Source organism: Ramlibacter sp. MAHUQ-53 (assembly GCF_052600055.1).
On sequence record NZ_JBQWTS010000007.1, the window covers coordinates 54,398 to 109,466 of the forward strand.

Consider the following 55,069-nt stretch of genomic DNA (forward strand, 5'->3'; position numbering starts at 1 on the left):
ACGATGACCTGTTCAATGGCAAGGAGGAGAAGATCGACGTGTCCCAGGTCGACGTGTCCATGAACGGCATCGAGCTGCAGGACCGCGAGTTCTTCGCCGCCATCAAGGAAGGCCGCGAGCCCAACTCCAGCGTGGCCAAGGTCCTGCCTTGCTACGAGGTGCTGCACCAGCTGGAGCAGCAGCTGCTTTGATGCGGGCCTGCCCGTGAGATGTCGGCCCGCGGGCGCTCCTGGCGCCGCGGGCCTTTTCGTTTTGGAGACTCCATGAAGAACCGCAAGATCGGCCCGTTCGAGGTCAGCGAAATCGGCCTCGGCTGCATGAACCTGAGCCACGCCTATGGCGTGCCCCCGGGCGAGGAGCAGGGCGCGCGCGTGCTGCTGTCCGCGCTGGACCAGGGCGTGACCCTGTTCGACACCGCCGCCCTCTATGGCTTCGGCGCCAACGAGACCCTGGTCGGCAAGGTGCTCAAGCCGCACCGCAGCCGCTTCACCCTCGCCAGCAAGGGCGGCATGGCCGGCGTGGCCGGCGATGACGGCGTGACCCGCCGCGTGATCGACGGCCGTCCCGAGACGCTGCGCAGGAACTGCGAGGACAGCCTGCGCCGCCTGCAGACCGACGTGATCGACCTCTACTACCTGCACCGCTGGGACAAGAAGGTCCCCATCGAGGACAGCGTGGGCGAGATGAGCCGGCTGGTGGAGGAGGGCAAGGTGCGCACGCTGGGCCTGTCCGAGGTCTCGGCCGCCACGTTGCGCAAGGCGCACGCGGTGCACCCCATCACCGCCCTGCAGACCGAGTACTCGCTGTGGACCCGCAACCCCGAGATCGCGGTGCTCGACGCCTGCCGCGAGCTGGGCGTCGCCTTCGTCGCCTTCAGCCCGGTGGCCCGCGGCTTCCTGTGCGACACGCTGCACGACGTGGCCACGCTGGACGCCAAGGACATCCGCAAGGCCATGCCGCGCTTCACGCCGGAGAACTACGCCGCCAACCTGCGGCTGATGCCGGGTTACCGGGCGCTGGCGCAGGAGGCGGGCTGCACCCCGGCGCAGCTGGCCATCGCCTGGCTGCTGCACAAGGGCGAGGACATCATCCCGATTCCCGGCACCACGAGCCTGGACCACCTGAAGGAGGACCTCGACGCGGCCGCCGTGCGCCTGGATGCGGGCCTCATCGCCCGCCTGGAGGCCCACATCTGCGAGGCCACCGTCACCGGCAACCGCTACCCGCAGCAGGGGCGCACCGAGGTCGACACCGAGGAGTTCTGAGTCACTCCTGCGTCTCGGGCAGGCGCACCATCAGCCCCTCGAACGCGGAGACGCAGTTGACCTGGCAGGCCAGGCGGCTGTTCGGCCGGCGCTCGGCGACGACGAAGCCCAGCATTTCCTCCTCGTTGGCCGAGGGCGGCGGCAGCTCGCCCAGGCGCGCTTCGTCCACGTAGCAGTGGCAGGTGCCGCAGGTGCACGAGCCGCCGCATTCGCCGAGGATTCCCTCGACGTTGCCCTTGATCGCGCCCTGCAGCAGGCTCCAGCCGTCGGTGACGTCGACGGCGGTCTCGCGGCCGTCGGCCTCGATGTAGCGGATGGTGGTCATGGGGCAGCTCCTCAGGCGCGGGCCAGGCGCAGCACCAGCGGGCTGCGGAAGGTGGACGACGGCATCCACGACAGGGTCTCGTCGACGCGGCGGTAGGCGGGGAAGACCTTGTGGAATTCCTCGAAGGCGATCCTGCAGGCCATACGGGCGATGGAGGTGCCCAGGCAGGCATGCACGCCGCCGCCGAAGCCCAGGTGGCCGCGCGGCCTGCGGCCGATGTCGTAGCGGTCCGGGTCGGGGAAGACGCGCTCGTCGCGGTTGCCGCTGCCATAGGCGAGGCAGACGAAGTCGCCGGCCTTCATCACCTGGCCATGCAGTTCCACGTCCTTCATCAGGCGGCGGCGGAAACGCTGGGCCGAGGTGTTGAACCGCAGGCTCTCCTCGATCGCGTCCTTCAGCAGCTCCGGGTCGGCCACCACCGCGGCCTGCGCCTGCGGGTGGTCGGCGAGGTTCAGGGCGAACATCATCATGAAGCCGCCCAGCGATTCCACGCCGGCCATGATCAGCGTGGTCGTCGTGAGCAGCACCTCGCGCTCGTCGAGCCGGTCGCCGTCGATCTCGGCCAAGCTGAAGTGGCTGATCAGGTCGTTGCGCGGCGCGGCGCGGCGCATCGCGATCACCTGGGCGGCGTAGTTGCGCATCCACTCGAAGGCGGCGAGGTGCTCGGGGCCCTTGGTGCGGGTGACCGGGTCGCTCTGGACCATCAGCACCGCGTTGTCACGCACGGTCTCCTCGGGGACCAGGGCCTCGTCGCCGGTCGGCAGGCCCAGGGCCGCCATCAGCACGCGCACGGTGAACCGGGCGGAGAAGTCCTTGAAGTCGATCGTCTGCGCGCCGCTGATCTCCGCCGCCGCGGCCTGGGCGATGGCGCGCATCGGCTCGGCCAGGGCCTCGAGGTTGCGCTTCATGAAGGCATGCTGCACGAGGGCGCGCAGGCGGTCGTGGCGCGGCGGGTCGGAGCTGCCCAGGGTGGCGCCGGCGCGGCCCGGCAGCTCGGTCATGAGGTTGCCGGAGGCGGACGAATACGTCTGCCAGTCCTGCAGCGCGCTGATGATGTCTGCGTGCCGGGACAGCACCCACATGCCGGCTTCCTCGCTCCAGAAGCAGGGAAACTCGTCGCGCATGCGCTTGTAGAAGGGGAAGGGGTCCGCATCGACCTGCGGGGAGTAGGGGTCGAATCGGAAGGTACTGGTCAACATGACTGTCTCCTGTGGGGCTGGAATCCACGGCGACTTTAGGGTTGATCCACCGCAAGCGCACTGCACAAACCGGTGGGCGAAATTGCACTTTTCGTCCAGAGTCGGGGTATGTCGACGGCACGGTCCAAGGGGACGCCCCGGCTGCAGGTCCCCACGTTTGCACTTTACGGCGAGCCCCTCGCGGGGCCCGGCCAGGAGCTGCTGCATGTGGAGGCGGTGCAATCGCGCAGCCGGCTGTACCGCTGGGAGATCGATACCCATGTCCACCAGGGCCTGTACCAGGTGGTGTGGATCGCGCAGGGTGGCGCGCAGGTGGTGCTCGATGCGCAGCGCGAGGCGGTGCAGGGGCCGGCGGCCATCGTGGTGCCGCCGGGCGTGGTGCACGGCTTCCGCTTCGCGCCGGGCACCGACGGCACGGTGCTCACGCTCAGCCCGCGCTTCCTGCTGGAGGGCGACTTCCAGCCCGCGGGCGAGGCCTTCCGCGACCTGTTCTCCTCGGCCGGCGTGGTGCGCTTCGAGCCGGGCGAGGCGGCCGACCGGCTGGAGGCGCTGCTGCACGCGCTGGGCGCCGAATTCACCGCACCCGGCGCGCCGGACTCGCCAGTGGTGCAGTGGCTGGCCCGCGCCGTCACCTGGCGGCTGGCCCAGGCCCAGGTGCGCACGCCGCGCTCCGGTGACGACGCGACCTGGCGCAACCAGGCGCTGTTCACCCGCTTCACGCTGCTGGTGGAGGCGCATTTCCAGGAGCGCTGGCCGCTGGCGCGCTACGCCTCGCGGCTGGGGCTGTCCACCGCCCGCCTGAACCGGCTGGTGCGTGCCGAGGCCGGGCGCAGCGCGCTGGAGGTGGTGCACGAGCGCCTGACCCGCGAGGCCTGCCGGCGCCTGGCCTACATCGCCGCGCCGGCAGCCACGCTGGCCGCGGAGCTCGGTTTCGAGGACCCGGCCTACTTCAACCGGTTCTTCAAGCGCCGCACCGGGCTCACGCCCCAGCGCTGGCGCAAGGCCCACCAGGCCGGCGCCTGAGCGTGGTTGCGGGCACCCGCGCCGCACCTGGCCGTCGTCACGGAGGCTGCCGCAGCGCCGGCGCCACCACCGATTCCAGCTGCGCCCGCAGCCACTGGTGCGCCGGGTCCTGCTGGTGACGCGCGTGCCACAGCGCGTACATCGGCATGCGGGGGCAGGGCACCGGCGGCTCGCAGCTGGCCAGTCCCTGCATCGCGTGCGGGGCGAGCAGGCCCGGCGCGGTGGCCAGCAGGGGCGTGCCGCGCAGGAAGGCGGGCAGGGCGCTGAACTGCGGCACCATGACCGTGATGCGCCGCTGCACGCCGGCGGCCTCCAGGCGCTGGTCCAGGTCCAGCCCCCGTCGCGGCTCGTAGACCACGGTGGCATGGTCGGCGGCCAGGTAGTCCTTGCGGGACTTCGGCGGCTGGCGCACGGCGGGGTCATAGAACACGCGCCAGCGGTCCTCGAACAGGCGCTTCTGCAGGATGTCGCTGCCCTCGGGCGGGCGCGGGCTGATCACCAGCTGGCACTGGTCGTTGCGCAGCATCTCCAGCCGCGGCACGCCCGAGGGGATGACGCGCAGCGACACCCCCGGCGCCTGCGCCCGCAGGCGCGCGGCCAGGGCCGGCAGCAGCAGGTCCCGCTGGAAGTCGTTGGCGGCGATGGTGAGCGTGGCCTGCCAGCGCGCCGGCTCGAAGGCGCCGTGCAGGGCGAAGCGCTGCATCGCCCCCAGCAGCTCGCGCGCCGGCTGCGCCAGCGACTCGGCCCGCGCGGTGGCCACGATGCCGCGCCCGGATTTCACGAACAGCGCGTCCCCCGTGATCGCACGCAGGCGGTCCAGCCCGTGGCTCACCGCCGACTGCGTCACGCCCAGGCGGTGCGCCGCGCCGGTGACGCTGCCGGCCTCGAGCACGGCCAGCAGGAGTTCGAGCAGGCGGCCGTCAAGGTCCGATCCATCGATCTTGTTCATGTGTTTGATGAGAAGTCATCGGTTTATCTTTTGTATCCGCCGGCCGAGACTCCATCCCTGACCTACATCAACGGCCAGGAGACTTCATGTCCACGAAACCCGCCATTCCCGGCACCACGCTGTTCGACGGCGACCAGGCCCAGAAGGGCTATGCGCTGAACAAGATGTGCTTCTCGTTCAACGACGAAGCCAACCGCGAGGCCTTCCGCGCCGACGAGGCCGGCTACATGCGCCGCTACGGCCTGAACGAGCAGCAGGCCGCCGCCATCCGCAACCGCGACGTGCTGGGCCTGCTGGCCGCCGGCGGCAACGTCTACTACCTGGCCAAGTTCGCCGGCATCCTGAAGCTGGACGTGCAGGACCTGGGCGCGGCCCAGACCGGCATGACCAAGGAGGCCTTCAAGGCCATGCTGGTCAAGCACAACGAGCAACCCGACACCCTCGCCGCCTGAGGCGCCACCCCGAAGGAATTCACATGGCCAAGATCATCGGTGGACTGACCACCTCCCACGTGCCCGCCATCGGCGGCGCCATCGCCAAGGGCATCCAGCAGGAGCCTTACTGGAAGCCCTTCTTCGATGGCTTCCTGCCGGTCCACCGGTGGCTGGAGGACGTGAAGCCCGACGTGGCCGTCGTGTTCTACAACGACCACGGCCTCAACTTCTTCCTGGACAAGATGCCGACCTTCGCCGTCGGCGCGGCGCCGGAGTACCGCAATGCCGACGAGGGCTGGGGCATCCCCACGCTGCCGCCGTTCAAGGGCCAGCCGGACCTGTCCTGGCACATCATCAACCAGCTGGTGGAGAAGGAATTCGACATCACCACCTGCCAGGAGATGCTGGTCGACCACGCCTTCACGCTGCCCCTCAAGCTGTTCTGGCCGGAGGGCGTGCCGGTGACCACGGTGCCGGTGTGCATCAACACCGTGCAGTTCCCGCTGCCGTCGGCCAAGCGCTGCCTGGCGCTGGGCAAGGCGGTGGGCGAGGCGATCCAGTCCTGGGACAGCGACAAGAAGGTGGTGGTGATCGGCACCGGCGGCCTGTCGCACCAGCTCGATGGCGAGCGCGCCGGCTTCATCAACAAGCCCTTCGACCTGAAGTTCATGGACAGCCTGGTCAACGACCCGGCCTGGGCCACGCAGTTCTCCATCCACGAGCTGGTGGAGAAGACCGGCACGCAGGGCGTGGAGCTGCTGATGTGGCTGGCCACCCGCGCCGCGGTGCCGGGGCCCGTGCGCAAGGTGCACACCAACTACCACATCCCGATCTCCAATACGGCGGCGGGCATGATGGCGCTCGAGGCGGTGTAAGCCGTCCCTGTGCGGGCCGGCCGGGAGGCGGCCCGCGGGGGCTGAAGTCATGGGGCCGCTTCGAGCGGCCTCATGCATGTTCGGGGTGCGGATGCTCCAGCGGCGGGTTGCCGGCCTTGAACAGTTGCCGGAGCTGCTCGCGCAGCTCCGGCGTGTCCTGGTGGCCATGCACCGATACCGCGTGCTGCACGGCGGCCTCGAGCAACTCGGGGTCGGAGTCGGCGACGATGGACACGGTGCAGTGCATGTCGCTCGGGTACTCCCGGCAGTCGACGTACTTGCGGGTCATGGGACCTCCTGCCTGCGGCGATGGAAATTCGCCACGATCCACGATAGGCCGGCCGAGCCCCCGCTTCAAGCGCGGCGGCCATGAAAAAAGGGACCCGCAGGTCCCTTTGTCTCGCACCGTGCTGGCCGGTCAGAGCGAGTCGATGAAGCTGCGCAGCTTGTCCGAGCGGCTCGGGTGCTTGAGCTTGCGCAGGGCCTTGGCCTCGATCTGGCGGATGCGCTCGCGGGTGACGTCGAACTGCTTGCCGACTTCCTCCAGCGTGTGGTCCGTGCTCATCTCGATGCCGAAGCGCATGCGCAGCACCTTGGCCTCGCGCGGGGTGAGGCTGTCGAGGATGTCCTTGACCACGTCGCGCAGGCCGGCCTGCATGGCGGCCTCGATCGGCGCGGTGTTGGAGGTGTCCTCGATGAAGTCGCCCAGGTGGGAGTCGTCGTCGTCGCCGATGGGGGTTTCCATCGAGATCGGCTCCTTGGCGATCTTCATGATCTTGCGGATCTTGTCCTCGGGGATCTCCATCTTGGCCGCCAGGATGGACGCATCGGGCTCGAAGCCGAACTCCTGCAGGTGCTGGCGCGAGATGCGGTTCATCTTGTTGATGGTCTCGATCATGTGCACCGGGATGCGGATCGTGCGGGCCTGGTCCGCGATCGAGCGGGTGATGGCCTGGCGGATCCACCAGGTGGCATACGTGGAGAACTTGTAGCCGCGGCGGTATTCGAACTTGTCCACCGCCTTCATCAGGCCGATGTTGCCTTCCTGGATCAGGTCCAGGAACTGCAGGCCGCGGTTGGTGTACTTCTTGGCGATGGAGATCACCAGGCGCAGGTTGGCCTCGATCATCTCCTTCTTGGCGTCGCGCGAGGCGGCCTCGCCCTCGTTCATGCGGCGGTTGATTTCCTTCAGCTCGGCCAGCGGCACCACGACCTGGGCCTGGATGTCGGCCAGCTTGGTCTGCAGCTCCTGGATCGGGGGCACGTTGCGGGCGATCACGGCGCTCCAGGGCTTGCCGGCGGCGGCCTGCTTCTCGACCCACTTGAGGTTCAGGATGTTGGGCGGGAATTCCTTGATGAAGGTTTCCTGCGGCATGCCGCACTTGTCGACGATGATGCGGCGCAGCTCGCGCTCCTTCTTGCGCACGTCGTCGACCTGGCCGCGCACCATGTCGCACAGCTTCTCGATGGTCTTGGCCGTGAAGCGGATGGTCATCAGCTCGGCGGACAGCGCATGCTGGGCCTTGGCATAGGCGGGCGAGCCCCAGCCTTCCTTGTCGTAGATCTTGTGGATCTTCTCGAACAGGTCGGCGATGCGGTCGAAGCGCTCGAGCGCCTGGTTCTTCAGCTCCTCGAGCTTCTTGGTCAGGGCCTTGGAGCCGCCGTTGCCGTCGTCATCGTCGTCGGCGTCGAACTCGTCGAAGTCTTCCTCGGCCACGTAGTCGTCGGCCTCGTTGGGGTTGGAGAAGCCGTCGACGATGGTGGAGATGACCACCTTGCCCTCGCGGATCTCGGCGGCCATGCGCAGGATCTCGGCGATGGTGGCGGGCGAGGCGGAGATCGCCTCCATCATGGCCATCAGGCCGCCCTCGATGCGCTTGGCGATCTCGATCTCGCCCTCGCGCGTGAGCAGTTCCACCGTGCCCATCTCGCGCATGTACATGCGCACCGGGTCGGTGGTGCGGCCGAATTCGCTGTCCACGGTGGACAGGGCGGCTTCGGCCTCTTCCTCGGCTTCTTCAGCCGTGGCCGCCGTCGGGGTGGTGTTGTTCAACAACAGCATCTCGGCGTCGGGCGTCTGCTCGTACACCGCCACGCCGAGGTCGTTCAGCATGGTGACCACGACTTCCAGGGTCTCGGCCTCCACCAGCTTCTCGGGCAGGTGGTCGGTGATCTCGGAGTGCGTGAGGTAGCCGCGGGTCTTGCCCAGCGTGATCAGGGTCTTCAGGCGCTGGCGGCGCTTGAGCATTTCCTCTTCGGTGAGGACGGTCTCGTCCAGGCCGAATTCCTTCATCAAGGCGCGTTCCTTCGCCTTGCTGATCTTCATGCGCAGGGGCTTGACCTTCTCGGTCGTCTCGGCGACTTCGGTGCTTTCCTCGGCGAACTCGGCCTCGATGTCGGACATGTCCTCCTCGTCACCGCCCTCGGCCTTGGCGGCCGCCTTGGGCTTGCGGCCCCGCTTGGCGGGAGCCTTGGGAGGCGCGTCGGATTCGGCGGCGGCGGCCTTGGGCGGGCGGCCCGGCTTCTTCTTGGCGACCGGGGCGGCGGACGTATCGTCGGCCGGCGCGGCGGCCTTGGCGGTCTTCTTGACCTCTTCCTTGGCGACCGCCTCGTCGGTGGTCTTCTTGGCTTTGACGAGCTTGACGGTGGTCTTCGTAGCTGACACTGGCTTGGCTTTCGCTTTCGTTGCGGGCTCGGCAGCGGCCTTGGCCTTGCCCGTCTCGGCGACGGACTTCAGCGCGGTCTTGGCGGCTGGCGAGCCAGGTTTGATCACTTTCTTGGCAACGGGTTTCGCGGCAGTCTTGCTGGCTTGGGCTGACTTTTGAGCGGGCATCTACGAATACTCCGGGACATCAAAAACAACGGCAGGAACACAAGCGCGCCACGAACCCGGCGCGAGGAGACAGGGGGCACCACCCCTCAGCGGGCAGGCGCGACCCAGTGGCAAGATGGGAGGGCGAACATTTGGTGTGCAGTCCTTGCGGTAAGGGGGCGGGTCGTGCGCTGTTGGCACAGTTGGCCGGGCCCGGAGGTGCTGCTGTCGCTCTTGCCGAGTAGCAAACCTTACATTATATCGGAGCGGGGCGTTTTCAAGCGCCCGGGTTGCGGCTTCGCGCCACCAGCTCCTTCAATCTTTCGTAGGCGGCGGGGTCGGTGGCGGCCCGTTGGGCGAGGTCCTGCATCTCCTCGGCGCGTCGCTTGGCGTGCTCCAGCGAGAGGATGTTGCCCAGCTCGCCCGGGTCGGCCTGCACATCGGCCGGCAGTTTGCCCATCAGGCTGACCGCGAAGGCCTCGTGCTCATGCCCCTGCAGCTCGCCGCGCAGGTCTTCCCAGGGCTGCGGGCCGTGGTCCTGCATGCGCGCGTCCAGCCAAGCGAACAGCGGGCCGTAGGGCGCGGCCAGCTCGCACAGCAGGTGGTGGTCGTCATTGGACAGGCGGCCCCAGGCGGCGGCGTCGGCCAGCAGGATCTGCAGGGCCCGGTCGGCCCGGCCCGGCGGCAGGCTGCGCCCGCGCGTGCGGCGCGGCGCCGGCTCATCGCCGAAGCCGCCCCCGCCGCCGCGGCGGCCCTTGCGGCGCCAGGCGGAGCGTTCGCCGCCGGACGCGCTGCGCCCGCCGCGTTCACCGGACCCGTCTGCCGACGGCTCGCCGTGCCACCCGCCGGCGCCTTCACCCGGCCAGTCACCCGGGCCGTCGTACTCGGCGGGCTCGTGCCGCTCCCAGCCCCCGCGGCGTTCGCCGCGCCCGCCGCCCTCGCGGCGGCCGCCCGCGGGCTTGCCGCTCCACAGGGCGGCCAGCTCGCGGGCATCGAGTTCCGCGAGATCGGCGAACTCCCCGAGCAGCTGGCGCTTGAGCGCGCCGTCAGGCAGCAGCCCCCACAGGGGCTTGGCGTTGGCCGCCATGTGGGCGCGGCCTTCCGCGGTGGACAGGTCGCAGCCCTCGCGCGCGCTGTCCACCAGGAAGCGAGAGAGCGGCGTGGCCTCGCTGACGTAGCGGGAGAAGGCGTCGGCGCCGTGCGCGCGGATGTAGCTGTCCGGGTCGTGCTCGGGCGGCAGGAACAGGAACTTCACCGAGCGCACGTCGGTGGCATAGGGCAGGGCGCCCTCCAGTGCCTTGCGCGCGGCGCGGCGGCCGGCGGCGTCGCCGTCGAAGCTGAAGACCACGCTGTCGGTGAAGCGGAACAGCTTCTGCACGTGGTCGGTGGTGCAGGCCGTGCCCAGCGTCGCCACCGCGTTGGGAAAACCCAGCTGCGCCAGGGCCACCACGTCCATGTAGCCCTCGGTGACCAGCACGAAGCCCTTCTCGCGTAGCGCCTGCCGCGCCTCGAACAGGCCGTACAGCTCGCGGCCCTTGCTGAAGACGGGGGTCTCGGGCGAGTTCAGGTACTTGGGCTTCTCGTCACCCAGGACCCGGCCGCCGAAGCCGATGCACTCGCCCTTGACGTTGCGGATCGGGAACATGATCCGGTCGCGGAAGCGGTCGTAGCGCTTGTCGTCCTCCTCGTGGACGATCACCAGGCCGCTCTCGGCGAGCAGCGGGTCGTCGTAGTCGGGGAAGACGCTGGCCAGGCTGCGCCAGCCCTCGGGCGCATAGCCGAGGCCGAACTGCTTGGCGACCGCGCCCGAGAGGCCCCGGCCCTTGAGGTAGGCCACCGCCCGCGGCGAGGCCTTGAGGTGCTTGCGGTAGGACTCGCCGGCCTTCTCGAGCACCTCGGTCAGCGTGGCCTGCTTCTGGCGCTGCTGCGCGGCGCGCTCGCGGTCCTGCGGGGAGCGGTCGTCGTCGGGCACCTGCATGCCGTACTGGCCGGCGAGGTCCTTGACCGCCTCGACGAAGCCCATGCCGGCATGCTCCATCAGGAAGCCGATGGCGTTGCCGTGCTTGCCGCAGCCGAAGCAGTGGAAGAACTGCTTGGTGGGGCTGACGGTGAACGAAGGGGACTTTTCCGTGTGGAACGGGCACAGGCCGGAGAAATTGGCCCCGGCCTTCTTCAGCGGCACGTAGCGGCCGACGATCTCGACGACGTCGGCACGTGCCAGCAATTCCTGGATGAACGACTCGGGGATGGCCATGCGAAGGGGCGATTGTGCCCCGGCGCGGGGCCGGCGGTCCTCAGTCGCCGCGGACCACGCCCTCGCGGCGCGGGTCGGCCCCGCCGGACCAGCCGGCCGGCGTGCGGCTGAGGGCGTGCAGGCCGCTGGTCAGGGGCACCTCGCGGACCTCGGCGCCGCGCGCGCGCAGGGCCTGCACCGTGGCGGCGGGGAAGCGGCCGGCCTCGAGCAGGGTGGGGCCGCCGACCGAGCCGAAGTTGGGCAGGTCGATGGCCCGCTGCGGGTCCAGGCCCCAGTCCAGCGTGCCGACCAGGGCCTTGGCGGTGTAGTGGATGATCATCGCGCCGCCCGGGCTGCCCAGCGTGGCCGCCAGCTGGCCGCTCGCCTTGTCGAACACCAGGGTAGGAGACATCGACGAGCGCGGGCGCTTGCCCGGCTCCACCCGGTTGGCGACGGGGCGGCCCTGGGCGTCGGCGGGCAGGAAGCTGAAGTCGGTCAGCTCGTTGTTCAACAGGAAGCCGCGGACCATCTGGCGCGCGCCGAACTGGTCCTCGATGGTCGAAGTCAGGGCGACCGCGCGACCCTGCGCGTCGACCACGCTGAGGTGGGTGGTGCCGCGCTCGGGCTGGTCGTGCATGGGCGCGAAAGCGGTGGGAACGCCGCCGGGGCGGCCGGGCGGCGCCTCGCGCAGGCTGCGGGGACCGACCAGGCGGGCTCGGGCGTCGAGGTAGGCCGGTGCCAGCAGGCTGCGCCAGTCGCCGGCGGGCGGCGCGACGAAGTCCGGGTCCGCCACGTACTGCGCGCGGTCGGCGAAGGCCAGGCGCGCGGCCTCGGTGTACAGGTGCAGCCAGTCGGCCGAAGGCAGGCCGTCCTGCGGCGGCTGGGTGCCCGCGCCGGTGCGGGCCAGCAGGCCCAGCACCTGCCCGATCGCGATCGCGCCGGAGCCCGGGGGCGGGAAGCCGCAGATGCGCCACTCGCGTCCGCCCGCGGCATGGTCGTGGCACAGCGGCTCGCGCTGGCGGGGCGTGTAGCCGGCGAGGTCGGCCCGCGTGAGCCGGCCCGGGTTCGTGGGGTGGCCGCGCACCTTGTCGACGATGGCCTGCGCGATCTCGCCCTCGTGCAGGGCCTTCGAGCCCTCCGCGGCGAGGCGGCGGAACACGCCGGCCAGCGCCGGGTTGCGCAGGAGCGCGCCGGTGGCGAGGGGCGCGCCGCCGCCGTCATAGAAGTAGGCGGCGGCTGCCGGGTCCCGGCGCAGGTGGGGGTCGCCGCGCAGCAGCGTGTTCAGGCGCTCGCCGACCGGGAACCCGCCCTCGGCCAGTGCGATGGCCGGCTCGAACAGCCGGGCCCAGGGCAGCCGCCCGTGCGCGCGGTGGGCCATCTCCAGCATGCGGACCGCGCCCGGTACGCCGACCGCGCGGCCGCCGACCACGGCGTCGGGGAAGGCGAGGGGGCGGCCCTCGGGATCGAGGAAGAGGCGCTCGTCTGCTGCCGCGGGGGCGGTCTCGCGGCCGTCGTAGGCCTCGACTGTGCGGCCGTCCCAGTGCATCAGGAAGGCGCCGCCGCCGATGCCGCTGGACTGGGGCTCGACCAGGGCGAGCACCATCTGCGCCGCGATCGCGGCATCGAGCGCGGAGCCGCCGGCACGCAGGAGGCGGTCGCCGGCCTCGGCGGCCAGCGGGTGCGCCGCCGCGACCGCGTGGGTGCGCAGGGTCCAGCCGGCCTTGGCCACCAGGGCCGAAGGCGCCTCCGGCGCGCTCGCCTCGACGGGCGGGACGGGCGAGGGCAGGGTGCAGGCCGCGAGCAATGCCGCGGCCAGCAGGGCGCTCAGGCGGGCCTTCACGGTGCGATCACGGGCGGGCTCACGGGCGGGCTCACGGGCGGGCTCACGGGCGGGCTCACGGGCGGGCTCACGGGCGGGCTCACGGGCGGGCTCACGGGCGGGCGGCCGCGGCGGATGCCGCCGCTCGGGCCAGGGCAGCGCCTGCCCGGCCGAAGGGCGCTCCGGCCGCGGGACAGCCTGGGGGGCGCATCGCAGGGGCAGGCTCAGCGCGGCGCCAGGCGGATCGCGCCGTCGAGGCGGATCACCTCGCCGTTGAGCATGTCGTTCTCGAAGATGTGGCGGGCCAGCTTGGCGTAGTCCTGCGGGGTGCCCAGGCGCGAGGGGAAGGGCACGGCGGCAGCCAGCGAGTCCTGCACCTCCTTCGGCATGCCGAACATCATCGGCGTGCCGAAGATGCCGGGGGCGATGGTCATCACGCGGATGCCGTTGCGCGAGAGGTCGCGGGCGATGGGCAGGGTCATGCCGACGACGCCGCCCTTGGAGGCGCTGTAGGCGGCCTGGCCGATCTGGCCGTCGTAGGCGGCGACGGAGGCGGTGTTGATCACGCAGCCGCGCTCGCCGGTGGCCTCGGGCTCGTTCCGGCACATGGCCTCGGCGGCCAGGCGGATCATGTTGAAGGTGCCCACCAGGTTGACGTTGATCACCTTCTGGAAGACGGCCAGGCTGTGGGCGCCGTTCTTGCCCACCGTCTTCTCGGCGGGGGCGATGCCGGCGCAGTTCACCAGGCCCATCAGCTTGCCCAGGGACAGGGCCTGGGCCACCACGGCCTGGCCGTCGGCCTCGCTGCTCACGTCGCACTTGACGAAGGCGCCGCCGATCTCGCGGGCGATCTGCTCGCCCTTGTCCGCCTGCATGTCGGCGATGACGACCGTGCCGCCGGCGCCGGCGAGCATGCGCGCCGTGCCCTCGCCCAGCCCCGACGCGCCGCCGGTGACGATGAAGACCTTGCCCTTGATGTCCATGGAATGCCCCTTGTCTCGGTTTGATTTGACGTTTACGTAAACGTCAGATTATGCGGGTGGATCCGGAAATGAAAAAGGCCCGGCATGGCCGGGCCCCGTCAGGCAGGCGCGCGGGGCGCCTCGCGCGAACTCACTTGAAGCCGACGCGGTCCAGCATCTGCTGCACCTTGACCTGGTTGGCGCCCACCGCGGCCAGCGGGATGGTCTCGGCCTTGAAGTTGCCGCCGCCGCTCATGGCGGCCAGGGCGGGGTTGGCCACCTTCACGCCCTTGGCGGTGGGCCACTCGTTGTTGCCATTGGCGAAGTAGTTCTGCGCCTCGGCGCTGGCCAGGTACTCGAGGAATCGGACCGCGGCCGTGGGGTTCTTGCTGTGCTTCGCGACGGCGCCGCCGGCGATGTTCAGGTGCGTGCCCCAGGACGCCTGGTTCGGGAAGACGATGCCGACCTTCTCCATCAGCGCCTTGTCCTCGGGTGCGTTGGAACGCATCAGGCGGGCGATGTAGTAGGTGTTGGTCACGCCGACCTGGCACTCGCCGGCGCCCACGGCCTTGATCTGGTCGGTGTCGCCGCCCTTGGGGTCGCGCGCCAGGTTGGCCACCAGGCCCTTGAGCCACTGCTCGGTCTGGGCTTCGCCCAGGTGCACCATCACCGAGCCGAACAGCGAGAGGTTGTACGGGTGCGAGCCGGAGCGCAGGCAGACCTTGCCCTTGTTCTTCGCGTCGGCGAGTTCCTCGTAGGTGTCGACGTCCTCGCGCTTGACCTTGAGCTTGTCGTAGACCACCACGCGGGCGCGGGTGGAGAAGCCGTACCAGGCGGTGCCCTCGGCGGTGGCCTGGGCGTGGTACTGGGCCGGGATGGCGTCGTCCAGCAGCTTGGACTTGACCGGCTTGAACAGGCCGTCCACCTCGCCCTTGTGCAGGCGCGCGGCGTCCACCAGCAGGATCACGTCGGCCGGGGAGGCGGCGCCCTCGGCCTTGAGGCGGGCGAGGATGCCGGCGTCGTCGGCGTCGACCCGGTTGATGCGGATGCCGGTGGCCTTGGTGAAGTTGGCGTAGAGCGCTTCGTCGGTCGAGTAATGGCGGGCCGAGTACAGGTTCAGCACCTGGTCCTGGGCTTGGACGGGCAGGGCGGCGGCGAGCATCAGGCCGGCGACGGCAAGGGCATGGCGGGGCATCGGGTTCCTCGTGGATGGTTCAGGCTGGCCGGATCATAAGGCAAACGAGAATTATTCGCATTAATTCCCGGGCTGCACATAAAAAAACCCCGGCTGGAGGGCCGGGGTTGGAAGGATCCCTGAACCTTGGAGGTGTCGAAAGGACCCGAGGAGACAACCTGAAGGACTCCCGCGAAGGACAGGAGTCACGTGTTCTGTAACAGGCACCGCCGGGAAGTTCCTGGCGGGCCCGGTGCGATCGATCAGCGCTTGGCGCGGCTGGTGGTCTTGGCGGCGTTCACGGCCGTGTTGGCGACGGCGTTGAAGTTGGCTTCGGCCACGTCGGCGGCTTGCTTGACGGCCTTCTGCACCGACTCCAGGGCGTTGTTGCCGGCGGCAACGGCGCTCTTGAACATGGCGACGGCGGTCTCGCTGCCGGCCGGGGCGTTCTTGGCGGCGTTGTCCACGACGGACATGAACTTCTTCTGGGTGTCGGCGGCCTGGGCTTCGAAGGCCTTGCCGAACTCGACGCTGGTGCCGGAGGCGATCTCGTACAGGTGACGGCTGTAGGAGGCAGCCTTCTCGGCCAGGGGCTGGAACAGGGAGGCCTGCAGGGCCAGCAGCTCCTGGGCGTCCTTGACGGACAGGGCGGCGGCGGTGGTGCCGGCGGCTTCGACCAGGGCGGCCTTGGAGGCGGTCAGGTTCAGTTCGACCAGCTTCTCGACGCCTTCGAAGGCCTTGGAGGTCAGGCCGAAGAGGGTCTCGATGTTGGCCTTGTGGGAAGCGATCAGTTGTTCGGCGGTCAGCATTTCAATTAACTCCTGGTGGATGGGTTGCTTGGTCGCTGCTCGCTGGCTTCACCTTTGTTGCGCTGCAGCATGGCTCGAAGTATGCGGACGGCCGAAGCGCTTTGCAAGCATTTTTTGTTGCGGCGCACAAAATTAGGAGTGCCTGCCTAGAAGCCTCGGATTTCGCCCAGCCGACACAATCACGCGCCATGCAGGTGTTCTACGCCACCCAGTTCGTCTTGCACCTGCCGCCGGGGCACCGCTTCCCGATGGCGAAGTACCAGTTGCTGCGCGACCGCCTGGCCGTCGAGGCCGGGGACGTGCGGCTGATGCAGGCCCAGCCGGCGAGCGACGGCGAGCTGGCCCTGGCCCATGCCCCCGCTTACATCCGCGCGATCTCGGACGGTACGGTCGATCCGCAGGTCCTGCGGGAGATCGGCTTTCCCTGGAGCGAGGCCATGGCCGAACGCGCCCGCCGCTCGGTGGGCGCCACCATCAGCGCCTGCCGCGCCGCCTTCCGCGAGGGCGTGGCCGCCAACATCGCCGGCGGCACCCACCATGCCCTGGCCGACCGGGGCGGCGGCTTCTGCGTGTTCAACGACGCCGCGGTCGCGGCCCGCCTGATGCAGGCGGAGGCGGCGCGGGCCGGCCGGCGGCCGCTGCGGGTGGCGGTGATCGACCTCGACGTGCACCAGGGCAACGGCACCGCGGCCATCTTCCGGCGCGACCCCACCGTCTTCACCCTGTCGATGCACGGGCAGAAGAACTTCCCGTTCCGCAAGGAGCCGGGCGACCTGGACATCGACCTGCCCGACGGCTGCGCCGACGATGCCTACCTCGAGGCCCTGGAGGGCGCGCTGGGTGAGCTGGAGCGGCGCTTCGAGCCGGGCCTGGTGATCTACCTGGCCGGCGCCGATCCGCATGAGGGTGACCGCCTCGGTCGCCTGAAGCTCACCTGGGACGGCCTGGAGGCGCGCGACCGGCGCGTCTTCGACTGGGCCTTCCAGCGCCGCGTGCCCCTGGCCTTCGCCATGGCGGGCGGCTACGGCCACCGCATCGAGGACACGGTGCAGTGCCAGGTCAACACCTTCCGCGTCGCGACCCAGTACTGGCGCCGCTGGCAGAATCGGCTGACATGACCGAGCCTGTCGCCCCGCGTCCCCAGCCTGAACCCCGCAGCGCCTACCGCGCCTTCCGGCCCATCGCCACCCGCTGGGCCGACAACGACATCTACGGCCACGTCAACAACGTCGTCTACTACGGCTGGTTCGACACCGCGGTGAACGGCCACCTGATCGAGCAGGGCGCGCTGGACATCCACCACGGCCAGACCATCGGCCTGGTGGTCGAGACCCAGTGCAACTACTTCGCGCCGCTGGCCTTCCCGCAACGGGTGGAGGCCGGCCTGCGGGTCGCCCGCCTGGGCGGCAGCAGCGTACGCTACGAGATCGGGCTGTTCGCCGAGGGCGCGGCGCTCACCGCCGCCCGCGGGCACTTCGTCCATGTCTACGTGGACAAGGCCACGCGCCGGCCGGTTCCCCTTCCCGAAAAACTCAGAGAGACCCTGGAGACACTCCGATGACCCCTCCCCAAGTCAGCACCCGCGTCGAGGACCCGGGCAGCGTCGACACCGCGATCACCAGCCGCTTCTCGGCGCGCGCCTTCCTGTCCCGGGCCGTGCCGCGCGAGATGCTCGAGTCGATCCTGGAGGTGGCCAGCCGTGCGCCCTCGGGCTCCAACACCCAGCGCTGGAACGTGTACGTGCTCCAGGGTGCCAGCCGCGACGCCCTGGTGGCCAAGGTCTGCGCCGCCCACGACGCGCTGGCCGCCGACCCGTCGCTGGCCGCGCAGTACCGCGACGCCTACGACTACTACCCGCCCAGGTGGGAGTCGCCCTTCATCGAGCGCCGCCGCGAGAACGGCTGGGGCCTGTATGGCCTGCTGGGGATCGGCAAGGGCGACAAGGACAAGATGCACGCGCAGCACCAGCGCAACTTCCGATTCTTCGACGCGCCGGTGGGCCTGATCTTCACCGTCGACGCGGGCACGGGCCAGGGCGCGCTGCTCGATTTCGGCATGTTCCTGCAGAACGTGATGGTGGCCGCCCGCGCGCGCGGCCTGCACACCTGCCCGCAGGCCGCCTGGAACACCTTCGCCTCGATCATCTTGCCGCATGTCGGCGCGAAGGAGGGTGAGATGGTGGTGTGCGGCATGTCCCTGGGCTGGGCCGACGAGGCCGCCCCGGTGAACGCCTTCCACACGCCGCGCGAGCCGGTGTCGGCCTTCACCCGTTGGCTGGACTGACCGGGGCGCCCGCCGGATGACGCCGACGCGCGCCGCCCTCGCGGCTTCCCTTGCCCTTCCCCAGCTCGCGCTGGCGGCCGACCTCGACGGTCGCGCGCTGTCCCCGCTGTGGGGCCTGCCGTTCGCTGGCATCCTGCTGTCCATCGCGCTGGTGCCGCTGCTGGCGCCGCGCTTCTGGCACCACCACTTCGGCAAGGTCTCCGCCGCCTGGGCGCTGGCCTTCCTGCTGCCCTTCGCCGCGGTGTTCGGACCGGCCGCCGCCGGCGCCGGCCTGGTGCACGCGCTGGTGGCGGAGTACATCCCCTTCGTGATCCTGCTGACGGCGCTCTTCACCGTGGCCGGCGGCATCCACATCCGCGGAAACCTGCATGGCAGCCCGGGCCTGAACACCGCGATCCTGGCGATCGGCGCGGTGCTGGCGAGTTTCATGGGCACCACCGGCGCCTCGATGCTGCTGGTGCGCCCCCTGATCCGCGCCAACGACAACCGCCGCCACAAGGCGCACGTGTTCGTCTTCTTCATCTTCATCGTGGCCAACGCCGGCGGCTCGCTGACCCCGCTGGGAGACCCGCCGCTGTTCCTGGGGTTCCTCCAGGGGGTGGACTTCTTCTGGACGGTGCGCCACATCTTTCCGGAAACGCTGTTCCTGGTCTGCACGCTGCTGGCGCTGTTCTTCGCGTTGGACGCGTGGTACTACCACCGGCGCGAGGAACTGCTTCCGGTCGATCCCACGCCCGACACGCGCGCGATCGGCATCGACGGCGGCCGCAACCTCCTCCTGCTGGGCGCGGTCGTGGCCCTGGTGCTCCTGAGCGGGTTCTGGAAGTCGCCGGTGTCGTTCGACATCGCTGGCACGCCGGTGGGCCTGCCCGGCCTGGTGCGCGACATCGGCCTGATCGCGGTGACGCTGGCCTCGCTGAGGATCACCCCGCCCTCGGTGCACGAGGACAACCAGTTCTCCTGGGCGCCGATGCAGGAGGTGGCCAAGCTGTTCGCCGGCATCTTCCTGACCATCATCCCGGTGATCGCGATGCTGCGCGCCGGCACCGAGGGACCCTTCGGCGCCGTCGTGTCCGCGGTCACCCGGCCCGACGGCACGCCCGACCCGGCCGCCTACTTCTGGGCCACCGGCGCCCTGAGCTCCTTCCTGGACAACGCCCCGACCTACCTCGTCTTCTTCAACACCGCCGGCGGCGACGCCCAGGTGCTGATGAACGCGCTCGCGCCCACCCTGGCCGCGATCTCGGCGGGCGCCGTGTTCATGGGCGCCAACACCTACATCGGCAACGCGCCGAACCTGATGGTCAAGGCCATCGCCGAGGACCGGGGCGTGCGCATGCCCGGCTTCTTCGGCTACATGCTCTGGTCCGGCGGCGTGCTGGTGCCGCTGTTCATCGTCATGACCTTCGTGTGGTTCCGGTGAACGCGCCCCTCCCATTTCCCTTGAATCCCGACTTCCTGGAGCGACGTTGAGTCCCGAAACCTGGATCCTGGCCGCCCTCGGGCTGGCCAACCTCGGCCTGCTGGCGGCGCTGCTGCTGCGCAAGCCGCCCTCGCAGGACGCCCTGCGCACCGAACTGCTGTCCGCCAGCGAGCGGCTCGAGCGCGAGCTGCGCCGCGAGGTCAGCGAGTCCTCGCGCGGCGCGCGCCAGGAACTGACGCACACGCTCACCGCCTTCCAGGAGACGCTCACCCGCCAGTCCGCCGAGGCCACCCGCACGCAGAACGCCCAGATCGACGCCTTCGGCCAGCAGCTGGCCCTCCTGCAGAAGGGCCTGGGCGACACCCTGGCCTCGCAGCTGCAGGCCCTGAGCGAGTCCAACGCCCGGCGCATCGCCGAGGTGCGCGGCACGCTGGAGGCGCAGCTGGCGATGCTGCAGCAGACCAACGCCGCCAAGCTCGACGAGATGCGCCAGACCGTCGACGAGAAGCTGCAGTCCACCCTGGAGACCCGCCTGGGCGAGAGCTTCAAGCAGGTGGCCGAGCGGCTGGAGCAGGTGCACCAGGGCCTGGGGCAGATGCAGTCGCTGGCCCAGGGCGTGGGCGACCTGCAGCGGGTGCTGACCAACGTGAAGACGCGTGGCATGTTCGGCGAGGTGCAGCTCGAGGCCCTGCTGGAGCAGGTGCTGACGCCGGAGCAGTTCGGCAAGCAGGTCGAGACCAAGCCGGGCAGCCGCCAGCGGGTCGACTTCGCGGTGCGCTTTCCGGGCCGCAGCGCCGACGGCGAGCCGGTCTGGCTGCCGCTGGATGCCAAGTTCCCGCGCGAGGACTACGAGCGCCTGCTCGAGGCCCACGACCGCGCCGATGCCGCCGGCGTCGAGTCCGCCTCGCGCGCGCTGGAGACCCGCATCCGCACCGAGGCCAAGTCGATCTGCGAGTCCTACCTGTGCCCGCCGCACACCACCGACTTCGCCATCCTGTTCCTGCCGGTGGAGAGCCTGTATGCCGAGGTGCTGCGCCGCCCCGGCCTGATGGACTCGCTGCAGCGCGATTACCGCGTGACCCTCGCCGGCCCGACCACCCTGCTGGCGATGCTGAACAGCCTGCACATGGGCTTTCGCACCCTGGCTCTGGAGCAGCAGGCCTCCGAGGTCTGGAAGGTGCTCGGGGCGGTCAAGACCGAGTTCGAGCGCTATGGCGACTGGGTCGCCCGCATCAAGGACCAGATGCAGAAGGCCGCCGACACCCTGGACAAGGCCGACACCCGCACCCGCCAGATGCGCCGGGCGCTGAAGGTGGTCGAGGCCCTGCCCGAGGGCGAGGCGCAGGCGGTGCTGCCGAGGATCGAGGACGCCGTTGACGACGCCGACGCCTGAGGACGACGGCGGCGGCCTGGGCCTGGCCCGCCTGGTGCTCGGGCAGACCTTCCTGCATGCCTCCATGGCGGGCATGCGCCTGGCCATGCCGCTGCTGGCACTGCGCGAGGGCCACAGCGCCGCGGCGGTGGGCGTGCTGCTGGCGATGTTCGCGATCACCCAGGTGTTCCTGGCGCTGCCCGCCGGCCGCTACGCCGACCGCCACGGCCTGAAGCGGCCGATGGCGCTGAGCGTGGCCGCGGCCGTCCTGGGCGCGGGCCTGGCGGCCGCCTGGCCGGTGTTCCCGGTGCTGTGCCTCGGCGCGCTGCTCACGGGCGGCGCCACCGGCGCGGCGGTCATCGCCCTGCAGCGCCACGTGGGGCGTGCCGCCAGCGGCGCCCTGCAGCTGCGGCAGGCCTTCTCGTGGCTGTCGATCGGCCCGGCGGTCTCCAACTTCGTCGGCCCCTTCCTGGCGGGGCTGCTGATCGACCATGCCGGCTTCCGCACCGCCTTCGTGGTGATGGCCCTGTTCCCGCTGGGCTGCTGGTTCTGGGTCCGCCGCGCCCGCGAGGCGCCGCGCGCCGAGGCGCAGGCCGCCGCCCGGGGCGGGCGGGCCTGGGACCTGCTGCGCGAGCCGGGCTTCCGGCGCCTGATGGTGGTGAACTGGGTGCTGTCGTCGGCGTGGGACGTGCACACCTTCATCGTCCCGGTGCTCGGGCATGAGCGGGATCTCTCCGCCTCGGTGATCGGCGCCATCCTCGGTGCGTTCGCGGTGGCTGCGGCGCTGGTGCGCACCAGCCTGCCCCTGATTCCCTCGACGGTGCGCGAGTGGCAGGTGATCCTGGCGGCGATGTGGGGCGCGGCGGTGGCCTTCGCCCTCTACCCGCTGATGCCCTCCGCCCTGGCCATGGGTGCCTGTTCGGTGCTGCTGGGGCTGGCGCTGGGCGCGGTGCAGCCGATGATCATGAGCACCCTGCACCAGATCACGCCGGAGCATCGGCAAGGCGAGGCCCTGGGCCTGCGGCTGATGGCGATCAATGCCTCGAGCGTGCTGATGCCGATGCTGTTCGGCGCCGCCGGCACGCTGATCGGGGCCTCAGGGCTGTTCTGGACGGTGGGGGCGGTCCTGGCGGGCGGCACCCGCCTGGCGTCGGGCCTGCGCCACCACGACGCCGGCGATCACAGGCCGTAGAAATCGCTGATCGCCCGCCAGGCCTGGTCGGGCTCGTCGGCGAAGGTGAACAGGGACAGGTCGGCGGGCGAGATCATGCCTTCCTCGACCAGCACCTCGAAGTTGACCAGCCGCTTCCAGAAGGCCGACCCGTACAGGACGATGGGCACCTGCCGCGCCTTGCGCGTCTGCACCAGGGTCAGCACCTCGAACAGCTCGTCCAGCGTGCCGAAGCCGCCGGGGAAGGCGACCAGCGCCTTCGCGCGCATCATGAAGTGCATCTTGCGCAGCGCGAAGTAGTGGAACTTGAACGACAGCTGCGGCGGCACGTAGGGGTTGGGCGTCTCCTCCATCGGCAGGGCGATGGACAGGCCCACGCTCACGCCGTCGGCCTCGAAGGCGCCGCGGTTGGCGGCCTGCATGATGCCGGGGCCGCCGCCGGTGCAGACGAACAGCTTGTCGGCGTCGGGTTTGCCCTCGCTGTAGCGGGCAACGTGCTGGCCGAAGGCGCGCGCATGCTCGTAGTAGTGCGCGTTGCGCGCGGCGGTGCGGGCCCGGGCGATGGTGACGGGATCGCCGCCCGCCTCGGCGGCGGTGAGCAGGGCGTCGGCCTCTTCCTGGCTGCGGATGCGGGCGCTGCCGAAGACGACGATGGTGTTCTCGATGCCGCGCTCGGCCTGCTCCAGGTCCGGCTTGAGCAGCTCGAGCTGGAAGCGGATGCCGCGGGTCTCGCGGCGCAGGAGGAATTCAGGGTCGGCGAAGGCCAGGCGGCTGGCATCGGCCTGCAGGGGCAGGCCGGCATCGGAGTGGGCCTTCAGCGTGGCCCAGGCATCGGCCAGGCGGCTGTCATGGATGTTGCGGGGAGAGGGCATGGGCGGATTGTGGACCGAACCGGTGCGCCAACCACGCGAGCAACCTTGGCCGCGCCACGGTCAGGCCCTTGTACGCGAGCACGGCCTCGCTCATGGAGGCCAGGCTGTCATGCAGCCGCCGGGCCTTGTCCGGCGTGTCCACCGCCTCGGCCAGCGGCTGCAGCTGCACGCGGATGGTGAAGACGGCCTGGCGCGTGCCGCCGCCCACCGGGAAGAAGGTCTGGCGCTCCACCCGCAGCCAGCAGCCGGCGGCGAAGGCCTGCGGGTCGCCGTCCGCGGGCCAGGCCGGCGGGGCGTGGCGGCGCGGGTGCTGGTCATGCCGGCCCGAGGGGCTGACGGTCCAGACATGCCGCTCCCAGCGCTCGCCGCCGGTGGCCAGGGCCACCAGGCTGGCGGCCGCGGCGCGCAGGCGATCGCCATCGCCCACCGGCGCATGGGCCGCGGCGAAGTCCATGCCGAGCTTGTCCTCCGGCGCCCAGTGCGAGGGCGCGCACACGCACAGCCAGGGCAGGGTGCCGGTGGCGCCATCGAGCACCGCGAAGTCCTCCTCGAAGGCCAGCTCCAGCGGGCCCTCGAACGGCAGGCCCTCGGCCGCGGCCTGGCGGGCGATCGCCGCGAGCGCGGGCCGCGGGTCGAAGCCCGGCACGCAGGCGCGCGAGGCGCCGGCCGCGAGCACCGCGCGCTTGCCGGCGGCCAGGGCGCTGGCCGGGTCCAGGGCGGTGAGGTGGCGGGCGCCCGCAGGCAGCCGCTGCAGCCCGGGCTGCATGCGGAAGGGGACGGCGATGCGGGCGAAGTCGAAGTCCATGCCGGGCGGGCGCAGGGCGCCGAAAAGACAAAAGGCTCTCGAAGGAGCCTTGTTGTAAAAGATAAAAGGCTCTCGAAGGAGCCCTGTCGTAAAAGACAAAAGGCTCCCGAAGGAGCCTTGTTGTAGCAGAGGCGCCCGAGGGCGGGGCCTCAGACGCGGCGGCGGTACTCGCCGGTGCGGGTGTCGATTTCGACCTTGTCGCCCTGGGCCACGAAGATCGGCACGCCGATCTCGAAGCCGGTGGCGATCTTGGCGGGCTTGAGGACCTTGCCGGAGGTGTCGCCCTTGACGGCGGGCTCGGTCCAGGTGATCTCGCGCTCGACGCTGGTGGGCAGTTCGACGGAGATGGCCTTGCCCTCGTAGAACACCACCTCGGCGGCCATGCCGTCTTCCAGGTAGTTCAGGGCGTCGCCCATGTTCTCGGCTTCGACTTCGTACTGGTTGTACTCGGTGTCCATCCAGACGTACATCGGGTCGGCGAAGTAGGAGTAGGTGCACTCCTTCTTGTCCAGGACGATCTGGTCCATCTTGTCGTCGGCCTTGAACACGATTTCCGTGCCCTGGTTGGCCAGCAGGCTCTTGAGCTTCATGCGCACGGTGGCGGCGTTGCGGCCGCCGCGGGCGTATTCGGTCTTCAGGACGACCCAGGGGGCGCCGTTTTGCATGATCACGTTGCCGGCGCGGATTTCTTGAGCGATTTTCATGGCGAGTAGTTCGTCAGGGTAGGCCGCATGGTCCGCATGGAGAAGGCCGGGCGCAGCGGTCGCATCGACCGGCTCCGGTCCCCTCCGGGCGCGGCGGGGGCGGCGGGGCGCGAAGCCCACCCGAAATATCCGGCGTGCCGCGCAAAGCCCGCTATTTTAGCCTCTTTCGGTGACGGTGCCGCGGGTGGCCGGGGCTTAAGTCGGGCTTAAGGGTGGCCGGCCGATCCTCGCCGCATGACCCTTTCCCCGCGCCGTCCCCTCCTGTCCGTGGAGACCCTGATCCTGCTGTCCGTGGCCTGGCTGCTGGCCACCGCCAACGGCCCGTTCTGGCGCGCCGCCCTGGCCGGGCGCGACCTGGCCGCCCCCGCCACCTGGGGCTTCGCCGCGGCCCTGGCCGGCCTCCTGGGCGGCCTGTCCTTCGCGGCCCTGGCCCTGGTCTCCGCGCGCTGGTCGGTGCGGCCGCTGCTGGCGGCGTTGCTGGTGGCCTCGGCCGGCGCCGCCTGGTACATGGACCGCTACGCCATCTACGTGGACCGCGCCATGGTGCGCAACGTCCTGGCCACCCATGTCGGCGAGGCGCGCGAGCTGCTGTCCTGGCGCATGGCGGCCCATGTGGCGGTGTTCGGCCTGCTGCCGGCCGCTGCCCTGTGGTGGCCGCGCCTGGCGCCGCGCACCTGGCGCCAGGCGGCGGCCTGGCGGGGCGCCAGCGTGGCGCTGGCCCTGCTGCTCGCGGTCGCCGCGATCCTGCCGGTCTTCGCCGACTTCGCCTCCCTGATGCGCAATCGCAAGGAGGTGCGACACCTGGCCACCCCGGGCAACCTGGTGGCGGCCCTGGCCGGCAACGCCTGGGGCCGCACGCCGCGCACCGCCGCCGCGCGCATCCCCGTGGGAGCCGACGCGCAGCTCGCCGAATCCTGGGGGCAGCGCCGCCGGCCCCTGCTGTTCGTGCTGGTGGTGGGCGAGACCGCGCGGGCGCAGAACTTCGGCCTCAACGGCTACGCCCGCGACACCACCCCGGAGCTGGCCGCGCGCGGCGTGGTCAATTTCCCCGACGCCTGGGCCTGCGGCACCTCCACCGAGGTCTCGCTGCCCTGCATGTTCTCGCCCTTCGGCCGCCGCCGCTACGACGAGGACCGCATCCTCTCCCACGAGTCCCTGCTGCACGTGCTGGCCCGCGCCGGCCTGCAGGTGCAGTGGCGCGACAACCAGTCCGGCTGCAAGGGCGTCTGCCAGGGCCTGCCCGAGGCCCGCCTGGACCATGCCGGCGTGGAGGGCCTGTGCCCCGAGGGCCAGTGCCTGGACGAGATCCTCGTGCATGGCATGGACCGGGTCCTGGCCGACGCGAAGGGCAACCTGTTCGTGGTGCTGCACCAGCTCGGCAACCACGGGCCGGCCTACTACCGCCGCTACCCGGCCGCCTTCCGCCGCTTCACGCCGGCCTGCGAGTCCGACGACCTGCGCCTGTGCTCGCCCGCCGAGATCCGCAATGCGTATGACAACGCGCTGCTCTATACCGACCATGTCCTGGGCCGGGTGATCGACTTCCTGCGCGCGCGCCAGGACCGCTGGGACACCGCCATGCTGTACCTGTCCGACCACGGCGAGTCGCTCGGCGAGTCCGGCCTGTACCTGCACGGCGTGCCGCACCGCGTGGCCCCCGAGGTGCAGCTGCGCGTGCCGATGGTGGCCTGGATGTCGCCAGGCTTTCGCGCGTCCTTCGGCGTGGACGAGGGCTGCCTGCGCCGCGTGGCCGCGACGCGGCGCACCGGCCATGACGACCTGTTCCACTCGGTGCTGGGCCTGCTGGACGTGCGCACCGCGGCCTACGAGCGCGAGCAGGACCTGTTCGCGCCCTGCCGCCCGGTGCCGGGCGGGGCGGGGGCGCCCCCGGTCAGCCGGCCGGAAAGAGCACTCTGACCTGCAGCCCGCCGCCGGGCGCATCGCCCAGTTCGACCCGGGCGCCGTGGCGCACCGCCACCGCCCGCACGATGGACAGGCCCAGGCCGCTGCCGTAGCCCGAGGCCTGCGGACCGCGGTAGAAGCGGTCGAAGACGCGCCCGCGCTCCTCGGCCGCGATGCCGGGGCCGGTGTCGTTCACCAGCAGGCAGGGCGCCGCGCCCTCGCGCGCCGCCGCCACGTCGATGCGGCCGCCGCGGGGCACGTGGCGCAGGGCGTTCTCCACCAGGTTGTCCAGCAGCATCGCCAGCTGCTGCGGGTCGCCCGCCACCACCGGCGCGGCCTGGTTGGTCGCGCCCAGGTCGATACCGGCGTGCTCGGCCCGCGCGGCGAAGCGCGAGACGCAGTCGCGCACCAGGGCCGAGAGGTCGACCGCCTCCTCGGGCGTGGGCGGCGCGTCCGGCGAGACGCGGGCCAGCTGCAGCAGGCGCTCCACCAGCCGCTGCGTGCGCTCGATGCCTTCGCGCAGTTCGTCCAGGGCCATGGCGCGCTGCGCCGGCTCCTGGGCGCGTTCGAGCAGCTGCGCCTGCAGGCGCAGGGCGGTCATGGGTGTGCGCAGCTCGTGCGCCGCGTCGGCCATGAAATGCCGCTGCTGCGCCAGCGCGTGGCCGAGGCGGGCCATCAGGTCGTTGACTGCGCCCACCAGGTGGTGCAGCTCCGGCGGCTGGCTGGACAGCGCGATCGGGTGCAGCGACTCGGCGCTGCGCGCGGCGACTTCGTCGGCGGCGCGCGCCAGCGGCTCCAGGCCGCGGCGCAGTGCCAGGGTCACCAGGCCCGCGATCAGCGCCAGCACCCCCGCGGCCGGCAGCACCAGCGCGCCCGCGGTCTCGCGGGCCAGGATCTCGCGCTCGCTGGCGCGCTGGGCTGCCTGGACGATGCCGTCCTCGAGCACGATCGTGTAGAGGTGCCAGCTTTCGCCGCTGGCGCGGACCTGGGTCAGGCCGCTGCGGGAGTGGAACGGCAGGCGCACGTCGCGGTGGGAGCTTGCCAGCAGCGCCCCCTCGCGCGACCAGACCGCGGTGACGAACTCGAAGCTGCCGAATTCCTCGTAGACCCGGGGCAGCTCCTGGGCCAGCCGGGGCGCCGCGCCGGGCGCGGCCCCGTGGTGGTGGACCACGGCCAGGGCCACCTGCTTGAGGTTGTCCTCGAAGACCTCCTCCATCTCCTCGGCCAGCACCCACCAGGTGGCGGCGATCAGGATGCCCGCGCCCAGGCCGAGGGCGCCCAGCACCCACCACAGCACCTCGCGGTGGATCGATCGTCCCGGACTCATGCGGCTCCCCTCTCCAGTTCTCCGTTCCAGGCGGCGTTCATGGCGCCGGCTCCGGCCCATCCACCGGCGGCACCAGCCGGTAACCCACCCCGCGCACGTTGCGGATGGTCTCGGCGCCGAGCTTGCGGCGCAGGTTGTGCAGGTGGACCTCGACCGCGTTGCTGCCCACCTCCTGCTGCCAGCCCCAGACCGCGTCCTCCAGCTGCTCGCGCGAGAGCACGGCGCCGGGGCGCTGCATCAGCGCCTCGAGCAGGGAGAACTCGCGCGCCGACAGGGCCACCGGCTCGCCGCGCAGGTGCACCTCGCGCCGCGCCGGGTCGAGCGCCAGCGAGCCGCAGGCCAGCACCGGGCTGGCATGGCCGGCGCGCCGCCGCAGCAGGGCGCGGATGCGGGCGACCAGTTCGTCCAGGTCGAAGGGCTTGAGCACGTAGTCGTCGGCGCCGGCATTGAGGCCGGCGATGCGGTCGCTCACCGCGTCGCGCGCAGTGGCCACGATGACGGGCAGCGTGTCACGGCGCGCGCGCAGCTCGCGCAGCAGCACCATGCCGTCCTTGCGGGGCAGGCCCAGGTCCAGCACCGCGAGGTCGTAGACGTCGTGGGCCAGGGCCAGTTCCGCCTCGCGGCCGTCGAGGGCCCAGTCGACGGCGAAGCCGGCGTCCTGCAGGCCCAGGCGCACCGCGCGGCCGATCATCGGGTCGTCTTCAACGAGCAGCAGGCGCATGGCCATCCGCCGGCAGGAAGGCGCCGAGGAGCCAGGCCCAGGTCCAGCAGGTCCAGGCGGTCCACAGCGTGTGGCTCATGAAATGCGCGCCGCGCAGCTGCTGCGCCACGCCCAGCGCCAGGCCCGCGGCCAGCGAGGCGGCCAGCCAGGCGCGCGCGGCCGCCGAGCCGCGCGGCCAGGCGAACCAGCCCGCCACCCAGGCGAAGCCCGCCGAGGCGTGGCCGGCCGGGAAGCAGTGGCCGGCGCCGCCATCGCGCAGCCCCAGCCGCCAGTGCGGCACGTAGGGCAGGCTGCCGCCGAAGGCCTGCAGGTCCCAGGGGCAGGAGGTGGCGGAGACGCGCTTGATCGCGCTGACCGCGAGCATGGCGCCCACCGCCACGGCCAGCAGCCAGGCGCGGCGCGCGCGCGGCAGGCGGCGCAGCGGGCCGAAGGGACGCACCAGGGACAGGGCCAGCAGCGCCGCGACCGTGGCGGAGAGCAGGCGCGCGCCGTCATGCAGCACGCGGGTCAGGAGCCAGTGGTCGCGGGCGGGAAAGCCGCCGGCGTCGCCGGCGAGGCGGGCCAGGGGCAGGTCCAGGCCCGCGGCTTCCCAGGTGGCGAGGGCGGCGAGGCCGGCCAGTACCGCCCAGGCCGCGGCGCGGTCGCGGGCGAGGCGCTGGAGGGGGGCGGGAAGCGTCATCGGCACGGGAAGGGACAGTACCACGCCAGGCTCAGGCGGGCGCCCAGGCGGAAGGCGCAGCGGCGCGCAGCAGCTGCGTGAGCAGGTCGTCCTGCGCCAGCAGGCGCTCGCGGGCGGCGACGGCGGCGGCCGTCCACCCGGGCAGGTCGATCGGGGGCAGGGTCGCGGCGGCGGTGCCGTTCCACGCCTGGTGGAAGGCGCGCAGCGAGGGCGGCGCCTGCAGCCAGCCGAGGAAGGCCTCGAGCTTGGCGTGGTGCGCATCGTCGTCCTGCGGGTAGATGTGCCAGGCGAAGGCGCGGCCGGCCCACAGCGCGCGCACCAGCGAGTCCTCGCCGCGCACCAGGTTCAGGTCGCAGGACCACAGCAGCTCGTCGAACGCGGGCTGGGGCAGGGCGGGCAGGTGGGAGATGGCGGGGCGCGGCGCATCGCCCAGGGCGGCGAGCGCGGCATCGACCGCGGCGCGCGCGCGGCCGGGGGTGACCAGCAGGCGCACCGGCCCGCCCGCCAGGCCGGCCTCGCCGAGCTGCCGCAGCAGCGCGGGCAGGGCCGGCGGCTCGTAGCAGAACAGGCTGACCCGGCGCTCGGCGCCGGCGGGCAGGCCCAGCGCGCCGAGGAAGGCCGCCGGGTCGAAGGCGCGCTGGCGCGCCGGCAGGCCGGGCTCGCGCAGCAGGCCGCCGGTGCGCGGCGTGAAGCCGGGATAGAAGAAGCGCTTGGTCAGGCCCTTCGCCGGGCCGCTCATGACGGGCGAGGCCAGGCCGTGGCAGCGTTCCACCCAGGGCTCGGCGCTGAGGTACTCGAGGTTGATCCAGGCGGGCTGGCGGCCCTCGCGCCGGGCCTTGGCGGCGACGGCCGCGACGAAGGCCTCGTGCGGGTCGCAGCCGAACGCCTCGACCACCACCTCGCCGGGTTCGGCGGCGGGGGAGCCGGCCGTCCAGTGCACCACCTCCACGCCGGCGAGGCCCTGCGGCGCCATCCAGGCCAGGGCCGCGGGCTCGTCGACCCACAGGCGGGCGCGCTCGCCGCGCGCGGCGAGGTCGGCGCACAGGCGCCAGCACACGCCCAGGTCGCCATGGTTGTCGATCACGCGGCAGAAGATGTCCCAGAGCATGGGCCCGGATAATAGGCCGCATGTCCGAAGCGCATTCCGAGCAACTCCTGGCCGAGGTCGCGGCCCTGCCGCAGCTGCCCGGGGTCTACCGCTACTTCGACGCCGAGGGCGCCGTGCTGTACGTGGGCAAGGCCCGCAACCTGCGCAAGCGCGTCTCCAGCTACTTCCAGAAGAACCATGGCGGCACGCGCATCGGCCACATGGTCTCGAAGATCGCGCGCATGGAGACCACGGTGGTGCGCTCCGAGGCCGAGGCGCTGCTGCTGGAAAACAACCTGATCAAGGCGCTCAACCCGCGGTTCAACATCCTGTTCCGCGACGACAAGAGCTACCCCTACCTGCGCATCTCCGGCGAGTCCGACCCGTACCCGCGCATGGCCTACTACCGCGGCGCGGTGGACCGCCGGCACCGCTACTTCGGCCCCTACCCGAGCGCCTGGGCGGTGAAGGAGTCGATCCAGCTGCTGCAGAAGGTGTTCCGCCTGCGCACCTGCGAGGACACCGTCTTCGCCAACCGCACCCGGCCCTGCCTGCTCTATCAAATCAAGCGCTGCTCGGGGCCCTGCGTCGGCCTGGTGTCCAAGGAGGATTACGACCGCGACGTCGCCAGCGCCGAGGCCTTCCTGCGCGGCGAGACGCAGCAGCTGCTCGACGAGCTGCAGGCACGCATGATGGCCCACGCCGAGCGGCTCGAGTTCGAGCAGGCGGCGGAGGTCCGCAACCAGGTCTCCGCGCTGTCGCGGGTGCTGCACCAGCAGGCGGTGGAGACCACCAGCGACAAGGACGTGGACATCCTCGCCGTGAAGGTGCAGGGCGGCCGCGCCTGCGTGAACCTGGCCATGGTGCGCGGCGGCCGCCACCTGGGCGACCGGCCGTACTTCCCTTCCCACGTGGAGGACGCCGCCGCGGTGCGCCAGCGCGAGGACGACGCGGGCGGCGCCGGCGACGACACGCCGGTCGAGGTGCAGGTGCTCGAGGCCTTCATCGCGCAGCACTACCTGGGCGTGCCGGTGCCGCCGGCGCTGGTGACCAGCCACCCGGTCTCCAAGGCCCTGGTGGCGGCGCTGGGCGAGCAGGCCGGCGTGAAGGTCGGCGCGGTGCACCAGCCGCGCGAACAGCGCCGGGTCTGGCTGGAGATGTGCGAGAAGAATGCCGCGATCCAGCTGGCGCGCCTGCTGGCGGAGGAGGGCTCGCAGCAGGCCCGCACCCGGGCGCTGGCCGAGGCCCTGCAGCTGGAGCCGGACGACCTGGAGAACTTCCGCATCGAGTGCTTCGACATCTCGCACACCGCGGGCGAGGCCACGCAGGCCTCGTGCGTGGTGTTCCACCACCACCGGATGCAAAGCGCCGAGTACCGCCGCTTCAACATCGACGGCATCACCCCGGGTGACGACTACGCCGCCATGCGCCAGGTGCTGACGCGCCGCTACAGCCGGCTGGCCGGGGCAGGGCGCGACGTGCCGGAGGCGGTGCCTGCCGAGGGCGTGGAGGCAGGCGAGGGCGCGCAGGACCGTGAAGGGGCGGCCGGCGCCGAGGGCCTCCCGGCGGGCGCGCCCGTGCCGAAGAAGCGCGCTGCGGCCGGCGGCGCCCACCGCCTGCCGGACCTGGTGCTGGTCGACGGCGGCAAGGGCCAGGTGAGCATGGCGCGCGAGGTGTTCGCCGAGCTCGGGCTGGACCTGTCGGTCATCGTCGGCGTGGAGAAGGGCGAGGGCCGCAAGGTCGGCCTGGAGGAACTGGTCTTTGCCGACGGCCGCGAGAAGGTCTGGCTGGGCCGCGACTCCGCGGCGCTGATGCTGGTGGCGCAGATCCGCGACGAGGCGCACCGCTTCGCCATCACCGGCATGCGCGCCAAGCGGGACAAGGTGCGCGTGGGCGGCAGCCGGCTGGAGGAGATCCCCGGCGTCGGCGCGCGCAAGCGCGCGCGCCTGCTGCAGCGGTTCGGCGGCATCCGCGGCGTGGCCGCGGCCAGCGTCGAGGACCTGGCCACCGTCGAGGGCGTTTCGCGCGCGCTGGCCGAGGAGATCCACCGGGCGCTGCATTGAGCCGCGGCGCTTGCGGGAAGCGCCTCGCGCTCATGCGCCGGAAGCGCCTCGCGCTCATGCCAGAATCGGGCCCATGTTCTTCACGGTTCCCACCCTCCTGACCTGGACGCGCATCATCGCCATCCCGCTCATCGTCGGGGTGTTCTACCTGGGGCTTGAGCCGCGTTTCCAGAACCTGGTGGCCACGGTGATGTTCATCGCCTTCGCGCTCACCGACTGGCTCGACGGCTGGCTCGCCCGCCGCCTGAACCAGACCTCCTCCTTCGGCGCCTTCCTCGACCCGGTGGCCGACAAGTTCCTGGTCTGCGCCAGCCTGCTGGTGCTGGTGCACCTGGGCCGGGCCGATGTCTTCGTCGGCCTCATCATCATCGGCCGCGAGATCGCGATCTCCGCGCTGCGCGAGTGGATGGCGCAGATCGGCGCCTCGCGCAGCGTGGCGGTGCACATGATCGGCAAGGTCAAGACCACCGTGCAGATGGTGGCCATCCCCTTCCTCCTGTACGACGGCGACCTGTTCGGCGTGATCGACACCGGCCGGTGGGGCGCCTGGCTGATCTGGGTGGCCGCCATCCTCACCGTGTGGTCGATGGTGTACTACCTGCGCAAGGCCCTGCCGGAGATCCGGCGCCGGGTGCGCTGACCGCCCTCCATGACCGACACCGACGACCGCGCCTGGCTGCTGCGGGCCATGCCCGCCGTGTTCGTGGCCATCTGGAGCACCGGCTTCATCGTGGCGCGCTACGGCATGCCGCATGCCCCGCCCATGACCTTCCTGAGTTGGCGCTACGCGCTCTCGGTGGCCTGCTTCGTCGCCTGGGCCACGCTGGCGCGGGCGGCCTGGCCCGAAGGCCGGCGGCAGTGGCTGCACCTGGCCGTCACCGGCATCCTGATGCACGCGGGCTACCTCGGCGGCGTGTGGGCCGCGGTGAAGGCCGGCATGGGCGCCGGCCTGGCGGCCCTGCTGGTGGGCCTACAGCCGGTGCTCACCGCGCTGTGGATCTCCGGCCGCGGCGGCACCGTCACCGGGCGCCAGTGGGCCGGGCTGGCCTTCGGCCTGGCCGGCCTGGTGCTGGTGGTGTGGCAGAAACTGGGCCTGGGCGAGGTGCATCCGTTCAACTTCGCCTGCGCCCTCGTCGCCCTCGTGAGCATCACCGCCGGGACCCTCTACCAGAAGCGGTTCGTGGCGCCGTGCGACGTGCGCACCGCCAACCTCGTGCAACTGGCCGCGGCCTTTGCGGTGACCCTGCCGCTGGCCCTGCTCGAGCCCGAGCCGGTGCGGTGGGTGGCCGCGGGGGGCGGGTTCAACCGCGAACTGGCCGGCGCGCTCGCCTGGTCGGTGCTCGCGCTCACGCTGGGGGGCAGCTCGCTGCTGTACCTGTTGATCCAGCGCGGCGCGGCCACGCGCGTGACCAGCCTGATGTACCTGGTGCCGCCGACCACCGCGCTCATGGCCTGGGTGCTGTTCGCGGAGCCGATCACCGTGGCGACGGTCGCGGGCGTGACGCTGACCGCGCTGGGCGTGAGCCTGGTCGTTCGCGCGCCGGCGCCGCGCTCGTGAGGACCCCCAGATCCGCACCGCCGCGGGGCACTCCGCGGGCCTGGCCGCGCGCCCGTTCGCCGATGGACGCGCGGTGCAGTTTCCAGTCAGTGCCTGCGGCTAGAATGCGCACCCTTGCAACGCGCGCCAATGGCTCGAAGCCGTATTGACAGCGCTGGAGGGCGTGGCTCTAATCAATCCGGCGTCCGCAAGAGAATGACACCGCGCCAGACGCCCCCCCGCTTGATGCCCATGTGACACCTGCGAATCGCAGGGCGGGGAATGATTGAGCCGGCAACCTGAAGATCAACTTTTCTCTCATCGAGGGGACCCAGTGAACAAAACCGAACTCATCGAGCACATCGCGAAACATGCCGACATCTCCAAGGCCGCCGCCACCCGTGCGCTGGAGTCCATGATCGGCGCCGTCAAGACCACCCTGAAGAAGGGCGGCTCGGTTTCGCTGGTGGGCTTCGGCACGTTCGCGGTCGGCAAGCGCGCCGCCCGCAGCGGCCGCAACCCGCGCACCGGCGCCACCATCAAGATCAAGGCCGCCAAGGTGCCGAAGTTCCGCCCGGGCAAGGCCCTGAAGGACGCGCTGAACTGATCAATCTGAACATCATGGTCACGGTGGGGTGCTTAGCTCAGTTGGTAGAGCGGCGCCCTTACAAGGCGTAGGTCGGGGGTTCGAGCCCCTCAGCACCCACCACCCAGGACAGGCAAAGGGCCCGCAGCGATGCGGGCCCTTTTGCTTGGGAAGTCGGGTTGGCGCGCCTCAGCGCGGCTCGGGCGGCAGGTCCCAGGCGAGGCGCACGCAGGTGCCCGAGGGGCTGCTGTCGATGTCCAGTGACGCGCGCAGCTGGCCGGCCCGGTAGCGCAGGTTGGCCAGGCCGCGGCCGCCGGCGCCGCTGCCCGGCGGGCGCAGCGTGGAGAAGCCTTGGCCGTCGTCCTCCACCGCCAGGTGCAGGCGGCGGGCGTCCGCCTCGTAGCGCGCGGTGATGCGGATGGTCGTCGCGCGGGCATGGTGCAGGGCGTTCGCCGCCGCCTCCTGCAGCACCCGCAGCAGTTGCAGGCGCGGGCTGGCCGGCAGCAGCGGCAAGCCGGCCAGCGCGATGTGCCAGCGAAGCTGCGGGCCGCCCTGCAGCCGGCGCCTCTCCAGGCGCCAGCGCAGGTCGGCGATCGACTCGCCGAGGTCGCCGTCGCCGGCGGAGGTGGCCAGCAGCAGGCGCATGTCGTCGAGGCACTCGTCGATCATGCGGCGCACCTGGGGCAGCGTCATCTCGTCGTCCAGGCGCAGGCGCGTGGCCGAGAGGCTGGAGCCCAGGCCGTCGTGCAGGTCGCGCAGGAAGCGTTCGCGCTCCTGCACGCGGGCCTGGTTGCGCTCCAGGGCCAGGATGGTCTGGTGCTTGCGCAGGAGGTCGGCCTCGTGGGCGGCGACGCGATCGGCCAGGATGGCGTTGAGGTTCTGGCTGGTGTGCAGCCCGCGCGTGACGCGCCGGACGATCACGCCGCCCATGGCCACCAGCAGCAGCGCGCTGGCGAAGGGCAGCAGCAGGATGCGGGTGAAGGCTTCGTCGTCGTTCAGGCGCCACAGGTCATGGGCGCCGGTGGCGATCAGCGCCAGCACCGTGGCCATCAGCAGCAGGCCGCGCCAGCTCGGCGAGCGCCAGGTCCAGCGCGCGGCCAGCACGGCCAGGACCGCGCCCACGGCCAGCAGCGGCACGCCGAGCCCGATGACGACCTGCGGCTGGCTGCGGCCCAGGGCCAGGACCGCCGGCACCGCGATGGCGTAGCCCACCAGCAGGCGCTCCAGGCGCGGCATGTGGCGGGCGAAGAGCGCGAGCATCGCCAAGATGGTCAGGGCCGCCGCGGAGATGCGCGCGCTCAGGAAGGCCCAGTGCACCCAGTGCGGGTCGCCCCAGATGGTGGTGACCACGGGGTACATGCCGCCCAGGCCGCGCAGCACCGCGGCGAGGCCGAACCACAGGTACAGCGGCTGGCTGCGCAGCACCGCGGCCACGCCCAGCGACACCAGGCCGAGCACCAGGGTGGCCCAGGCCAGCGCCTGCGCCAGCGTCACCCGCAGCAGGCGCTGCGGCAGGTACTGCGTGCGCCAGACTTCCTCGGCCGGGCCCACGATGACCTCGGACAGGCCGTTCAATTGCAGGTTCGTGCCCCAGACCTCGACCTCGACCAGGTTCGGCCCCTGCCGCCAGAGGCTGGGGCCGGCGTTCAGCCACAGCGGCTGGTTGGCGCAGCGAAGCTGGGGCAGGGGGGCGGCGCCGCAGCTGCCCAGGTCATGCCCGTTGAGGGTCACGCGCCCGGCGAGGCTGGCCTTCTCGATGAACAGGCCCAGCGGCGCCTCGGGACGCTGTGGCAGGTCCACCACGACACGGAAGGTGACGCTGCGCCCGCCGTCCTGGAACAGCGCCTCGTCCAGCACGTGAGGCAGGCCCACCGGCTGCGAGCCGGCAGGCGTGAGGAGGACGGCGCGCTCGATGCGCAGGAGCGACGCCGGCGTCTGCGAGGCCGGGTGCGCCGTCGCAAGGGGCAGCCATGCCAGCAGGCCGGCCAGCAGCCCGGCCACGAGCAGCCACAGCGGCAGCGTCCGCGCCGCCCGGAAACGGCCCGCCTTCACAGCAGGCCCTGCCCCCGGGCCTTTTCGACGGCCTGCACCTGGGAGCGCACCTCGAGCTTGCGGTAGAGGCTGCGGATGTGGGATTGCACCGTGGACAGCGACACGCCCATCCGGTGGGCGCTCTCGTTGTAGGACAGGCCCTGGGCGATGCATTGGAGGGTTTCAGTCTCCTTGGGCGTGAGCCGCACGGGCTCGCCGCCGGCGGGGACGCGCTCGGCGCCGACCTGGCTGAACACGTAGCGCGCCAGCGAGGGGCTGATCGGGTAGTGCCCCTGCAGCACCTGGGCGATGCCGTCGGTGAGGGCGCGCACCGGCTCGCTCTTGTGCAGGTAGCCGCGGGCGCCACGCCGGATGGCGGCGAGCACGCCTTGCTCGCTGGAGACGCTGGAGACCACCAGGGCCGGCACGTCGGGGCGCGCCTGGCGCAGGGCGGCGATGACATCCAGGCCCGAGCCGTCGGGCAGGTTCATGTCGATGATGGCCAGGTGCAGGTCGCGGTGCGGGTCGGCCACCAGGGCACGGGCTTCGGACACCGCCTGGCAGGCGTGCACGCGCCAGGCGTCGCCGAGAGCGGCGACGGCGCGGGTGAGGGCAGAGGCGAAGACCGGGTCGTCTTCGAGCAACAGGGCGTTCATGGCGTGCGACCGGCGCGTACGGCGGGCCGGAGTGTCATGCGAGAGGGTCGATGCGAGGCAGTCCACATTTTCATGCGATTGTGGAACAGCCCGAAAAGCGAGATATTGTCCCACGACATAACGTCGGTCTAAGTGTGCCCTCGCTCGAGATGGGTTTGACACTGTAAGAAAGATCGATTTCAAAAGTATTGGTCAGGGCGCCCTGGCCCGCGTCGCGGCGACTACCAAAGGGTGGCGTTGGCGGCCCGGGCGGCCCTGAAAGTTCAAGGACCGGATGGCTGCCAGCTTCACCCCCATCATCGGCAAGAGTGAGCCCACGCAGGCGCTGCTCGGCCTGGTGAAGGTGCTCGCCTCCTCGAATTCGACGGTCCTGATCACCGGCGAGAGCGGCACCGGCAAGGAACTCGTGGCCCAGGCGCTGCACCGGCAGGGCCGGCGCAAGTCCGGTCCCTTCGTGCCGATCAACTGCGGCGCCATCCCCCGGGACCTGCTCGAGAGCGAGCTGTTCGGCCACCGCAAGGGCGCCTTCACCGGCGCGGTGAGCGACCGCATCGGCCGCTTCGAGATGGCCAATGGCGGCACGCTGTTTCTCGACGAGATCGGCGACCTGCCGCTGGACATGCAGGTCAAGCTGCTGCGCGTGCTGCAGGACCGCAGCATCCTGCCGGTGGGCGCGGCCCGGCCGGTGGACATCGACGTGCGCGTGGTCGCCGCCACCCACAAGGACCTGGCGCAGGCGGTGGTCGACGGGCGTTTCCGCGAGGACCTGTATTACCGCCTCAACGTGCTGCCGTGCCACACCACGCCGCTGCGCGAACGCACCGACGACATCGCCGACCTGCTGGACTTCTACGCCGCGCGCCATGCGCAGGACGGTTTCGAGCCGATCCGCTTCGCGCCGGACCTGCTCGCCGCCTTGCGCGCCTACCGCTGGCCCGGCAACGTGCGCGAGCTGTCGAACCTGGTGGACCGCTTCACCACGCTGTTCCCGGGCCAGTCGGTCTCGCTGCCGGCGATCCCGCCGTCCATGCTGCCGCCGGGCATGCGCGCCCTGGCCGCGCCGGCTGCTGCGGGACCCTCGGCAACGCCGTTCGCACCGGCGCCTGCGCAGCCCGCGGTGACGCTGCCGGCTGCCACGGCGCCCGCCGCGTTCGACCCCGCTGCCGGGCGTGACGACTCGGCCGACGATGCCCTGTTCACCCTGATCGGCTCGAGTGGCGAGGCACCGGCCTTCCCGCTGCCCCCGGGCCGGCTGGACGAAGGCGCGCGCGAACCCTCGGTGGCCGCGAACGCGCCGGCGCAGGCCGCCGAGGCGCTGTCGGTGGAGGGCTCGCCCTACAACGTGGTCGAGGAAATCGTCTGCCTGGCGCAGGGCATCGTGACCCTGCCGCCCGAGGGCGTGCCCCTCAAGCAGCAGCTGGTGCGCATCGAGCGCAGCCTGATCGAGCAGGCGCTGGCCCGCACCAACGGCAACGTCTCGCAGACGGCGCGCCTGCTGCAGCTGCAGCGGACCACGCTGATCGAGAAAATCCAGAAGTACGAGCTGCGCGCGGGCTGAGGCCTGCGCCGTGCGTTGCCGCGCCGCGCCGGACAGCGGCCGGCAGGCCGCCGGCCTCGCTCACGGGGTTCCGGCGCCCCGGCCTCAATTCGTCTTCGCGTTCGGGCTTGCCGCCGGCGGCGACACGCGCGGGTACTGCAACAGGCGATCGCGCTGCTCGGCGGCCGCGGCGGCCCCCGCGTTCTGGGCGGCGGCCGTGGCGGCGGCGTTCTTCTGCAGTGCCTCGAGATAGCGCTCGCGCTGGAGCGTCACCAGCGACTGAACCTCGCGATTGAGCTTGTCCACGTTGCCGACCGTCGCCTTGAGCGACTGCACCTCGCGGCCCAGTCCCTGGACCGCGCTGGCCTGCGCCTGCAGGCGCGAGTTCAGGCCCTCGACCTGCTGCGCCAGCCCCTTGGCGGAGGAGGCGACCTGTTCGGCCGTCTTCGCCGGGATCTGCTGCGTCAACGCCTCGGCCTGCTTGACCGACTGGTCGATGCGCCCGCCCACCTCGCCCACGCTCTTGCCCAGGCCGTCGACCTGCTCGGTGAGCTTGGCCATGGAGGCGGTCGCCTGCTCCAGCGACTCCAGGCCCTCGTTCAGGGCGACGGCGCGCTTGGCCACCGCCAGCAGCGTGGCGTCGAGCTGGTTGAGGCGGCTGTTCATGCGGATGCCGGTGACCACGAAGAACATCAGCGCCAGCAGCATCACGCCGCCGATGCTGGCCATGATGATCATCATCTGCTTCTGCGACTTCAGCTGGCCGGTGTTCAGCTCCTGGGTCGCCTCGTGCAGCCGGGCACTCACGCCGGCCGCGGCCTGCGCGCCGCGGTTGGCGAGTTCGGCAGCGTCGAGCACGGCGGCGGCGAGCTGGTCGAGCGCTGTACGGGCGGCGGCGACGGCGGGAGCCGCCGCCGCGGCAGCGGCGGCTTCCTCGGGGCTGGCGGTGGCGGCGGCGCCGGAGCCTGCGGACGCCGGGGGCTCGCCGTCCGGGGCGGCATCGGTCAGCACCGGCGGCTCGGGCTGGGGCTGGAAGCCGGGCGCGGCGGCGGGTGCGGCCTCGGCCGCGGGGGCCTCGGCGACGGATGCGGGTGCGTTCATGGCGGTCTCCTGCGGTCAGCGTTTCGCGCCGGTGGGCACCGGCAGCTGGTCCAGCGCGGCGCGGACCTCGTCATTGCGTTGGCGCAGGCCCTGCAGGCGCTGCATGATGTCCGCGCCGAAGCCGACCTGTTCGACGGCGGGGGCGGGCGGGGGCGGCAGCGGCGCGGCGGCCTTGCGCTTCTCGGCCTTCGGTGCGGCCTTGGGGGCCGGGCGCGCGGCGGGCTTGGGTGCCGCGGGGAGGGGCCGGGCCTCGGGCGGCGCGACCTCGGGAACCTCGGGCGCCGGCGGCGGCTTGCGCGGCGCCTTGCGCGCGGCCACCGTGCTGCCGGTGGGCAGCGAGACGGTGTGCGGCTGGTTGTTCGAGATGATCTGCGGCTTGGAGGAGGCCATGCTTACCTCGGGGCGATGGCGGCCAGCGTGGCCGCGGTGGAGGGGGTGGCGCCTTTCGGGGCGGCAGGCAGGGCCGGCGCAGCGGGCTGCGACTTCGCCGCGCGCGGGGCCGGCTGGTGCATCTGCAGCCACATGCCCAGCGCGCCGGCGAGGGCGGCGCTGAGGAAGACGCCGCCCACCAGCACCATGCGGTTGCTTCGGGCCTTGGGTGATTCCCGGCGGGGCGCCGCCTTGGGTGCGGACTTCGCGGCGGCCTTCGCGACGGCGGTCGCGGCCGGACGTGCGGCGGATTTCGGCGCGGCCTGGGCGGCCGGCTTCGCGCCGGGCTTCACGGACGGATTCAAGGACGGCTTCACGGCGCTTGCCGCGGCCGATCGCGTGGCCGATCTCGTGGCCGATGGGGCCGCGCCAGCCGCCGTGTCGCGGCGCCAGAACGCCAGGCGCCAGCGGCGGCGCGGCGCCTGGCTCGCGGGCTGGGCCCACGCCGGCAGTGCGCCGGTGTCCGCCGCGCCGGGCGCCTCGCGCAGCGCCTCCTGCAGCGACACGCGCGCGGCCTCGCTGGCGGCGGCCGGCCTGGAGGCCTTGCCCCCGATCTGCCAGTGCAGCGCCTGCGGGCCCAGGGCGGCCAGGCGCGGGCCGAGGTCGGTGTCGCCGTCCTGGACGAGGACGATGCGCAGGTTGGCGCCGGGCAGGTCGTTGACCAGGCGCAGCAGCAGGGTGAACTCGGCGTTCGACAGCTGCGGGCCGTCGTGCACCACGAACACGTGGACCGGCCGGCCGGCCGCGGCGCCGCGGTCGATCACGTGGTCCACGCGCACGTCGGCGACCAGGGCATTGACCTGCTGCACCAGTTGCTCGGTGCTCCCGGGCTGGTGGGCGACGATGCGCACGTTCTCCTGCTGGCGCAGGTCGCGCACCAGCAGGCGGCTGTAGTGTTCCAGCGTCGCGGTGCTGGCGGCGGACAGGGCGATCGGGCGGCGGCCTTCCAGCAGCGCCCGCGCCATCGCCTGCATCTGGCGGGCGTCGTGGGCGCTGTGGTAGCCGGCATGGGCGGCGTTCGCGGCGTTCGGGTTCTTCGGGTCGTTCGACATGGTGGGGTTCGGGGTCAGGCCGGCGCGGCGGCGGCCTCGTCGAGGCGGTGGCCTTCGGCATCGAAGCGCATGGAGCGCGGCACCACCGGCAGCGGCCGGGCCATGGCCTGGCGCCCGGGCTGCGCGCCCTCGAGGCTGTAGACGTAGGCGATCACCTGGGCCACCGCGTGGTACAGGGCCTCGGGAATCGGGTGCTCGGGCTCGGTGGTGAAGTACAGGGCACGCGCCAGCTCGGGCGCCGGGAACAGGTGGATCCCGTGCGTGCCGGCCTCGGCGCGGATCTGGGCCGCCATGAAGTCGGCGCCCTTGGCCACCAGCACGGGCGCGCCGTCGCCGGTGGGGTCGTACTCCAGGGCCACGGCGAAGTGCTCGGGGTTGGTGATGACGACGTCCGCGTCCTTCACCCGCTGCAGCATGCGGGCGTTGGCCATCTCGCGCTGGCGGCGGCGGATCTGGGCCTTCACCTCGGGGCGGCCCTCGACGTCCTTCATCTCGTCCTTGATCTCCTGGCGTGTCATGCGCATGCGCTTCATGAACGAGTGGCGCTGCCAGGGCACGTCCAGGGCGGCGATGACGACCAGGCCGAAGGCCACCGACAGGGTGGACTCCAGGATCACCTTGCCCGCCAGGCCCAGTGCGGGCTCCAGCGCCATCGCGCCGATGCGCAGGATGTCGTCCATGCGCAGGGCCACACTCATCCAGAGTGCACCGCCGACGATGGTGACCTTGAGGAGGGCCTTGAGCAGCTCGATCGCGGCATGCGGGCCGAACATGCGCTTGAGGCCCTGCATCGGGTTCAGCTTGGACGGGTTGGGCGCGACGGCCTTGGTCGCGAACAGCAGGCCGCCGCTCATGACCGAGGCGATGATGGCCATGACCAGCGTGACCCCCATCACCGGCAGCACCAGCAGGAAGGCGTGGCCGGCCTGTTCGGCCAGGGCGGCGGGCAGCAGCAGGGGCTTGTCCAGGGTCTTGCGGTCGAAGACGAAGCCGGCGGCGAACTGCGCGGAGAGCTTGTGCACCAGCCAGCCGCCGGCCAGGGTGAGCGCCAGCAGGGTGGAGACCACCACCGCCGCGCCGGGCAGCTCGGTGGAGCGCGGAACCTGGCCTTCGTCGCGGGCCTTCTGCAGGCGCCGTGCGGTAGGTTCCTCGGTGCGGTCCTGCGAGTCGCTGCTAGACACGGGGCACCCCCAGCAGGTCGCGCACGACGCCGAAGCCCTGGGTCCACAGCCACTCGGTGCGGCCGACCATGGTGCCCAGGAAGACGAGCAGGATCAGGAAGCCGGCGGCCAGCGAGGCCGGCACGCCGACGGCGAAGACGTTCAGGCTGGGCGCGGCGCGGGTGATCACGCCCACGCCCAGGTTGACGAACAGCATGGCGACCATCACCGGCAGGGCGACCAGCACGCCGCCCAGGAAGATCATGGAGCTCCAGCGCACCAGCAGGCCCAGGCTGTCGGGCGTGAGGATGGAGCGGCCCACGGGCAGCGAGTGGAAGCTCTCGAGGATCAGCCCCAGCAGGATGGCGTGGCCGCCCGAGCCCACGAACACCAGCAGGCCCAGCACCAGCAGCAGCTGCGAGATCACGGGCACGTTGCCCAGGTTGGGGTCCATCAGGCTGGCCATGGACAGGCCGATGGCCGTGGCCACGATCTGGCCGGCCACCACCAGCGCCGCCACCACCACCTGCAGCACCAGGCCGGCGAGCGCGCCGATGGCGACCTGGTTGAAGACTTCCTTGAGGCCGGCGGCCGACGCCGGGTCGATCACCGGCCAGGTGTGCAGCGGGTAGACCAGCCAGGCCAGCACCAGGGCCAGCAGCACGCGCAGGCGCAGGTTGAAGGCGCTGTTGGCGAAGATCGGCGCGGTGACCATCAGCGCCGAGATGCGCAGCATCGGCCACAGGAACGTGGAGAACCGTTCCATGATGTCGATGGCCAGCAGCTGCATGCGGGGCGTCTCCGGCGCGCGCGGCTTACCCGAACAGGGCGGGGATGCGCTGGAAGATGCCGCGGGTGAAGTCCACCAGCATGGCCAGCATCCAGCTTCCGAACAGCAGCATCGCCAGGCCGATGCACACCAGCTTGGGGATGAAGCTCAGGGTCATCTCGTTGATCGAGGTGGCGGCCTGGATCACGCCCACCACCAGGCCGACCACCAGGGCCACGCCGAGCAGCGGCGCGCTGACCACCAGCGTCGCCCACAGGGCCTGCCGGCCGATGTCCACCACCATGGCTGAATCCATCTCGTTCCTCGCTGTGCTGAGTTGCTTGTCGGTTGTTCGTTCGGTCGGGCCGGGACCTAGGGCATCACGAAGCTGGAGGCCAGCGAGCCCATGATCAGGGACCAGCCATCGACCAGCACGAACAGCATCAGCTTGAACGGCATGGAGATCATCATCGGGGACAGCATCATCATGCCCATGGACATGAGGACGCTGGAGACGATCAGGTCGATGACCAGGAAGGGGATGTAGATCAGGAAGCCGATGGTGAAGGCGCTTTTCAGCTCCGAGGTCAGGAAGGCCGGCACCAGGGTCGTGAAGGGGATCTGGTCGGGCGTGGCCACCGGGCGGTTGCGCGCGATCTCCATGAACACCGCGATATCGTCCTCGCGGGTCTGCTTCATCATGAAGCCGCGGATCGGCTGTTCGGCGGCCGCCAGGGCCTGCTCGAAGCCGGCCTTGCCGTCCATGTAGGGCACCAGGGCGCTGCGGTACACCTCGTCGAAGACCGGCGACATGATGAACACCGTGAGGAACAGCGCCAGCCCGGTGAGGACCAGGTTCGGCGGGGTCTGGCCGGTGCCCAGCGCCTGGCGCAGGATCGACAGCACGATGATGATGCGCACGAAGGCCGTCATCATCAGCACCGCCGAGGGCAGCAGCGTGAGCGACGTCATCAGCGCCAGCAGCTGCAGGGTCAGGCTGTACTGGGTGCCGCCGGCGCCCTGGGTCACGGTCACGCCGGGCAGGCCGGGGGCGGCCGCGGGCGCCGCCGCCGCGGCGGCCGCCTTGCCGGCGGCCCAGGCCTCGGGGGCGAAGGCGAGCAGGCCCAGGCCGGCCAGCGCGATGCAGGCGGGCAGGGCGGTGCGGGAAGCAGTCAGGCCGCGCAGGCTCACAGGCGCGGCTCCTGCGGGAACAGGGAGGCCATCGTGTCCGCCGGGCCGGCGGCCGGGGCGTCGCCGGCGGCGCGCCAGCTGCCCAGGGGCGTGATCTGCGCGGGCGTCACGCCCACCAGGACCTCGCGGCCGTCCACCCGCACCAGGGCGACCTTCATGCGCGCGCCCAGGGACAGGCTCTCGACCACGCGCAGGCGCTGCTCGCGGCGCGCGAAGGCCGGCGACCCCTGCAGGCGCTTGAGCGCCCACAGCAGGCCGACCAGCAGGGCCACGACCAGCGCGAAGCTGCCGATGTACTGCGCGATGCCCAGGGAGGTGCTCACAGCGACTCCAGCCGCTCGCTCGCCGGCACCACGCGGGTCAGGCGGATGCCGTAGCGCTCGTTGACCAGCACCACCTCGCCCTGGGCGACGACGGTGTTGTTCACCAGCAGGTTCAGCGGCTCGCCGGCGATGCGATCGAGTTCGACCACGCTGCCCTGGGTCAGGCGCATCAGGTCGCGGATCTTGATGGTGGCGCGGCCGACCTCGACGGACAGCGAGACCGGGATGTTCTGCAGCACGTCCGGGTGGATCTGCTTGCTGTCGCCGCCGTCGATGACGGAGGTGTCTTCTTGGATGTCGCTCATGGGGGCGTCCTCTGGAAAATCAGTTCAGCGCCGGCGGCTTGACCGGGTGGGCCACCATGACGGCGGCGGTGGTGCCGACCGAGCCCACCTCGACGTCGAACACCGGCTTGTCGGCGACGTACATGCGCGCGTAGTCGGGCTTGCGGAAGGGGATCACGTCGCCGGCCTTGAGGTTGCGAAGCTGCTGCATGGTGATGTCCAACTTGCCCAGCGAGACATGGGCCTCGACCGAGGCGTCCTGCACGGCGTGCTCCAGCGCGTCGTGCCAGGCCTTGTCGGATTCCTCGTTGCCGTCGCCGCTTTGCAGGCGGCTGCGCAGGAGGTCGCGGATCGGCTTGAGCGACATGTAGGGGATCACCATGTCGATCGCGCCGGAGCCGGCGGTCGGGGACTCGGCCTCGAAGCGCGAGACCACCACCAGGTCGTTCTCGTCGGCGATCTGGGCGAACTGCGGGTTGATCTCCGAGCTCACGTGCTCGAAGTCGATCTGCATCAGCGGCGCCCAGGCCTCCTTGAAGGAGCGGAACAGGATCTGCAGCAGCAGCTTGATGATCCGCGTCTCGGTGGGGGTGAACAGGCGGCCGGGCGGCAGCTGGCCCACGCCCTTGCCGAAGCCGCCGAAGAAGCTGTCCAGCGAGCTGAAGATGACGGTGGGCTCGATGACCACCATCGAGTAGCCGCGCAGCGGGTTGACCCGCAGGATGTTGACCGACAGCGGCGCGCGCAGGTCCTTGAGGTAGTCGCCGAAGCGCACGATCTGCGCGCGGGTCGGGTTGACCCGCGGCGACACCCGCAGCACCTCCAGCATCCCCAGGCGGAACAGGCGGATGAAGCGCTCGTTGACCATGTCGATGGACACGAGGTTCACGCCGAGGCTGCTGTCCTCGGAGGCCAGGTCGTGCCGCTGGACGGCCAGGTCGGTGTTGTAGCCGTCCCCCTCGGCGACGGGCAGCTCGCGCATCGTCTCGGTGAGCGCGGCGAGTTCCTCGGGGGTGAGCAGGGGCTGGTGGGCCATGGGCGGGCGCGGGGGACGTGGCTGGGGAAGCGCGGTTACTGGACGATGAAGTTGGTGAAGTGCACTTCCTCGAGGCCGCCGAAGTCCTCGAGCTTCTGCAGCACCGCGTTCATCTCGTCGCGCAGCTTCTCGGCCAGGCGCTTGCGGAAGTCGGGCTGGTCGATCTCCTCGGCCTTGGTCTGGCGCAGGATGTCCAGGCCGGCCGAGCGCAGCGCGAACTCGTGCTTCTTGATGTTGTTGATCACGCGCTCGTCGTAGCGCGTCATGATGGCGATCTTGACCTGCATGACCTTCTTGGAGCCGGTGAGGTTGGCCACCAGGTCCTTCTCCATCTCGTAGTAGCGGGACTCGAAGCGCTGCAGCTCGCCAGCGGCCTTGGCCACCGGCTGGGGCGCGCTGGCGCCGGCGGCGGGCTTGCCGTGGCCGTCGTCCTTCTTGCCATGGCCGTCGTCCTTGCCCTTGCCGCCCTTGCCCTCGAGCTCGGCGAGCTGGGCCTCGGCGGCCTTCTTGTCCTTGCTGTCGAAGAACCCGGTGGCGAACAGCGTGCCGCCGATGGCCGCGACGAGCAGCACCAGCAGGACCACGCCCGCGACGATGATCATCACGATCGGCTTCTTCGGTTTCGCTTCTTCCGCTTCGACGACTTCTTCTGCCATTTGGCTTGCTCCTTCGATCAGACCAGCACGTCCAGGCCCGAGGCCGTCGTCCGGCGCGCGGCGGGCGCGGCGGCGAGGGCGGCGGTGTCCGGGGCTTGCGCCTCGGCCGGCGCGCCAGGGGCGGCCGGGCCAGGGGACTGGCGGGGTGTCGGATTTCCGCCAGCGTGCTGGCCTTTTCCGGTTCCTACGTTCAGGTCCGCAATCTCCATGCCAGCCTGCGACAGCACTTCGCGCAGGCGCGGCAGGCCTTCGTTGAGGAGGTCGCGGGTCACCGGGTTGGAGGCCTGGAAGGCGGCGTCGACCTGGCCGGCGCGCATCTTCAGGTCGATCTCCACCTCACCGAGCTTCTCCGGCCGCAGCATCAGCCGGACCTGCCAGTGGCCCTTCTCGATCTGCGCCATCACCCGCTGGGCCACCGCCTCGCCCAGGCGCTGGGCCAGGGCCTGGTAGCCCTGGGCGCGCTGGGCCAGGGTGGTGGTGGCGGCGGGCTCGTCGGGCAGGGACTGCGCGCCGGCGTCGCCGCCCGCGCCGGCCGAGGCCGCGTCGCTGCCCGGCGCGGGCGCCGCGGCGCCGGCATCCGGCTCCCACAGCGACTCCAGTCCTGGCTCGACCTCGATCTCCAGTGCCAGCACCTCGGCGCCCGCCTGCGCGCCGGTCGGGGCCTGGGGCGCGGCGGCGGCCTGCGCGCTGCGACCCGAGGGCGTGGCCGCAGCGGCCAGGGCGGCGGCGAAGGACTGCAGCTGCATCGCCGCCGGGGCGGCGGCGTCGGGTGCGGCACCGGCGTCGGCAGCCGGCGCGGTGGCGGGGGTGGCGGCGCCGGCCTGCTGCAGCCAGGCCGGCAGGCCGGTGGCGGCGCCGGCCAGGACGGCGGCGGCCTGCGCCGCGCCGGTCGCCGGGGCGGGCGTGCCCGGGGTGCCGGGGGTGCCCGCGCCGGCCGCCAGGGTGGCCATCAGGCTCACCTGGGTCAGGGCGCTGTTGCTGGTGGCGCCGTCGGACAGGGTGGCGCCGGCCGGCATCGCGCCGCCCGGCACCGCGCCAGGCGGCACGCCCGCCAGGGCCTGGCCCTGGGCCAGCGCGGCGGGGTCGCCGAACAGCCAGGCCACCACCTCCTCGTCCAGGCCCTGGGCCTTGGCGAATTCGGCCAGGGCCTCGCTGTCCGGGCCGTCGGCGGCGGGGGTGACCAGCTCCATCGTCGGTCCCAGCGCCAGGGCCTGCAGGGGCAGGGCGCCGGCGGCAAGGTTTTGCCCCTGCGGCAGGGCCGACTGGGCGAGCGCCAGCCGCTGCGCGAAGGCCGCGCCGCCGTCGGCGGGCAGGGCGTTCGCGCCCTGCGCGGCGCCGGCGGGGTCGCCCGCCGCGGCGGCGGCAGCGGGCGAATCGAGGGAAATCGTTGGCATGAACATGTGAGGCGATACCTTGCTGTGGCATGGAGTCCTGCGGCCGGTGGACCGCGGTGCGCGGGTGTCCTGCAAGAACCGTGACCGGAAAGAACTTGCCGCCGCGCGGGCCGGCCCGGCGCGCGCGCGGGGGCGGCGCAGGGTGTCGGACGCGGTGGCACGGGCTTTGCGTGACAGGCTCGATTCCTCACGAAAACCGCCATGAGCCTCGCCTCACTGTCAACGATCCGACAGGGCCTGTCCCAATACGACAGGTCGGGCCTCGCCGTGCCGGCGATCGTGATGCTGATCATCGCGATGCTGGTGCTGCCCCTGCCGGCGCTGCTGCTGGACGTGCTGTTCACGTTCAACCTGCTGGTGGGCCTGGTGGTGATCATGATCTCGATCAACACCCGCAAGCCGCTGGAGTTCTCCTCCTTCCCCACGGTGCTGCTGTTCGCCACCATGCTGCGGCTGGCGCTGAACGTGGCCTCGACCCGGGTGGTGCTGTCGCACGGCCACGAGGGCCATGACGCGGCGGGCAAGGTGATCGCCGCCTTCGGCGAGTTCGTGATCGCCGGCAACTACCTGATCGGCTTCATCATCTTCATCATCCTGACCATCGTGAACTTCGTGGTGGTGACGAAGGGCGCGAGCCGGGTCTCCGAGGTCAATGCCCGCTTCACCCTGGACGCGATGCCGGGCAAGCAGATGTCGATCGACGCCGACCTCAACGCCGGCGTGATCGACCAGGAGACCGCCAAGCGCCGCCGCGAGGAGCTCTCGCAGGAATCGGACTTCTTCGGCTCCATGGACGGCGCCTCCAAGTTCGTCAGCGGCGACGCCATCGCCGGCATCCTGATCCTGCTGATCAACCTGATCGGCGGCATCGCCATCGGCCTGGGCCAGCACGGCATGTCCCTCAACGAGGTGACCAAGGTCTACGTGCTGCTGGCGATCGGCGACGGCCTGGTGGCCCAGATCCCCGCGCTGCTGCTGTCGCTGGCCACCGCCATCATCGTCACCCGCGTGACCACCGCCGAGTCGGTGACCGAGCAGGCCGTCTCGCAGCTGGCCAACCCCTCGGCCCTGTTCATCGCCGCCGGCGTGCTGGGCGTGCTGGGCGTGGTGCCGGGCATGCCGCACGCCGTCTTCCTGTTCCTCGGCGCGGCCGCCGCCGGCCTCGGGCTGATGATGGTGGAGCGCAATCGCAAGGCCGAGGCGCCCAAGGCCGACGACAAGCCCGCCGCCGAGGCGCCCAAGGAGCTCGACTGGGACGACGTCGAGTCGGTGGACCTGATCGGCCTGGAGATCGGCTACGGCCTGATCCCCCTGGTCAACCCCGAGACCGGCGGCCAGCTGATGACGCGGGTCAAGGGCGTGCGCAAGAAGCTGTCCTCGGAGCTGGGCTTCCTGGTCTCGCCGGTGCGTATCCGCGACGTCCTGAGCCTGGAGCCGGACTCGTACCACATCGTCCTGCACGGCGTGGTGCGCGCGCGCGGCTCGGTCAAGCCGGGTCGCGAGCTGGCGATCAACCCGGGCAGCGTCTACGGCAAGCTCGAGGGCGTGGCCACGCGCGAGCCGGCCTTCGGCCTGGAGGCGGTGTGGATCGACCCGTCGCAGCGGGACATGGCCCGCACCCTGGGCTACACCGTGGTCGACGCGGCCACCGCCATCGCCACCCACATGAACAAGGTGCTGCGTGACAACGCGCACGAGCTGCTCTCGCACGACGAGACGCAGAAGCTGCTGGACAAGCTGGCGGCGCGCCATCCCAAGCTGGTCGAGGAGCTGGTGCCGGGCAAGATGCCGCTGGGCGTGGTCACGCGCACGCTGCAGAACCTGCTGGCCGAGGGTGTCCCGATCCGCGACATGCGCACCCTGGCCGAGGCCCTGCTGGAAGCCGGCGCGCGCACCCAGGACCCCGAGGTGCTGACCTCGCTGGTGCGCCCGAAGCTGGGACGCATGATCGTGCAGAACCTCCTGGACAGCGGCGACACGCTGCAGGTGATGACCCTGGCGCCGAACGTCGAGCAGCTGCTGCACAACGTGCTGCAGCAAAGCCCGGCCGGCTCGCCGCCGGTGCTGGAGCCGGGCATGGCCGAGAGCCTGTTCGGCGCGCTGCGTGACAGCTCGCGCCAGGTGGAGGACAAGGGCGTGGCCGCCGTGCTGGTGGTCTCTCCCTCGGTGCGTGGCTGGCTCTCGCAGGCGGTGCGCCACCGCATCCCCGACCTCACCGTGCTGTCCTACAGCGAAATCCCCGACGACCAGGCCGTGAAGGTGGTGTTCACCGTCGACGCCGATGTCAAGAACCAACGCCAAGTTTCCTGAAAGGCCTGAGCCATGGAACTCAAACGCATCCTCGCCAAAGACAGCCGCACGGCCATGGACCTCGCCATGGCCCGGTATGGCAAGGACGTCCTCGTCGTCTCCAGCCAGAGCGTGAACGGCCAGGTGGAACTGGTGGTGGCCCTGGACGTCGCACCCGAGCCGGCGGCCGCGCCGGCGCCGGCGTCCTCGAAGGAGCCCAGCGCCTTCACCCAGGCCTTCCGCCGCGCGCTCGGGCCGATGCCCGAGCCGGAGCCGGCGGAATTGCCCGAGTCCGCACCCGCCGCGGCGGTGCTGGAGGCGCGGCTGATGGCGCAGTCGCAGGCCCAGGCCCAGGCCCAGGCCCAGGCCCAGGCCCAGGCCCAGGCCCAGGCCCAGGCCCAGGCCCAGGCCCAGGCGCGTGCCGATGCGGCCGGGGGGGAGGCCATGCCCGCGACGGCCCGTGCCGCACAAGCCGCACAAGCCGCACAAGCCGCACAAGCCGCACAAGCCGCACAAGCCGCACAAGCCGGGCGCGCTCCCGCCACCGACGCCGCCGCCCGCGACCGCCAGGTCGTGGACCTGGTGCGCCGCGAGATCGCCGCATTGCGCCAGGAGTTCGCCCTGGGCCGCCAGGTGCAGGCCTGGGCCGACACCCAGGCCTGGCCCGCCGCGGTGCAGCCGGTGCTGCACGCCCTGAACGACGCCGGCGTGCCGGCCGGCCTGCGCGCGCTGCTGCTCGACGGCGCCCGCGAGGCCACCGACGCCCGCGAGGCCCTGGCGGCGATGCGCGAGCAGATGGCCGGCGCGCTGTCCGCGCTGCCGGCCGCCGCGATCGACCGCGGCGTCCACGCCATCTGCGGCCCGTCGGGCGCGGGCAAGACCCACATGGTCACCCGGCTGGCGCGCGCCGCGGCGCTGCGCCAGGGCGCCGAGCGCGTGGCCATCATCACCTTCAACGACCAGCGCGTGGGCGCCTGGAGCCAGGCGCGCGTGCTCGCCGCCCAGGCCGGCGTGGCCTGCTACCGCGCCGGCGACGAGGCCGCCCTGCGCCTGCTGCTGGACGAACTCGCCGGCCTGGACTTCGTGCTGGTGGACACCGCCGGCGTGGACTGCGAGGCCCAGGCCCGCGCGCTGCGCGCGATGGACGCGGGCATCCGCACCCACCTGCTGCTGCCGGCCGATGCCTCGATCGGCAGCGTGCGCCGGCTGCTGGCCGCCGGCCAGGGCTGGACCAGCCTGATGGTCGGCAAGGTCGACGAGTGCGCCTCGCCCTGGCCGCTGCTGCAGGCCCTGTGCGACCGGCCGCTGCCCGTGGCGGGCATGTCCGCCTCCGGCGACGTGGCCGCACCGGCCCGCGGCTTCGACGGCCAGCGCGTGCTCGATGCCGCCTTCGGCCGGCTGCAGGCCGACATGGAGTCCGCCCTGGAGGCCGCCGTCGAGGCCGGCCTGGAGGCGGACCCGGCGCAGGACGCCGTGGCCATGATGGACGCGCGGGCGGGAGAGCCGGCGCTCCAGGAGGCCTTCCTGCCGGGGACCGCGCCCGCGCCCGCACGCACCGCCGCCCAGGCGGCCCCCGAGGCCGCCCCCGCGTCGCGGGTCGTCTACCTCGCCGGGCGCGTGCCCGGGGACCCGGCGCAGCGCGCCACCGCCCTGCGCACCGGGAGCCTGGCATGAGCAACCTGCATCGCAGCCCGCAGGTGATCGGCGTCGCCAGTGGCAAGGGCGGGGTGGGCAAGACCACCGTCGCCGTCAACCTCGCGGCGGCCCTGGGCCAGCGCGGGCACCGGGTGCTGCTGCTGGACGCCGACCTCGGCATGGCCAACGCCCAGGTGGCACTGGGCGTGCGCTCGCCCTGGAACATCAGCCACCTGCTGTCCGGGGAGAAGACGCTGTCCGAGCTGCTGGTGCAGGCCGCGCCCGGCGTGCAGCTGGTGCCCGGCGCCTCCGGCCTGCGGGACATGGCGGCCCTGGACATGACCCAGGTCGCCACCATCATCCATGCCTTCGACGAGCTGCACGAGTCGGTGGACTACCTGATCGTCGACGTCGCCGCCGGCATCTCTCCCTCGGTGCTGACCTTCATGGCGGCCTGCCAGCGCCGGCTGGTGGTGCTGCAGGACCAGCCCGCCGCCATCGCCGACGCCTACGGCCTGATCAAGGTGATGTCGCAGGACCAGGACCTGGACGAGATCTACCTGGTGGCCAACGCCGCGCGCAGCGAGGCGCATGGCCAGCAGCTGTCCCATTTCATCAACGACGTGACGCTGAAGTTTCTGGGCCGCACGGTGAAGTACCTGGGCTGCGTCGGCGCCGACGAGATGGTGCAGCAGTCCCAGCGCAAGTACCGCAGCGTGGTCGATTTCGCGCCCAGCACCCGCGCCTCGGCGGACTTCCGCCGCATGGCGCAGGCGCTGGAGAAGCTGGCCCCGATCGAGTCGGTCGGCGGGCAGCTGCAATTCTTCATGGAGCGCCTGCTGCACGCGCAGCAGGGCGGCGCCTGAGGCCGCAGGGAGAGACGCGATGGACGCCGCCCTGGACCTTTATGACGACACCGCGGGCCGCCAGGAGAACCTGGTGCTCTCGCACATGCCCATGGTCAAGCGGGTGGCGATCCACCTGAAGGGCCGCATCCCGCCGCTGCTGGACCTCGACGAACTGGTGCAGCTGGGGATGCTGGGGCTGATCGAGGCCGCGCGCGGCTACGACCCGCGCCGCGGCATCCCGTTCGAGCACTTCGCCCTGAGCCGGGTGCGCGGGGCCATGCTCGACGAGCTGCGCCGGGTCTCCGACCTCTCGCGCGCCTCGATGACGTTCAACCGCGAGGAGAACGCGCACGCCCACAAGCTGGTCGCCGAGCTGGGCCGCCTGCCCACGCAGGCCGAGCTGGCCCAGTCCATGGGCAAGGACATCGCCGAGTTCCACAAGGAGCAGGGCCAGGCCTGGCGCAGCGAGACGTTCTCGATCGAGGAGGTGACCGAGGAGGTCATGGGCATCGCCGGCGACGCCCAGCACCAGCCCGAGGTGCAGGTGGAGCGCGCCCAGCTGCTGGAGGCGCTGGCCGAGGCGATCTCCGAGCTGCCCGAACGTGACCAGTTGATCATTTCCCTCTACTACGTCGAAGAGCTCAACCTCAAGGAGATCGGTGAGATACTCGGCGTGAGCGAATCCCGGATTAGCCAGCTGCTAAGTGCAATCGCCAAAAAGTTGCGTGCAGAGCTGCAGCCCGGAAGCGTTCCAGCGAAAAAAGCTAGTTAAAAAGTATCGAATAGACGGGCATCCAGCACCATGTTCAGTATTTTCAAGAAGCCGGCCGAGGACGACCGCACGCGTGCGGTCGCCGCGTACGAGAAGGTGGCGGGCATCACCACCGAATCGCACGAGGCGCACAGCCTGCGTCTGCGAATGAGCATGTTGTGCCGCGCCCACCTGGACAAGACCTTCGTCGCCGGCGCGCAGCAGGCCGAGGCCTACGACATGGCCTGTGCCCTGGCCGTGCGCGATGGCAAGACCAAGCCCGAGCCGCCGGCCGCGCCGCTGTTCCAGAAGGTGAAGTCCAGCGCGGGTGACGTGATGGTCTACCTGCCCCGCGAGTTCGCGCAGGAGGCCTTCCAGATCGGCATGCTGTACCAGCGCACCGAGCTGAGCGCCGAGCAGGCGATCGCCGCGGCGCAGCGCCTGGCCGACCGCATTTCCTACGACGCCCTCAAGCTGACCACCGCCTTCACCGCCGTGCAGTTCCTGCGCGACGAGTTGGCTGCGGAGGCGGGCGAGGAGGAGGGCGGCGACGGCGAGGGCGCCGGTGAGGGCGACGCGCCCGCTTCCGCCAGCTCATAACCGGGCCATGGGCATGTTCGGTACCGCCCTGATGATCCTGATGGCCCTGGCCATCCTGGTCCTGGTGGTGCTGGTGATCTACCTGGCCGACCGTTTCAACGGGCTGGAGCGGGAGACGCAGGCCCTGATCCAATCCCTCAAGGACAGCAAGGCTGCGTCGGCCTCGGGGGCGGCCGCGAGCGGGCCTTACGCGGGGCTTTCCGGCAAGGCGCTGTGGGAGGCCGTCACCGGCCAGGCCAGCGGCGGGCTGGACGAACTCACCCTCGATGGCGTGCGCAAGCGCTACCGCGCGCTGATCGGCGAGCACATCAGCCAGATCTTCAGCCAGGGGGCGGAGGACCAGGCGCGCAACATCGACAGCGTGCCCGCCAGCAGCCGCATCATCCGCACGCCGCGGGCGCAGGTGGAGTCCTGGCTGCCGGGTGAGGCGGTGGAGGCCATCTACCGCTGCGGCCAGGCCTTCGCCCGCAACGACCCGGCGGAGCTGCCGGGGGTGCGTCAGCGCCTGGACCAGGCCTGCGCGGCGCTGCAGGTCGAGGCAGGGCTGGAGGTGCTGCAGCCGGCGTCGCAGGTGCTGATGGCGGGCTGAGGTTTCCGGTTTCCTTGCTCAGGCCTTGGGTTTCCGGGTTTCCGGGGTCAGGTCTTGCATTAACGCGACAGCTCGTTTGTCGGTCGGGTTCGCGTGGCGCCTGTTGCCCGCCTTTCCCCGGCGAGGTTCGCGTCGCGGGGCTGGCGGGTGGGCTCCTCCCGGGGGCCTGGTGCACTCCCGTGCACGGGCCCACGGGTCCCTCCGCCCACCCGCCAGCCCCACGCCGCTCACGCCGCACAAGTCAAGGCTTCGCGCCGGAGCGATCACGGCCGTCTTCTCCGGCCGAGTCACTTCGGTGGTGGTGGCCGTGAGGGGGGAAGCAGTGGC

54 protein-coding genes and 1 tRNA gene (1 of these 55 only partly in view) are annotated in these 55,069 nt (G+C 71.5%); 24 read left to right on the forward strand and 31 right to left on the reverse strand.

The genetic code is table 11. The features are described 5' to 3' along the window. On the forward strand, positions 1–191 hold the 3' end of the coding sequence (locus tag ACT80S_RS11900; protein WP_377415971.1) for a Gfo/Idh/MocA family oxidoreductase. It extends 757 nt beyond the left edge of the window; 191 of the gene's 948 nt are visible here — the last part of the coding sequence; its start codon lies beyond the left edge, outside the window; it ends in the stop codon at positions 189–191. A 72-nt stretch (positions 192–263) separates the two neighbouring features. After that, positions 264–1,265 (forward strand): aldo/keto reductase, encoded by a 1,002-nt coding sequence (locus ACT80S_RS11905; RefSeq protein WP_377415973.1) that lies wholly within the window; start codon positions 264–266, stop codon positions 1,263–1,265. Position 1,266: 1 nt separating this feature from the next. On the opposite strand, the gene ACT80S_RS11910 is transcribed toward ACT80S_RS11905, so the two are convergent. Further along, on the reverse strand, positions 1,267–1,590 hold the full coding sequence (locus tag ACT80S_RS11910; protein ID WP_377415975.1) for a 2Fe-2S iron-sulfur cluster-binding protein: 324 nt from the start codon (positions 1,588–1,590) through the stop codon (positions 1,267–1,269). Between the two features lie 11 nt (positions 1,591–1,601). Next, the gene (locus ACT80S_RS11915; protein WP_377415977.1) at positions 1,602–2,789 is read right to left on the reverse strand and encodes a cytochrome P450; all 1,188 of its coding nucleotides are present in this window, start codon (positions 2,787–2,789) and stop codon (positions 1,602–1,604) included. Positions 2,790–2,897: 108 nt separating this feature from the next. On the opposite strand from ACT80S_RS11915, the gene ACT80S_RS11920 reads away from it, so the two are divergent. Further along, positions 2,898–3,812, forward strand: coding sequence for a helix-turn-helix domain-containing protein (locus ACT80S_RS11920; protein WP_377415979.1), 915 nt, complete (start codon positions 2,898–2,900; stop codon positions 3,810–3,812). 37 nt (positions 3,813–3,849) lie between these two features. On the opposite strand, the gene ACT80S_RS11925 is transcribed toward ACT80S_RS11920, so the two are convergent. After that, positions 3,850–4,761 (reverse strand): LysR family transcriptional regulator, encoded by a 912-nt coding sequence (locus ACT80S_RS11925; protein WP_377415981.1) that lies wholly within the window; start codon positions 4,759–4,761, stop codon positions 3,850–3,852. 86 nt (positions 4,762–4,847) lie between these two features. On the opposite strand from ACT80S_RS11925, the gene ACT80S_RS11930 reads away from it, so the two are divergent. Beyond that, a complete protein-coding gene (locus ACT80S_RS11930; RefSeq protein ID WP_377415983.1) occupies positions 4,848–5,213 on the forward strand; it encodes a protocatechuate 4,5-dioxygenase subunit alpha in 366 nt (121 codons plus the stop codon). A gap of 23 nt (positions 5,214–5,236) precedes the next feature. Beyond that, the gene (locus tag ACT80S_RS11935; protein ID WP_377415985.1) at positions 5,237–6,070 is read left to right on the forward strand and encodes a class III extradiol dioxygenase family protein; all 834 of its coding nucleotides are present in this window, start codon (positions 5,237–5,239) and stop codon (positions 6,068–6,070) included. A 70-nt stretch (positions 6,071–6,140) separates the two neighbouring features. On the opposite strand, the gene ACT80S_RS11940 is transcribed toward ACT80S_RS11935, so the two are convergent. The 7 genes from ACT80S_RS11940 to ACT80S_RS11970 all read right to left on the reverse strand — a co-directional run bounded on the left by ACT80S_RS11940 (position 6,141) and on the right by ACT80S_RS11970 (position 15,879). Beyond that, positions 6,141–6,359 carry a DUF1059 domain-containing protein gene (locus tag ACT80S_RS11940; protein ID WP_377415987.1) on the reverse strand — a complete coding sequence of 73 codons (219 nt, stop codon included), beginning with the start codon at positions 6,357–6,359 and terminating at the stop codon, positions 6,141–6,143. Positions 6,360–6,488: 129 nt separating this feature from the next. Then, a complete protein-coding gene (rpoD, locus tag ACT80S_RS11945) occupies positions 6,489–8,903 on the reverse strand; it encodes an RNA polymerase sigma factor RpoD (protein WP_377415989.1) in 2,415 nt (804 codons plus the stop codon). A gap of 256 nt (positions 8,904–9,159) precedes the next feature. Then, the gene (gene dnaG / locus ACT80S_RS11950) at positions 9,160–11,136 is read right to left on the reverse strand and encodes a DNA primase (RefSeq protein ID WP_377415991.1); all 1,977 of its coding nucleotides are present in this window, start codon (positions 11,134–11,136) and stop codon (positions 9,160–9,162) included. Between the two features lie 40 nt (positions 11,137–11,176). Then, a complete protein-coding gene (locus tag ACT80S_RS11955; protein WP_377415993.1) occupies positions 11,177–12,955 on the reverse strand; it encodes a gamma-glutamyltransferase family protein in 1,779 nt (592 codons plus the stop codon). 203 nt (positions 12,956–13,158) lie between these two features. After that, positions 13,159–13,917, reverse strand: coding sequence for a 3-hydroxyacyl-CoA dehydrogenase (locus ACT80S_RS11960; RefSeq protein ID WP_377415995.1), 759 nt, complete (start codon positions 13,915–13,917; stop codon positions 13,159–13,161). A gap of 130 nt (positions 13,918–14,047) precedes the next feature. Then, a complete protein-coding gene (locus tag ACT80S_RS11965) occupies positions 14,048–15,091 on the reverse strand; it encodes an extracellular solute-binding protein (RefSeq protein WP_377415997.1) in 1,044 nt (347 codons plus the stop codon). Positions 15,092–15,333: 242 nt separating this feature from the next. Further along, positions 15,334–15,879, reverse strand: a complete 546-nt coding sequence (locus ACT80S_RS11970) for a phasin family protein (protein WP_377415999.1) — start codon at positions 15,877–15,879, stop codon at positions 15,334–15,336. A 188-nt stretch (positions 15,880–16,067) separates the two neighbouring features. Between ACT80S_RS11970 and ACT80S_RS11975 the strand changes: the two genes are divergently transcribed. Genes ACT80S_RS11975 through ACT80S_RS12000 form a run of 6 tightly spaced genes read left to right on the forward strand, consistent with a single transcriptional unit; the run spans position 16,068 to position 22,149 of the window. After that, entirely contained in the window at positions 16,068–16,997 is a 930-nt protein-coding gene (locus ACT80S_RS11975; RefSeq protein WP_377416001.1) for a histone deacetylase family protein, read from the forward strand. After that, positions 16,994–17,440 (forward strand): acyl-CoA thioesterase, encoded by a 447-nt coding sequence (locus ACT80S_RS11980; RefSeq protein ID WP_377416003.1) that lies wholly within the window; start codon positions 16,994–16,996, stop codon positions 17,438–17,440. The genes ACT80S_RS11975 and ACT80S_RS11980 overlap by 4 nt, the downstream gene beginning before the upstream one ends. Next, entirely contained in the window at positions 17,437–18,162 is a 726-nt protein-coding gene (locus tag ACT80S_RS11985; RefSeq protein WP_377416005.1) for a nitroreductase, read from the forward strand. The genes ACT80S_RS11980 and ACT80S_RS11985 overlap by 4 nt, the downstream gene beginning before the upstream one ends. A gap of 16 nt (positions 18,163–18,178) precedes the next feature. Further along, positions 18,179–19,585: a sodium:proton antiporter gene (locus ACT80S_RS11990; RefSeq protein ID WP_377416007.1), complete on the forward strand. Its 1,407-nt coding sequence runs from the start codon at positions 18,179–18,181 to the stop codon at positions 19,583–19,585. Between the two features lie 46 nt (positions 19,586–19,631). Beyond that, positions 19,632–20,978 (forward strand): DNA recombination protein RmuC, encoded by a 1,347-nt coding sequence (locus tag ACT80S_RS11995; protein ID WP_377416009.1) that lies wholly within the window; start codon positions 19,632–19,634, stop codon positions 20,976–20,978. Beyond that, positions 20,959–22,149, forward strand: a complete 1,191-nt coding sequence (locus tag ACT80S_RS12000) for an MFS transporter (RefSeq protein WP_377416011.1) — start codon at positions 20,959–20,961, stop codon at positions 22,147–22,149. Before ACT80S_RS11995 ends, ACT80S_RS12000 begins: the two co-directional genes overlap by 20 nt. On the opposite strand, the gene ACT80S_RS12005 is transcribed toward ACT80S_RS12000, so the two are convergent. The 3 genes from ACT80S_RS12005 to efp form a co-directional block, all read right to left on the reverse strand. Then, positions 22,137–23,000 carry an LOG family protein gene (locus ACT80S_RS12005; protein ID WP_377416013.1) on the reverse strand — a complete coding sequence of 288 codons (864 nt, stop codon included), beginning with the start codon at positions 22,998–23,000 and terminating at the stop codon, positions 22,137–22,139. The two genes, ACT80S_RS12000 and ACT80S_RS12005, sit on opposite strands and share 13 nt — an antisense overlap. Then, entirely contained in the window at positions 22,975–23,805 is an 831-nt protein-coding gene (locus ACT80S_RS12010) for a heme-dependent oxidative N-demethylase subunit alpha family protein (protein ID WP_377416015.1), read from the reverse strand. Before ACT80S_RS12010 ends, ACT80S_RS12005 begins: the two co-directional genes overlap by 26 nt. Before the next feature lie 149 nt (positions 23,806–23,954). Beyond that, positions 23,955–24,509 carry an elongation factor P gene (efp, locus tag ACT80S_RS12015; RefSeq protein WP_377416017.1) on the reverse strand — a complete coding sequence of 185 codons (555 nt, stop codon included), beginning with the start codon at positions 24,507–24,509 and terminating at the stop codon, positions 23,955–23,957. Between the two features lie 234 nt (positions 24,510–24,743). Between efp and ACT80S_RS12020 the strand changes: the two genes are divergently transcribed. After that, positions 24,744–26,426 (forward strand): phosphoethanolamine transferase, encoded by a 1,683-nt coding sequence (locus ACT80S_RS12020; RefSeq protein WP_377416018.1) that lies wholly within the window; start codon positions 24,744–24,746, stop codon positions 26,424–26,426. Here the strand turns inward: ACT80S_RS12020 and ACT80S_RS12025 are convergent. From ACT80S_RS12025 to earP, 4 genes are read right to left on the reverse strand one after another with little or no spacing between them, the layout of a single operon-like run. Further along, the gene (locus tag ACT80S_RS12025; RefSeq protein WP_377416020.1) at positions 26,401–27,738 is read right to left on the reverse strand and encodes an ATP-binding protein; all 1,338 of its coding nucleotides are present in this window, start codon (positions 27,736–27,738) and stop codon (positions 26,401–26,403) included. The genes ACT80S_RS12020 and ACT80S_RS12025 overlap by 26 nt on opposite strands. A gap of 37 nt (positions 27,739–27,775) precedes the next feature. Then, positions 27,776–28,459, reverse strand: coding sequence for a response regulator (locus tag ACT80S_RS12030; RefSeq protein ID WP_377416022.1), 684 nt, complete (start codon positions 28,457–28,459; stop codon positions 27,776–27,778). Further along, positions 28,440–29,138: a phosphatase PAP2 family protein gene (locus ACT80S_RS12035; RefSeq protein ID WP_377416024.1), complete on the reverse strand. Its 699-nt coding sequence runs from the start codon at positions 29,136–29,138 to the stop codon at positions 28,440–28,442. The genes ACT80S_RS12030 and ACT80S_RS12035 overlap by 20 nt, the downstream gene beginning before the upstream one ends. A 31-nt stretch (positions 29,139–29,169) precedes the next feature. Then, positions 29,170–30,246: an elongation factor P maturation arginine rhamnosyltransferase EarP gene (gene earP, locus ACT80S_RS12040; protein WP_377416026.1), complete on the reverse strand. Its 1,077-nt coding sequence runs from the start codon at positions 30,244–30,246 to the stop codon at positions 29,170–29,172. Positions 30,247–30,266: 20 nt separating this feature from the next. Here earP and uvrC point away from each other — a divergent pair, with 20 nt between their 5' ends. From uvrC to ACT80S_RS12065, 5 genes are all read left to right on the forward strand, one after another. Next, positions 30,267–32,288, forward strand: a complete 2,022-nt coding sequence (gene uvrC / locus ACT80S_RS12045) for an excinuclease ABC subunit UvrC (protein WP_377416028.1) — start codon at positions 30,267–30,269, stop codon at positions 32,286–32,288. 73 nt (positions 32,289–32,361) lie between these two features. Beyond that, the gene (gene pgsA, locus ACT80S_RS12050; protein ID WP_377416030.1) at positions 32,362–32,928 is read left to right on the forward strand and encodes a CDP-diacylglycerol--glycerol-3-phosphate 3-phosphatidyltransferase; all 567 of its coding nucleotides are present in this window, start codon (positions 32,362–32,364) and stop codon (positions 32,926–32,928) included. 9 nt (positions 32,929–32,937) lie between these two features. Beyond that, positions 32,938–33,846, forward strand: coding sequence for a DMT family transporter (locus ACT80S_RS12055; protein WP_377416032.1), 909 nt, complete (start codon positions 32,938–32,940; stop codon positions 33,844–33,846). A 313-nt stretch (positions 33,847–34,159) separates the two neighbouring features. Beyond that, a complete protein-coding gene (locus ACT80S_RS12060) occupies positions 34,160–34,432 on the forward strand; it encodes an HU family DNA-binding protein (RefSeq protein WP_275697278.1) in 273 nt (90 codons plus the stop codon). Positions 34,433–34,458: 26 nt separating this feature from the next. Beyond that, a tRNA-Val gene (locus ACT80S_RS12065) sits at positions 34,459–34,534 on the forward strand. Positions 34,535–34,600: 66 nt separating this feature from the next. Here ACT80S_RS12065 and ACT80S_RS12070 read toward each other — a convergent pair. Both ACT80S_RS12070 and ACT80S_RS12075 read right to left on the reverse strand, forming a co-directional pair. Beyond that, positions 34,601–36,463 carry a sensor histidine kinase gene (locus ACT80S_RS12070; RefSeq protein WP_377416034.1) on the reverse strand — a complete coding sequence of 621 codons (1,863 nt, stop codon included), beginning with the start codon at positions 36,461–36,463 and terminating at the stop codon, positions 34,601–34,603. Continuing rightward, positions 36,460–37,098 (reverse strand): response regulator, encoded by a 639-nt coding sequence (locus ACT80S_RS12075; protein ID WP_377416036.1) that lies wholly within the window; start codon positions 37,096–37,098, stop codon positions 36,460–36,462. The genes ACT80S_RS12070 and ACT80S_RS12075 overlap by 4 nt, the downstream gene beginning before the upstream one ends. Before the next feature lie 274 nt (positions 37,099–37,372). Here ACT80S_RS12075 and ACT80S_RS12080 point away from each other — a divergent pair, with 274 nt between their 5' ends. Beyond that, a complete protein-coding gene (locus ACT80S_RS12080; protein WP_377416038.1) occupies positions 37,373–38,656 on the forward strand; it encodes a sigma-54 interaction domain-containing protein in 1,284 nt (427 codons plus the stop codon). 84 nt (positions 38,657–38,740) lie between these two features. Here the strand turns inward: ACT80S_RS12080 and ACT80S_RS12085 are convergent, their stop codons facing one another. Genes ACT80S_RS12085 through ACT80S_RS12140 form a run of 12 tightly spaced genes read right to left on the reverse strand, consistent with a single transcriptional unit; the run spans position 38,741 to position 48,030 of the window. Further along, entirely contained in the window at positions 38,741–39,736 is a 996-nt protein-coding gene (locus ACT80S_RS12085; RefSeq protein WP_377416040.1) for a hypothetical protein, read from the reverse strand. A 15-nt stretch (positions 39,737–39,751) separates the two neighbouring features. After that, entirely contained in the window at positions 39,752–40,126 is a 375-nt protein-coding gene (locus ACT80S_RS12090) for a hypothetical protein (protein ID WP_377416042.1), read from the reverse strand. A gap of 2 nt (positions 40,127–40,128) precedes the next feature. After that, a complete protein-coding gene (locus ACT80S_RS12095) occupies positions 40,129–41,217 on the reverse strand; it encodes a hypothetical protein (protein WP_377416044.1) in 1,089 nt (362 codons plus the stop codon). A gap of 14 nt (positions 41,218–41,231) precedes the next feature. Then, complete coding sequence (gene flhB, locus ACT80S_RS12100; RefSeq protein WP_377416046.1) at positions 41,232–42,398, reverse strand: flagellar biosynthesis protein FlhB; 1,167 nt, start codon at positions 42,396–42,398, stop codon at positions 41,232–41,234. Further along, on the reverse strand, positions 42,391–43,167 hold the full coding sequence (fliR, locus tag ACT80S_RS12105; protein ID WP_377416048.1) for a flagellar biosynthetic protein FliR: 777 nt from the start codon (positions 43,165–43,167) through the stop codon (positions 42,391–42,393). Before fliR ends, flhB begins: the two co-directional genes overlap by 8 nt. A gap of 25 nt (positions 43,168–43,192) precedes the next feature. Next, positions 43,193–43,462, reverse strand: coding sequence for a flagellar biosynthesis protein FliQ (gene fliQ, locus ACT80S_RS12110; RefSeq protein ID WP_377416050.1), 270 nt, complete (start codon positions 43,460–43,462; stop codon positions 43,193–43,195). A gap of 56 nt (positions 43,463–43,518) precedes the next feature. Further along, a complete protein-coding gene (gene fliP, locus ACT80S_RS12115) occupies positions 43,519–44,331 on the reverse strand; it encodes a flagellar type III secretion system pore protein FliP (protein ID WP_377416328.1) in 813 nt (270 codons plus the stop codon). Between the two features lie 2 nt (positions 44,332–44,333). Then, entirely contained in the window at positions 44,334–44,660 is a 327-nt protein-coding gene (fliO, locus tag ACT80S_RS12120) for a flagellar biosynthetic protein FliO (protein ID WP_377416052.1), read from the reverse strand. Beyond that, positions 44,657–44,965, reverse strand: coding sequence for a flagellar motor switch protein FliN (fliN, locus tag ACT80S_RS12125; RefSeq protein WP_377416054.1), 309 nt, complete (start codon positions 44,963–44,965; stop codon positions 44,657–44,659). Before fliN ends, fliO begins: the two co-directional genes overlap by 4 nt. A gap of 19 nt (positions 44,966–44,984) precedes the next feature. After that, a complete protein-coding gene (fliM, locus tag ACT80S_RS12130) occupies positions 44,985–45,980 on the reverse strand; it encodes a flagellar motor switch protein FliM (protein ID WP_377416056.1) in 996 nt (331 codons plus the stop codon). Between the two features lie 35 nt (positions 45,981–46,015). After that, positions 46,016–46,636: a flagellar basal body-associated FliL family protein gene (locus ACT80S_RS12135; protein WP_377416058.1), complete on the reverse strand. Its 621-nt coding sequence runs from the start codon at positions 46,634–46,636 to the stop codon at positions 46,016–46,018. Positions 46,637–46,653: 17 nt separating this feature from the next. Next, the gene (locus ACT80S_RS12140; RefSeq protein ID WP_377416060.1) at positions 46,654–48,030 is read right to left on the reverse strand and encodes a flagellar hook-length control protein FliK; all 1,377 of its coding nucleotides are present in this window, start codon (positions 48,028–48,030) and stop codon (positions 46,654–46,656) included. A 201-nt stretch (positions 48,031–48,231) separates the two neighbouring features. Between ACT80S_RS12140 and flhA the strand changes: the two genes are divergently transcribed. The 6 genes from flhA to ACT80S_RS12170 are packed head-to-tail and all read left to right on the forward strand — an operon-like array spanning position 48,232 to position 54,742. Continuing rightward, on the forward strand, positions 48,232–50,340 hold the full coding sequence (flhA, locus tag ACT80S_RS12145) for a flagellar biosynthesis protein FlhA (RefSeq protein ID WP_377416062.1): 2,109 nt from the start codon (positions 48,232–48,234) through the stop codon (positions 50,338–50,340). 12 nt (positions 50,341–50,352) lie between these two features. After that, the gene (locus ACT80S_RS12150; RefSeq protein ID WP_377416064.1) at positions 50,353–51,993 is read left to right on the forward strand and encodes a flagellar biosynthesis protein FlhF; all 1,641 of its coding nucleotides are present in this window, start codon (positions 50,353–50,355) and stop codon (positions 51,991–51,993) included. Further along, positions 51,990–52,820 carry an AAA family ATPase gene (locus ACT80S_RS12155; protein WP_377416066.1) on the forward strand — a complete coding sequence of 277 codons (831 nt, stop codon included), beginning with the start codon at positions 51,990–51,992 and terminating at the stop codon, positions 52,818–52,820. Before ACT80S_RS12150 ends, ACT80S_RS12155 begins: the two co-directional genes overlap by 4 nt. Before the next feature lie 19 nt (positions 52,821–52,839). Then, positions 52,840–53,574: an RNA polymerase sigma factor FliA gene (gene fliA / locus ACT80S_RS12160; protein WP_377416068.1), complete on the forward strand. Its 735-nt coding sequence runs from the start codon at positions 52,840–52,842 to the stop codon at positions 53,572–53,574. A 30-nt stretch (positions 53,575–53,604) separates the two neighbouring features. Further along, positions 53,605–54,153 carry a hypothetical protein gene (locus tag ACT80S_RS12165; RefSeq protein ID WP_377416070.1) on the forward strand — a complete coding sequence of 183 codons (549 nt, stop codon included), beginning with the start codon at positions 53,605–53,607 and terminating at the stop codon, positions 54,151–54,153. Between the two features lie 13 nt (positions 54,154–54,166). Further along, positions 54,167–54,742 (forward strand): hypothetical protein, encoded by a 576-nt coding sequence (locus tag ACT80S_RS12170; protein WP_377416072.1) that lies wholly within the window; start codon positions 54,167–54,169, stop codon positions 54,740–54,742. The last annotated feature ends 327 nt before the right edge of the window (positions 54,743–55,069 follow it).

Excerpts from the sequence above, each read along its gene's own strand:
- ACT80S_RS11905 (WP_377415973.1), top strand. The coding sequence starts at position 264 with ATGAAGAACCGCAAGATCGGCCCGTTCGAGGTCAGCGAAATCGGCCTC.
- ACT80S_RS11910 (WP_377415975.1), bottom strand. The coding sequence starts at position 1,590 with ATGACCACCATCCGCTACATCGAGGCCGACGGCCGCGAGACCGCCGTC.
- ACT80S_RS11915 (WP_377415977.1), bottom strand. The coding sequence starts at position 2,789 with ATGTTGACCAGTACCTTCCGATTCGACCCCTACTCCCCGCAGGTCGAT.
- ACT80S_RS11920 (WP_377415979.1), top strand. The coding sequence starts at position 2,898 with ATGTCGACGGCACGGTCCAAGGGGACGCCCCGGCTGCAGGTCCCCACG.
- ACT80S_RS11925 (WP_377415981.1), bottom strand. The coding sequence starts at position 4,761 with ATGAACAAGATCGATGGATCGGACCTTGACGGCCGCCTGCTCGAACTC.
- ACT80S_RS11930 (WP_377415983.1), top strand. The coding sequence starts at position 4,848 with ATGTCCACGAAACCCGCCATTCCCGGCACCACGCTGTTCGACGGCGAC.
- ACT80S_RS11935 (WP_377415985.1), top strand. The coding sequence starts at position 5,237 with ATGGCCAAGATCATCGGTGGACTGACCACCTCCCACGTGCCCGCCATC.
- ACT80S_RS11940 (WP_377415987.1), bottom strand. The coding sequence starts at position 6,359 with ATGACCCGCAAGTACGTCGACTGCCGGGAGTACCCGAGCGACATGCAC.
- rpoD (WP_377415989.1), bottom strand. The coding sequence starts at position 8,903 with ATGCCCGCTCAAAAGTCAGCCCAAGCCAGCAAGACTGCCGCGAAACCC.
- dnaG (WP_377415991.1), bottom strand. The coding sequence starts at position 11,136 with ATGGCCATCCCCGAGTCGTTCATCCAGGAATTGCTGGCACGTGCCGAC.
- ACT80S_RS11960 (WP_377415995.1), bottom strand. The coding sequence starts at position 13,917 with ATGGACATCAAGGGCAAGGTCTTCATCGTCACCGGCGGCGCGTCGGGG.
- ACT80S_RS11965 (WP_377415997.1), bottom strand. The coding sequence starts at position 15,091 with ATGCCCCGCCATGCCCTTGCCGTCGCCGGCCTGATGCTCGCCGCCGCC.
- ACT80S_RS11970 (WP_377415999.1), bottom strand. The coding sequence starts at position 15,879 with ATGCTGACCGCCGAACAACTGATCGCTTCCCACAAGGCCAACATCGAG.
- ACT80S_RS11975 (WP_377416001.1), top strand. The coding sequence starts at position 16,068 with ATGCAGGTGTTCTACGCCACCCAGTTCGTCTTGCACCTGCCGCCGGGG.
- ACT80S_RS11980 (WP_377416003.1), top strand. The coding sequence starts at position 16,994 with ATGACCGAGCCTGTCGCCCCGCGTCCCCAGCCTGAACCCCGCAGCGCC.
- ACT80S_RS11985 (WP_377416005.1), top strand. The coding sequence starts at position 17,437 with ATGACCCCTCCCCAAGTCAGCACCCGCGTCGAGGACCCGGGCAGCGTC.
- ACT80S_RS11990 (WP_377416007.1), top strand. The coding sequence starts at position 18,179 with ATGACGCCGACGCGCGCCGCCCTCGCGGCTTCCCTTGCCCTTCCCCAG.
- ACT80S_RS12005 (WP_377416013.1), bottom strand. The coding sequence starts at position 23,000 with ATGCCCTCTCCCCGCAACATCCATGACAGCCGCCTGGCCGATGCCTGG.
- ACT80S_RS12010 (WP_377416015.1), bottom strand. The coding sequence starts at position 23,805 with ATGGACTTCGACTTCGCCCGCATCGCCGTCCCCTTCCGCATGCAGCCC.
- efp (WP_377416017.1), bottom strand. The coding sequence starts at position 24,509 with ATGAAAATCGCTCAAGAAATCCGCGCCGGCAACGTGATCATGCAAAAC.
- ACT80S_RS12020 (WP_377416018.1), top strand. The coding sequence starts at position 24,744 with ATGACCCTTTCCCCGCGCCGTCCCCTCCTGTCCGTGGAGACCCTGATC.
- ACT80S_RS12025 (WP_377416020.1), bottom strand. The coding sequence starts at position 27,738 with ATGAGTCCGGGACGATCGATCCACCGCGAGGTGCTGTGGTGGGTGCTG.
- ACT80S_RS12030 (WP_377416022.1), bottom strand. The coding sequence starts at position 28,459 with ATGCGCCTGCTGCTCGTTGAAGACGACCCGATGATCGGCCGCGCGGTG.
- ACT80S_RS12035 (WP_377416024.1), bottom strand. The coding sequence starts at position 29,138 with ATGACGCTTCCCGCCCCCCTCCAGCGCCTCGCCCGCGACCGCGCCGCG.
- earP (WP_377416026.1), bottom strand. The coding sequence starts at position 30,246 with ATGCTCTGGGACATCTTCTGCCGCGTGATCGACAACCATGGCGACCTG.
- uvrC (WP_377416028.1), top strand. The coding sequence starts at position 30,267 with ATGTCCGAAGCGCATTCCGAGCAACTCCTGGCCGAGGTCGCGGCCCTG.
- pgsA (WP_377416030.1), top strand. The coding sequence starts at position 32,362 with ATGTTCTTCACGGTTCCCACCCTCCTGACCTGGACGCGCATCATCGCC.
- ACT80S_RS12055 (WP_377416032.1), top strand. The coding sequence starts at position 32,938 with ATGACCGACACCGACGACCGCGCCTGGCTGCTGCGGGCCATGCCCGCC.
- ACT80S_RS12075 (WP_377416036.1), bottom strand. The coding sequence starts at position 37,098 with ATGAACGCCCTGTTGCTCGAAGACGACCCGGTCTTCGCCTCTGCCCTC.
- ACT80S_RS12080 (WP_377416038.1), top strand. The coding sequence starts at position 37,373 with ATGGCTGCCAGCTTCACCCCCATCATCGGCAAGAGTGAGCCCACGCAG.
- ACT80S_RS12085 (WP_377416040.1), bottom strand. The coding sequence starts at position 39,736 with ATGAACGCACCCGCATCCGTCGCCGAGGCCCCCGCGGCCGAGGCCGCA.
- ACT80S_RS12090 (WP_377416042.1), bottom strand. The coding sequence starts at position 40,126 with ATGGCCTCCTCCAAGCCGCAGATCATCTCGAACAACCAGCCGCACACC.
- ACT80S_RS12095 (WP_377416044.1), bottom strand. The coding sequence starts at position 41,217 with ATGTCGAACGACCCGAAGAACCCGAACGCCGCGAACGCCGCCCATGCC.
- fliR (WP_377416048.1), bottom strand. The coding sequence starts at position 43,167 with ATGCAGCTGCTGGCCATCGACATCATGGAACGGTTCTCCACGTTCCTG.
- fliQ (WP_377416050.1), bottom strand. The coding sequence starts at position 43,462 with ATGGATTCAGCCATGGTGGTGGACATCGGCCGGCAGGCCCTGTGGGCG.
- fliN (WP_377416054.1), bottom strand. The coding sequence starts at position 44,965 with ATGAGCGACATCCAAGAAGACACCTCCGTCATCGACGGCGGCGACAGC.
- fliM (WP_377416056.1), bottom strand. The coding sequence starts at position 45,980 with ATGGCCCACCAGCCCCTGCTCACCCCCGAGGAACTCGCCGCGCTCACC.
- ACT80S_RS12135 (WP_377416058.1), bottom strand. The coding sequence starts at position 46,636 with ATGGCAGAAGAAGTCGTCGAAGCGGAAGAAGCGAAACCGAAGAAGCCG.
- ACT80S_RS12140 (WP_377416060.1), bottom strand. The coding sequence starts at position 48,030 with ATGCCAACGATTTCCCTCGATTCGCCCGCTGCCGCCGCCGCGGCGGGC.
- flhA (WP_377416062.1), top strand. The coding sequence starts at position 48,232 with ATGAGCCTCGCCTCACTGTCAACGATCCGACAGGGCCTGTCCCAATAC.
- ACT80S_RS12150 (WP_377416064.1), top strand. The coding sequence starts at position 50,353 with ATGGAACTCAAACGCATCCTCGCCAAAGACAGCCGCACGGCCATGGAC.
- ACT80S_RS12155 (WP_377416066.1), top strand. The coding sequence starts at position 51,990 with ATGAGCAACCTGCATCGCAGCCCGCAGGTGATCGGCGTCGCCAGTGGC.
- fliA (WP_377416068.1), top strand. The coding sequence starts at position 52,840 with ATGGACGCCGCCCTGGACCTTTATGACGACACCGCGGGCCGCCAGGAG.
- ACT80S_RS12165 (WP_377416070.1), top strand. The coding sequence starts at position 53,605 with ATGTTCAGTATTTTCAAGAAGCCGGCCGAGGACGACCGCACGCGTGCG.
- ACT80S_RS12170 (WP_377416072.1), top strand. The coding sequence starts at position 54,167 with ATGTTCGGTACCGCCCTGATGATCCTGATGGCCCTGGCCATCCTGGTC.